The following is a 55,925-nucleotide window of genomic DNA, read 5'->3' on the forward strand; positions in this document are numbered from 1 at the left end:
TGCCGGTCGAACAGCCCGCGGTCGTGCTCGCGCAGTTCGGCGGCAGCACCTGGCCGACCTGCACGTTCGACGACAGGTTGTCGTACACCGAGCGGCTCACCACCAGCATGCCCGGCATGAACGGCGCGTTGAAGTTGCCACCATTGTTGAAATCGAAGGATTGGGCCTGGGCCGCCATGCTGCCGACGGCACCGGCAATCAGGGCGATGGACAGGCGAAGTCGCGGCAGGGAACGCGACCGGGTTGCGGTTTGCATCGTAAGTCTCCGGGGTTTCTCGAAGGTTTTATCGGACGGACTTTCAGCAGTACAACCGCAGCATCGTGACAGCGCTTGATGACCGATTATTTACAGCGAAGCAGAAGGATGCCTAAATGTTATGGCAAGCTTAAGAAGGGAAATCGTAATGCTCAACAAAGTTCACGGGACGCGTTGTTTGAAGGTGCATCTGAACCATCAGTCATCCTGAATGATAACGATAATAAAAGCAGAGGCACCGCGCGGTGCCCCTGATCGTGCCGTTGAAGCGGTGCGTTACTGGTTGTCGTCGTGATTGCCTTTGACGGCGTGCTTGACCTTGTAATAGCCGCTCTTCGTCTTGTCCTTCACAGCATGGCCCGCGCGGCGGAATGCATGGCCGGTCGCTCGCGTGGCATTTGCCACCGCGTGCCCGGTGTCCTTGCCGGCGGTCTTTACGTCGCTCTTGAACTGATGCGCGGCCGTATCGACGTCGGCATGCGCGAGCGGGCCCATCGTGGCGAACAGGGTCGCGACGCTCGCGGCCAGCAGGGTCTTCGTGATCTTCATCGTGTTACTCCGGTTGGCGATCTGCCGGGGGTTCGCTTCGAACCGCGGCGGGATGTGGGTAAGGGGAGCGGGCCATGGCTTCGCCCGCGTCGAGCATGACGGTAGCACGACCCGACAGTAGCAGTCTGTCGCCATCGCACAGTGCGAAGGCGTACATCAGGTTGTTGCTGCCGCCGCTCATCCGTTCTGCTTCGACGACGAGCGCGCCGCCGAGCGTATCGAGGCGGTCCACGTGCGCTTCGACGTCGCGCACGCTGGTGAGAAATCCCACGCGCGGCCGCGAACCCGGCTCGCCTGCATGCGCGTTTGCGCCGAGCACCGCGCCGTGCACGGCCATCGCCTGCGCCGCGTACTCGATGCCGACGATTGCCGCGAGCCGTCCGTTCGCGCGCAGCGGATTGAGCGGGTCACGATGGCTCGTCGCGACGCAGCGAATCGTCTCAGCGTCCCACGCGATCACTTCGTCGAGCAGACACATCGATCCGCTGTGCGGGATGCGCGCGGCGATCCATGCGCGATCCAGCCATTCGTCGTTCACGCGCGCCGTCATGATGCGAAGGCACCCGCGGAATCGGGCAGCGTAATGCGGAGCTCGATCCGCACTTCAGGCAGATAGTCGAGCACGACGGTCCCGGCACGCTTCGTTGCGAGCGCTTCGAGCAACGGCAGCACGCGCGCCGTCGGAATCTGGCGGCGCATCTGTTCGAACGCCGGGTGCGCGAGCTGCGTGACCGGCGCGTCGGTCAGCGCGGCGTCGATACGCGCGATCGACTGGCCGCTCGCCTGCGGTGCGAGCACGGTTGCAAAGCTGAACGAATCGGGCACGGGCCGCTTCTCGCGCATCGGCTGCGGGTAGTCGGTATCGAATGCGATCAGCAGGTTCGGCACGCCGTCGATGCTCACCTGGCAGAGGCTCTCGAGCAGGCCGGCGCCGAGGCTGCCGTCGAACGCGCACAGCACGTTCGATGGCGCCATCGCGCGGGTCGCGATGCTCCAGTAACCGGCCGGCGCGTTGTGCACGGAGTTGTGAAAGCGCGTAGGCGACAGTTTGCGGTCCTGCGGATCGTCGGCGGCGAGCGTTTCGCAGATCGCGTGACAGTTCGTGCCGTCGCCGCCCGACGCCGTGAATACGGTGGCCAGCGTGCCCGCATCGCGTCCGCTCGCGGCCGCGGCTTCGAGTCCGGTGGCGAGCGCAAGCTTGACGCCCGCGCCGGTGCGCCGCCGTTCGGCGGCCGGCAGGCAGGACGGCGCGGGAATCACGGTGCGCGCGGCCTCGTGGTCGCGCTCGCCCGCCAGCAGCGCGCGGGCGGTCTGCCAGTCGTTGAAGCCGGGGCCGATCAGCCCGACGCTTTCGATGAATGCGGTGAGCCTCGTCATGCGTTCACCTCCGACTCAAGCACCCGATCGGCGCGGCCGAACAACAAACTGCAGTTCGTGCCGCCAAAGCCGAACGAATTGCTGAGCGCGATCGCAAGCGGCGCGGGTGTGCTCTCCAGTACGTAGTGGACGCCGAGCGCGGCGTCGGGCTGCGTGGTGTTCACGCCGCCCGGAATGAACTGGTGGCGCAATGCGAGCATCGCGATCACGGCTTCGAGCGCGCCCGCGGCGCCGAGTGCATGGCCCGTCGTGCCTTTGGTCGAGTTGCACGGCGTCGCTGCGGCGAACACGGCGCTCACGGCCTTGCTTTCGGACGTATCGTTGCTGGGCGTCGCGGTGCCGTGCAGGTTCACGTAGTCGACGTCGGCCGCGGCCACGTTCGCGGTGGCGAGCGCCTGCTCGATCGCGAGGCGCGCGCCGAGTCCGTCCGGATGCGGCGACGACATGTGATGCGCGTCGCTCGATTCGCCGATACCGAGCAGCATGATCGCGTGGGCGCGCGTTTCGGGTGCTGCCTGTTCGAGCGCGTCAGCCCGTTCGAGCAGCGCGAATGCGGCCGCTTCGCCGATCGAGATGCCGCTGCGCGCGACGTCGAACGGCTTGCAGCGTTGCGGCGACAGCAGTTCGAGCGAGTTGAAGCCATACAGGGTGGTGAGACACAGCGAATCGACGCCGCCTACCACGGCCGCGTCGATCAGCCCTGCTTCGAGCATGCGCCGCGCGGAGCCGAACACTTTCGCGCCCGACGAGCATGCCGACGAAATTGCCAGCGACGGTCCTTGCAGCCCGAAGTACGCGCGCACGAATGCGGCGGCCGAATACGGGTTGTGCGTCTCGGCGTAGTGGAGGCTCGCGGGCAACTGACCGGTGGCGAGATCGCGCTCGCGATACGCGATTTCGGTTTCGAGAATGCCCGCGGTGCTGGTGCCGACGAACACGCCGACCCGCGCCGCGCCGTGACGCGCGATGGCCGCTTCGACCTGCTCCGCGAAGCCATCCCGCGTCAGCGCGAGTTGCGCGAGCCGGTTGTTTCGGCATTCGAAGTTCGCGAGATCGGCGCGCACGGGCGTGTCGTCGACGCCGTCTACCTTGCCGATGTACGTGTCGAGCTCGGCGCGTTCGAAGTCGCTGTGCACGAGGCCGCTGCGTGCTTCGCGCAAGGTGTCGAGCGTGGCGTCGAGACCGCGTCCCGCGCAGCTCGTCGCCGTGAAGTGCGTGACCAGAAGAGGTTTCACTGCTGTCGGGTCCTGTCGTGGTGATAGCCGGAGGCCGTTGTCACTGCCGATGGTAGCAAACGGCATGCACGCGCCCGGTCGCTGCGATGTGGCAATGGCGTGGACGTTTTGCCTGCATTGGGCGCGTTCATGACGACTTCTCCGCGTGGTTGGCCAGGGCCGCGCGCAGCGTCGTGAAGCGCAGTTGCGCCGCGCTCGCGGCCTCGAGTACGGCGGGCAGCACGTCGAGCACCACTGCGCGGCCCGCTGCGTCGCGCGCGGGATGACCGTCGTGCACGAGCAGGATGTCGCGCGGCGCGAGGCCATTCAGCAGTCGCCGGGTGATCGTGGCGGGCTCGCGCGTACGCGTGTCGAAGCCGCGTCGCGTCCAGCTCGCGAGGCGCAGCCCTAGGCGGCTCAGTACCGGCTCGAGGAACGGATTGCGCAGGCCGGCCGGCGCGCGGAAGAAGAGCGGCGGCGTGCCCGCGATCTCGGCGAGCGTGCGCTGCCCGGCTTCGATTTCGCGCAGCATCGCGCGTGGGCCGAGCAGCGAAAACGTATGGCGATGCCGCTCGCTATGATTCTCGACCGCATGGCCGCGCGCGACGATCGCTTCGACGAGTTTCGGATGCCGGCGTGCTTCGACGCCGATACAGAAGAACGTCGCGCGGACGTCGTGGCGATCGAGCAGATCGAGCAGCGGCGGCGTGACCTCGGGGTTCGGGCCGTCGTCGATCGTCAGCGCGATCGTGCGGCCGGCGCCTGCCGGCAGGCGTGTCCAGTTCTCGCCGAGCAGCGCGCTCTTCGGCCACAGGCCCGCCGCGGTCGCGGCCAGATGCGATGCGGCGACCGCGCCGAGCGCCCACGGCCAGACGCCAGGCGCCGCGACGGCCACGGCGGTCGCGCCGACGTGCAGCGCTGCCGCGCCCTTGATATAGGGCGATGGATTCCAGCGGCGCGGTTCAGGCAGCAGAGGCCGCAAGTCGCTGGGCGCTGCGACGCCCACGTTCCGTCGCAAGTCTGCGCTGACGTTCGCGGGCGCTTTCATACGTGCTTCTCCAGCGTGACCGGCGCAGTGGTGTGCGTCGTGCGCGGTGCGAGGATCGCGGAAAACACGAGCGCGAGGATCGCCCCGGGTCCGACCGTCAGCCCGAAGGTTTCGAGCATCGGCACACTGGCGAGCGCGAGCAGACCGAAGCCCGCGACCGTCGACAGGTTCGCGATCAGCAGCGAGACGAGCGTTTGCGGCGCGATCGCGCCGTCGTGGTGTTCGTCGCCATCCGCGGTGGCCCGCCGGTTGAAGAACAGCGCGTAATTCGAGCCAACCGCGACGATCAGCAGCATGCCGACGAGGTGCAGGATCGTGAGCGGCTTGCCGGCCAGCGCGAGCCCCGCGCAGACCACCACGACCGCCGCGACGAGCGGCGCGAGCGTGCGCATCACCCGCCGCGGCGAGCGCAGTGCGATCAGCAGCAGCACGACGATCGCCGCGAAGCCCGCGAGCGACAGATGGATATCCTCGCGCACGTAGTTCACGTACATGTCGTCGGCTTCGGTCTTCATGTCGACGAAGAGCGCGTCGGGTACGCCGCTTTGTTCGACGGCTGTGCGGATCTTGCCTGCGTCGAGGCTCGACTGGTCGGCGGCCTGGCCGTTATCCGGCGCGCGCAGCGACAGCATCGCGCTCCAGTGGCCATCGCGCTGCGTCAGGAGCGCATCGACGGCCAGCGCCATCGACGTGCCCCGCAGATCGGCGCGCGTGATCAGCGGCTGATGGCGGGCGGCTTCGACGTCGGCGAGGAACGGCGCGAACGCGTCGGGTTTCACGCCGATCGACTGGTTCTGCTCGGCGGCTTGCAGGCGCTGTGCGAGCACGTCGGCGGGCGGCAGGCTCGCGAGCCGCGCGCGCTGCGCGGCGACGCTCGGCAGATAGAGCGCGGGGCTCTGGTAGCCGGCGATCACGCCTGCGTCGATCAGCGGCTGCAGGCTTGCCGACACCTTCTCCGCGCCTTCGAGCACGGCTTCCTGGCTCGCGCCGTCGATCATCACCAGATAGCGGACATCGGGCGCGCCGACGTCGGCGCGCAGGCTTTCGTCGAGCGCCTGGCTTGCGAGCGATACCGGGCTCAGCGACGACAGTTCATGGCTCCACAGCCGCGGCCAGTGCATCGCGAGCACCGCGACGGCCGCAGCGAGCAGCGCGGCGAGCGGCCAGCGCAGCGAGCGCGCTGCTGTAGCGCCGCGCGCGAGCACATTGCCGAGACGCGTGACGTCGCGAATCGCGAAGCGCTGACCGCGCAGATGCGGCAGCACGTAGCGCGTGACGAGTGCTGCGGCGACGAGGCCCGAGATCGAATACACGCCGAGCTGCACGAGACCGGGGAAGCCGGAGAACAGCATCGACGCGAAGCCGCACACGGACGTCAGCATGCCGAGCCGCACGATCGGCCAGTACACGCGGATCCAGTGACGCAGCGACGCGCCGCCATCCTCGCCGGGCGCCGCGCGGGACGACTGCACGAACAGATAGATAGAGTAATCGACTGCTTCGCCGATCAGCGTCGTGCCGAAGCCGAGCGTAATGCCATGCACGACGCCGAACGCGAGACTCACCGACGCGAGGCCCGCCGCCACGCCGGACAGCACCGGCAGCAGGCCGAGCAGCAGCGTCAGCGGCGAACGGTAGATCACGAACAGCAGCGCGACGATCAGCACGACGCTGATCGCGGACAACCGCTCGACGTCGTGGCGGATGTTGTCGCGCGTCTCGACGGCGAACACGCCGGGGCCGGTCATCAGGAGCCGGTAGGCGCCGCTGTTGGGAAGTGCATGAGTCGCCGCAGCGAACGCCGTTCGTACCGCGTCGATCGCGTGGGATTGCGCATCGGTATCGGATCCGGCAGCGGTAGTCTGCGCGACGAGCACCGCGCGCTTGCCGTCGCGCGAAGCCCATGCGCCATCCTGCGACGACGGTTGCGCGCCGCTGTCGAGCCGGTTCACGATCGCGGTGACTTCGCCGGTCGGATCGTGTGGCAGCAGGTCTTTCGCAAACATGCCCGCCGATGAGCCGAGCAGATCGAGACTGTCGGCGAGCGCGTGGTGCAGCCCGTCGACGGTGAAGCGTTGCGGCGTCACGTCGGGGCTCAGCAGATAACGATGCGCGAACAGGAACTGCTGATCGGCCGCTTCGCTGACGGGCTCGCCGTTGTTCACGGACGCGAACTCGCGGTCGGCGCGCAGCGGGGCCGCGAGCCGCTTCGAGATCGCGGCGCGGCCGGCCGTGTCGCCGCCCTCGATGCCGACGAGAATCAGCCGCGACACGAGGCCGTCGCGCAGTTGATCGACCAGCACGCGCTGGCCGGCGCTCGGCGAGCGCGGCAGGAACGCGGACAGATCCGCGGTGAAGTTCGCGCGGGCGATCGCGATCGCGCACGCGGCGAGGAACAGCAGCCAGACCAGCACCGCGGGCTGCCGCCACGCGCGGCGTGGCGTGGCGCCTGGTTCGGACGGCATCGGCGTGGACATCAGTTGGCGGCGTCGTTCTGCAGCTGCATCAGCGAGTGATCGCCGTCCGCCTGCTGGATCGCGACGCTATGCAGCAGATCGCGCGTGCCGCTGAGCGTGATCGTGCTGATCTGTTTGCGCATCCGCGAGTCGGTCGGCGTGAGCGTCAAGGTCCAGTCGTCGCCGCTGCCGGCGAGCTGCACCTTGTAGTACTGCTCGAGCGCGAAGCGGTTGCCCGACAGCGTCGCGCGGATGCTTTCGATGAACGCCGCCAGCTCGGGATACTGCGCGAGCGCGAGCGTGTACTTGTGGTCGTTGCGGGCAATCGTCAGCTTGTCGCCGTCCACGACCAGGTCTTCCGGCTTCGGCTCGATGGTGCGCTTCTCGAGGTGGTCCGGCGCGACGAACACCAGCTCGCCCGACGACTTCACCGGCGCCGTCGCGATCGACAGGTACTTGGTTTCCGTGAAGCGCGCACGGCCGGATTGCTTGTGGCCGAGCGTCGACATCAGTCGGTCGAGGTTCCATGCGGGCGGCGTGGCGTCAGCCGTCGCGGCGCGTGCCGTCTGCGCGGCAAACGGCGCACAGGCCAGCGTCATCACGACCGCTGCGATCTGGAGGCGATGGAGACGAGGCGAGAAGCGTGCTGCGGTCATGCGTCAGGGCTCCTTCGTGCTCGTGAAGTCGTGGCGCGCGGCGAGCGATGCGCGCTGTGCGCTGCCGGTCGCGGCCACGGTAGCGTTTCTCGCGGGCGCGGCGTTGGTCGCGTCGTTTGCTGCGTGCCCCGCCGCGACTTTTGCGCGGCGCGGTGCTGGCGCCTGGGTCGAGGCGCCGCCGCTCGCGCTGCCGTGCTGCCAGAAGTCGTAGAAGTTGAACCAGTTGTACGGCGCCGCGCGGCAATACTGCTCGACGAAGCCGACGTAGCGGCGCAGCGCGCGCTCGATCTCGGCAGCGCGCTCGCCGCGCTCGACCTTCGAGAAATCGGCGAGCGTTTCGAAGTGGATGTCGTAGCGGTTGCCGCCGCGATAGAGCCCGGTCATGAAGATGACCGGGCGGCGCAGCATCGCGGCCATGTGCAGCGGACCGAGCGGAAACTCCGCGGGCGTGCCGAGGAACTCGACGCTGCGGGTCGAGCCGCCCGCATCGCGCAGCAGCGACCGGTCCGCGAGCATGCCGATCATGCTGCCGCTGTCGAGATAGTCGCGCACGCGCAGCATCGAATCGACCTGGCCGAGGCCGATCACGTCCTGCTTCACGGTGGGGTTCATCGCCGCGAGCAGCGTGTTGATGTGCTGCACGTTCTCTTCGTACATCGCGATCGCGACGCGCAGTTCGGGATGGGTGCGGCCGATCGCGCGCATCACCTCGAAGCTGCCCAGATGCGCGCCGAGCAGAAACGCGCCGCGGCCGGAGAGCCACGCATCGCGCACGAGCGCCTTGTTGTGCAGCTCGATGTCGAACAGGTCGAAGCGCTCGTTGAGCAGGAACAGCCGGTCGTGGATCGTCGAGCCGAACGTCAGCATGTGCTGCCAGATATCGCCGAGCGTGGCGGGACGGCCGAGCGCGCGTTGCAGGAATTCGCGCGACGCGCGCCGTGCCGATGGCGACGCCAGCAGGAAATACGCGGTGGCCGGGTAATGGACGAGGCGGGACAGACGCCGGCCGAGGCGCAGCGAGATCCACGTCATCGCGCGCAGCATCGGCATGCTGGTGCGTTCGCTCGCCTGGGCCCAACTGCTGCGGTTCATGAGCGCACCTCCTCGGCCGTGGCGTCAGCTTGCTGCGTGGCGTGCGCGACGCGTGTGGCGGTGGCCGCGATCACGCCGCTCGCGACGGCGCGCGAACCCGCCTGCACGCTGAAGCGGATCGCGCCGCTCGGCGCGACCTCGAAGCTCACGTCGAGCGGCGTGCCGGGCGCGGCCGGGCTCAGGAATTTCGCGGAATTCAGCCGGACCGCGCCGAACGGCCGGTCGAGCGCCTTGCCGATCGCGTCGATCGCGCAGTCGAGCAGCACGACGCCCGGCACGATCGGCTGGCCGGGGAAGTGGCCGGGCAGCGCCGGATGATCGTGCGGGATCGTGAAGCGCAACGGGTTGTCGCTGTCCGTCTGGGCCGCCGGCGGCTTCGCGGTTTGCGGCCCGCGATGCGTGTGCGTTGCGACGAGTTCGAGCAGCTCGTCGCGCGGCAGCTTGCCGGTGGCATTGCGCGGCAGCGCATCGACGAACACCAGCGGGCGCGGCATGAACGCGGCGTCGATCCGCTGGCGCAGCGCGCGTTGCAGCGATGCCATATCGAGACCCGGTGCGACGACGAACGCAAGCAGGCGGCGCGTGTGCTCGCCGGGCAGCGCGTGCGCGCCGGCGGGCTCGTCGTCGGGCATGAAGAACACGCCGTCGACGACACCGGCAATCTCGTTCAGCTGATGGTTCAGGTAGCCGAGCGACGTGCGCTTGCCGGCGATATTGATCAGGTCGGCCTTGCGTCCGTGCAGCAGGAAATGCGTGTCGTCGACGAGTTCGATCGCATCGCCCATCGCGACCGGAGCTTCGACGTGGCCGCCGGAAACCCACACGGACGGCGCGTGCTCTTCGCTATCCGCGGCGTGGTTTCGCGCGTCCATCCGGATGCCCGGATACAGCTGCCATTGCGCGCCGTGCGCCGTTCGGCGGGTCGCAATCTGGCCGGTTTCCGTGCTGCCGTAGATCTCCATCAGCGGCGCGCCGAGCGTCGCTTCGCTTTGCACGGCAAGCTGCGGCGCGAGCGGGGCGGTGGCGGACAGCGTCAGCGCGACGGGCGGCAGCGGTTGCTCCGACAGCATCAGCGCGCGCAGATGCACGGGCGACGTGACGAGCACGCGCGGCGCCGGCACGGCCGCGAGTTCGCGCGCGACGTCGACCGGATAGAACGGCTGGCCGTTGCTGAACGCGAGACCGCCGACGAGCGCGAGCAGCACCGTGTTCTCGAAGCCGTACATGTGCTGCGGCGGCACGGTGCCGACGAGCGTCGCACCGCTATCCGCGAGGCCGAGATTGACCGCCGAGAAACTCAGGCAGCGCACGAGGAAACCCCAGGTCTTGCGGTGCGGCACCGGCACGCCGGTCGAGCCCGACGTGAACAGATAGGCCATCACGCGCGATGCGTCGATCCGCGGCACGGCGATGTCTTCCTGCGCGTCGGCTTCGGCTTCGGCATTGGCTGGCGCTTCGACATAGCGGAAGCGCGGCAGGTCGACCGTGCAGTCGTCGCGATCGTGCAGGCAGAACACGTCCGGCGCGAACGCAGCGAGCTGCTGGATCATCTGCGGCGTATGCGACGGCGGCAGCAGGCTGATCTTGCCGGCCACGAGCGTCGCGCACAGGCCGACCGCGAAGCGGTAGCGGTCCACGCACTGGTTGAATACGTGTCCGCCGTCCGGCAACGCGGCCGCGAGCCGCGCGACGTCCGCGAGGAACGTGCGGACCGGAACGGGCGAGCCGTCCCGCCAGGCGATCGTCTGGTCGAGCGACGGATGGGATACGAGCGGCAGACTCAGCATGACGTCATTCAGGAGCGCGGGCGAATGGTACGGATAACGGATCGTTCTGGTTGGTTACCCGGTGCGCGCGCGGTTCGCGCTGCGCCGGATTAGCGTTTCATTCGATGCGCGCGCCGCGGGCTTCGAACGTCGAGCGGCATGCGCGGGCGGTGGCCAGCATGCCGGGCGATTCGACGTCGGGCAACGCGATGCGGCGCCACAGGTGCTCGCCCGCGAACATCGCGGCGACGAGCGGGAATGTCAGGTAGTTCGCGAACGTCGACCACGTGACGAGCGACGAGGTGGCGAACAGCAGCGTCGATATGGCCGCGATGCTCAGGAAGAAGAGCATCCACGCGACGGTGATCTGCCGCGTGTACTGCGCGATGCGCGGCGTCAGCGTGCCGTGGACCATGCGCGCGAACTGGCTGCACAGCGGTTCGCGGCCGGCGGCCAGCGTGCGGCCGAACAGATAGGCGAGCGCGAGGTTCAGCGCAATCTGTTCGAGGTACGCGCCATACGCGAAGTTGCGCGCGAGCGGCGTGTGCACAGACCAGAGCAACGCGCAGCCCAGCGTCCAGAGCGGCAGCAGCATGGCCCGATGCGGCGAGCGGGCGGCGGCGGCGAACGCGACGGCAAGCAGTGGGGCAAGGACGAGCAGCAACCCGAAGCCTTCCGCGCCTGGCTTGCCGACCGCGTAGTGCGTGCCGATCTCGCAGGTGGCGAGCACCGCGACCGTCGTCGCGGCGCGGGCGAACTGCCGCAACGTGCTCATGCCGCGCTCCCCGCGGCGCGCAGCCGCAAGGCGGCCCGGCCGGACGGCGGCGCCGCACTGGGGCGGCTTTCATCAGCGAACGAAAGAGGCGAACGAATACGCTGCATAGTGGTGCTTCATATGTCGTCCGATACGCGCTGCGCGCCATCGGACGGCTTTAATCGTAGGAATCTTGCGCGCAGGCCCGATCACACCTTCAGGCGGCGCAATTTCCGGGCCCGACCGCGCGCCTGTTATAGAGACCAGGGGAGCGGCGGGCCGGTTGCTCCCCCTTTGTAACTCTTTGTAGGGTGCGCGAAGTGCGTGTGGCGGGCGCAATTCTATCGCACCGGACGGCCGTCTCAGGTGCGTTGGGCTTACCCCGGGTTTCATCTCGAAATCGCCGACGCGGCGAGCCGTACCCTTCGTAACCCTTTCCCCGTATACGGCCCAAGGGCGCTCGGCTAGAATCGCCGCAAGCTAACAATCTTAAAAAGCGGGGAAAGGGCGCTCTGCCGGTCGGTCCGAAGGCCGGTCCGGTGGCAGGCCGTGCGACCCGGCTGCCCGGTGCGACGTTCGACCGGCGCCACGACCCCGCGCGCACGCACGATGAACGAACTTGAACGAGAGCTGGCGACCCTGATCGTCCGCGAACTGAATCTGGAGGACATCGACCTCGACTCGCTGTCCGGCACGACCCCGCTCTACGGCGAGGGCCTCGGACTCGACTCGATCGACATTCTCGAGATCGCGCTGCTGATCTCGAAGAAGTACGGGTTCGAACTGCGTTCGGATAATCCTGACAACCAGAAGATCTTCGCGACGCTTGGCGCGCTCGCGGCGTATGTCGCCGCGAATCGCGTCCGCTGACGCTACGCCGCGGTCGCCGCTCCCGTCGAAATCAGAAAGCTGGATGTAATGCGGGGCGGCGGGTTTGTCGTCGGGTAGGTCTCCCAGGTAATCTTTCCGGTGCGCCGCGCGAGCCGCGCGGTGCGCAACGAACGACCCGCCGACCGGTTTCTCCACTTGCCGTTTCCATGTCAATCCAGACCGCCTCGTCCACGCATCTCGTCCTGATTCCAAGCTACAACCCTGGCGACAAGGTCGACGAGACGGTGCGCAGTGCGCGCGAGAACTGGAACCCGGTGTGGGTGATCATCGATGGCAGCACGGACGGTAGCGCCGCGCGGCTCGCCACGATGGCTGAACGCGACCCGGGGTTGCGCGTGATGGTGCTGCCGGAGAATCGCGGCAAGGGCGCGGCGGTGCTGGCTGGACTCGACGAAGCGTCGAGGCTCGGCTTCACGCACGTACTGACGATGGACTCGGACGGCCAGCATCCGGCCGACCTGATTCCCGCGTTCATGGCGGCGTCGCAGAACGCGCCTGGCACGATGATCCTCGGCCGGCCGCGCTTCGGACCCGAGGCGCCGCTCGTGCGGGTCTACTGGCGGCGCATGTCGAATCTCTGCGCGCATATCGAGACGCTTTACGCCGGCATCGGCGATTCGCTTTACGGCTTTCGCGTGTATCCGGTCGAACCGCTGCGCGCGCTGATGCATGGCCAGAGCTGGATGCGCCGCTTCGATTTCGACCCGGAGGCCGCGGTGCGGCTCTGCTGGAAAGGCGTGCGGCCGCTCAACATCGAAGCGCCGGTACGCTACTTCCGCAAGGACCAGGGCGGCGTATCGCACTTCCGCTACGTGCGCGACAACGTGCTGCTGTTCTCGATGCACTTCCGGCTGCTCGGCGGTTTCCTGATCCGCCTGCCGATGCTCGTGGCGCGTCGGCTCGCGTCGACGCGCTAGCGTGGGCGTGCGACGGATCCGCCGATGCGCACGGGCGAATACCGCTTCCTGACGATCTGGCGGATCGAGGCGCCGCTCGATGCAGTCTGGAGCGCGGTGCACGACGCCGGCGGCTGGCCGCGCTGGTGGCGCAACGTGGAAGCCGTCAGCGAGATCGAACCCGGCGACGCACAAGGCGTAGGCGCATTGCACCGCTATACATGGAAGGGCGTGCTGCCTTACCGGCTGACGTTCGACGTGCGGGTGACGCGCATCGAACCGCAGGCGCTGCTCGAAGGCTCGGTGACGGGCGCGCTGGCGGGCACCGGGCGCTGGCAATTCTCGCGTGAAAACGGCGTGACGGTCGTGCGCTACGAGTGGCGGGTCGAAACGCAGCAGCGCTGGATGAATCTGCTGGCGCCGCTCGCGCGACCGCTGTTTCGCTGGAATCACGATGCGGTGATGCGCGAGGGTGGCATTGCGATTGCGGGCCTGCTAGGTGCACGCGTTGCAGGTATCGAGCAGCGCATGCTGTCCGACTGAACGCAGCGTGTGGTTTTGCGGGTTGCCGGTCATGCGGAACGTGGGTTGCAACACAATCTGCCGCAAGCTGCTGCTAACGGTCACGAACCGCGGGACCGAAAGCGTGCTATCCTGGGTTCAATGCCTGACACATGACGCAACAGAATTGACGCGATTGTGTGCGCCGTCGAGATGCGCTTGCGTGGGGTCGGGGATCGAATTTGTCGCGATGGTTTCGCATCGAATTAAAACGTTTGCGTGAAAGTCCTTTTAACCCTTGATCGGCGGGGCTTTCCGCAGTTATGATGGCGCGAACTCGCAGGCCTGTGTGCCGGTTTCATCACTGCCCGCGCGGCTAAGCGCGGCGGCGCCCGATTCCTCAGGGCACACGTCCAGGTCTGCATCGCCATCCGTTCTTTACTTTCTACTGATGCTTCGCTCATAGACGCGAGGCTTTTCCGCATGGACGCGACTGGAATTTCCGGCGGCTTTAATGCCCCAATGTCGAAGCGACAGGATCAACGCATGTTCGATAACGATGGAGAAGCGCGCGACCGGCTAATCGTCTGGATACGGCGCCGTATGGAAGAGTATGGGATTTCGCTCGAAGCACTGGCGGAATCGCTCGATGCGGACCGCGAGGCGCAAACGCCGATGTACCGCGATGCCTACGGCAATACGTGGGACGGCAAGGGGGACAAGCCGGAGTGGCTCGCGCGCGCCATCCACGCCGGTCAGGACATGGAACATTTCCGTTGCTGATTTTCGCAGCCGATCGCGGCCGCGTAAAACCGGATGGTTAAATCCCGACTCAAACAAACCGGTCGGTTTAATCTGATTCGAGTCTTATCTTTCTTATTTTAATTAGTCGGTCTTTTTCGACTGGCCGGTTTTTCGGGCAGCGGGTCCCGTGTCGTGTGTCATGCGGCCAGGCTGGCACGAAATCGCGGGGTGAGCGACAATCGCGGCCATCCGACACCTATCGGGGGACTCGCGATGGCGCTGCTGATAATCGGGCTGGTCATGTTTCTGGGCGTGCACTCCGTGCGGATCGTCGCCGAGCCCTGGCGTCGCGCACAGATCGAGCGTCTTGGCGAACGGCGCTGGAAAAACCGCTACTCGGTCGTGTCGCTGATCGGCCTCGTCGTGCTGATCTACGGTTACGGACTCGCGCGGCGCGAGCCCGTCGTGCTCTGGGCGCCGCCCGTCTGGGGTCCGCATCTTGCCGCGCTCTTCACTGCCGTCGCGTTCATCCTGTTCCCGGCCGCGCATGTGCCGAACAATCACTTCAAGTCAGTGCTGCATCATCCGATGACCGTCGGCGTCGCGCTGTGGGCGTTCGTGCATCTGCTCGCGGTCGGCACGCTCAACGCGGTGGTGCTGTTCGGCGCGTTTCTGGTGTGGTCGCTTGCCACGTTCGCGGCGGCCGTGCGTCGTGACCGCGTCGCGGGCACGCTCTACCCGCCGGGCGAATGGTCGCGCGATGCGATGGCGGTCGTCTCCGGGCTCATCGCGTGGGCGCTGTTCGCGTTCCTGCTGCACGGCTGGCTGATCGGCGTGCGGCCCTTGGGGTGATCGGCGGGTTGGTTTAAGGTCGGTTCACGCAAGGTTTCCGACCTTAGGCTTACGTCACTTCGCTTAGCCCTTCGCTTAGCCGCCAGACGGAAATCGATAGCAGCAAATCTTGGTTTGCCGCTCTGGCGGTGCTCCTTACACTGCGTCTCATCTTGTCATAACAAGTCGAGCGCAGATGTCTCCTGCAAAGCTGATCCAGATCGCACCGCCGCCGCTCTACGAGCAGATCAAGGCGGCGTTGCGCGCGGCCGTGCTGGACGGCACGTATCCGGCGCATAGTCAGATGCCTTCCGAAAGCGAGCTGTGCGCGATGTTCGGCGTCAGCCGCATCACCGTGCGTCAAGCGCTTGGCGACCTGCAGAAGGAAGGGCTCGTGTTTCGCCTGCATGGCAAAGGCACGTTCGTGTCGAAGCCCAAGGCGTTTCAGAACGTGTCCGCGCTGCAGGGGTTCGCCGAGGCGATGACATCGATGGGCCACGAGATCGTCAATCGGTTGACGCGCTTCCGCACGGCCAAAGCGGATTCTCGTGTCGCCGCGAAGCTCGGGCTCGAAGCGGAAGCGCTCGTGACGGAGATCCAGCGCGTACGTCTCCTGAATCGCGAGCCGGTATCGCTCGAATCCACCTGGTTGCCCGAAGCAATCGGCAAGCGGCTCGCCAACGCCGATCTCGCGACGCGCGACATCTTCCTGATACTCGAAAACGACTGCGGCGTGCCGCTCGGTCACGCCGATCTGGCGATCGACGCCGTGCTGGCCGACGAGACCGTCGCCCACGCGCTGTCGATCGACGAAGGCAGCCCCGTTCTGCGGATCGAGCGTCTGACGCACGATGCGGCCGGCGCGCCGATCGACTACGAACACCTGTATTTTCGCGGCGACGCGTTCCAGTACCGTCTGCGCATCGACCGCCAACCGTATGCAACCAGCACGAGGAGCACGCAGTGAGCGAAGCAGCGAATCCGTTGAACACACAGATCAGCGAGTACGACGTGCTCGTGATCGGCGGCGGCACCGCCGGCCCGATGGCGGCGATCAAGGCGAAGGAGCGCGACCCGAACCTGCGCGTGCTGCTGCTCGAAAAGGCCAACGTGAAGCGCAGCGGCGCGATCTCGATGGGCATGGACGGGCTCAACAATGCCGTCATTCCCGGCCACGCGACGCCTGAGCAGTACGTGCGCGAGATCACGATCGCGAACGACGGGATCGTCGATCAGTCCGCGGTGTACGCGTATGCGAAGCACAGCTTCGCGACGATCGAGCAGCTCGACCGCTGGGGCGTGCGCTTCGAGAAAGACGGCACCGGCGACTATGCGGTGAAGAAGGTGCATCACATGGGCTCGTACGTGCTGCCGATGCCGGAAGGGCACGACATCAAGAAGGTGCTGTACCGGCAGCTGAAGCGGGCTCGCATCGCGATCTCGAACCGCATCGTCGCCACGCGCCTGATGACGGACGCGGACGGACGCGTGTCGGGTGCGATCGGCTTCGACTGCCGCACCGCGGAGTTTCACGTGATCCGCGCGAAGGCCGTGATTCTCTGCTGCGGCGCGGCCGGCCGGCTCGGGTTGCCGGCGTCGGGCTACCTGATGGGTACCTACGAAAATCCGACCAACGCCGGCGACGGCTATGCGATGGCCTATCACGCCGGCGCCGCGCTCGCGAACCTCGAATGCTTCCAGATCAATCCGTTGATCAAGGACTACAACGGTCCGGCCTGCGCCTACGTGACCGGGCCGCTCGGCGGCTTTACCGCGAACGGCAAGGGCGAGCGCTTCATCGAGTGCGACTACTGGAGCGGCCAGATGATGTGGGAGTTCTACCAGGAACTGCAGAGCGGCAACGGGCCGGTGTTCCTGAAGCTCGATCATCTTGCCGAGGAGACGATCCAGACGATCGAACAGATCCTGCACACGAACGAACGCCCGAGCCGCGGTCGCTTCCATGCGGGACGCGGCACCGACTACCGGCAGCAGATGGTTGAGATGCATATCTCGGAAATAGGATTTTGCAGCGGCCATAGCGCGTCCGGCGTCTACGTGAACGAGCGCGCGGAGACGACAGTGCCGGGTCTCTACGCGGCTGGCGACATGGCGGCGGTGCCTCACAACTACATGCTCGGCGCGTTCACTTATGGCTGGTTCGCCGGACACCACGCGGCGGAGTATGTGGAAGGACGGCAGCATGCGCCGCTCGACGATGCGCAGATCGACGCGGAACGCGCGCGCATCTATGCGCCGTTCGGGCGCGAGCATGGACTTGCGCCCGCGCAGGTCGAATACAAGCTGCGCCGGATGGTCAACGACTATCTGCAGCCGCCGAAGGTCACACGCAAGATGGAGATCGGACTGCAGCGCATCGAAGCGATCGCGGACGACGTCGGCGCGATGCGTGCCGACCATCCGCACGAACTGATGCGCGCCGCCGAAGTGCGCGCAATTCGCGACTGCGCGGAGATGGCCGCGCGGGCATCGCTCTATCGCACCGAAAGCCGTTGGGGCTTGTATCACCATCGCGTCGACTATCCGCAGCGCAACGACGCCGAGTGGTTCTGCCACACGTGGCTGCAAAAGGACGAGCACGGTCGCATGACGAGCAGCCGGCGCGCGATCGAACCGTATGTCGTACCGCTCGACGACGCGGCGCGCGGCGCCTACCAGAAACTGCGTGTAGGCGCGCCGGCGCCGGTGTCCACGCATCAGCAGACAGGAGTCGCCCATGTCTAGCGTGCCGCACGATATCTATCAGCGCAGCACCGCGCCCGTCACGATCGATGAAGACCTTTGCATTGCCGACAAGGGCTGCACAGTCTGCGTCGACGTCTGCCCGCTCGATCTGCTCGCGATCGATACGACGAAGGGCAAGGCCTATATGAAGTTCGATGAGTGCTGGTATTGCATGCCGTGCGAGAAGGACTGCCCGACCCAGGCGGTTAAGGTCGACATTCCGTATCTATTGCGATGACGGTTGCGCTGGCACTCGTTTCGGCTGCGGACCGCAACCCGCGCTCGTAGTGCTTATTCACGACCGCTTCACGTGCTTCCTGCGCGATCCTGATCATGTGGAGCGGGATGATGCTGGAGTTCTGCTTTTCTCATGCGGCTTAAGCCTTTTTTCTTATTCAGTTATGGCCGACTCTTCACTGTTTCTGTTCGATCCCGACGCAAGCCCGCCGGAGGCCGCGCCGATGCTGGGCCGCCTCGCCGCGGAGGACGCAGCCGTGCGTCGCATCGCGCTGCTCGACCTCGCGGATCTCGAAGACGACGCTTTGCTCGCACCGATCTGCTCGGTGCTGGCCTCGGATCCGGCCGCGAGCGTGCGCGCGGAGGCCGCGCGCGTGCTGGGCGCCTGGGAGCGCGACGATATCGTCGATGCGCTCTGCGTCGCGCTTGCCGATGCCGATAACGCAGTGCGCGATGCCGCGGCGGAGAGCCTGGCCGGATTGAAGTCGGCGGATTTGGCGCCGGTGCTCGTCCGGCATCTCGGGCATGCCGCGCACGCCGCTCCGTTCGTCGCGCAAGCGGTGCTGCGGGCGCTGCGGGAATTGCGCGACGAGAGCGCGTTCGAACCGGCGCTGCGCGCGCTTGACTCAACCGACGCTGGTGTGCGGCTCGAGGCGGTCGGCGTGCTCGGCTGGCTGAAGGATGCCCGCGCGCTGATCCCGCTGACGCGCACCGCAACGCACGATGCCGACGCGGATGTGCGGCGGGCGGCGGTCGGCGCGCTGGGGCAGGGCGGTCACAGTGAGCCAGCCGATGAGGCCGCCATCCGCGACGCGTTGCTGCAGGCGCTGCGCGACGACGCGTGGCAGGTGCGCGAAGAGTCGGCGACTACGCTCGGCAAGCTGCGCGCACAGGTGGCGCTCGACGCGTTGCTCGGCGCGCTCGATGATCCGTACTGGCAGGTACGTCTGCAGGCGGCGCGCGCGCTCGGCAAGCTGGCGGACCGCCGTGCTGGCGGCGCACTCGCCGGACTGCTGACGCATGCCATCAGCAATCTGCGGAAGGAGGCCGCGCTTGCGCTTGGCGAACTCCGCGATCCGGCAGTCTTGCCGGCGCTGCATGACGCGGCCGGCGATCCCGATCCCGAGGTGCGCAAGGCAGTGCGGATCGCGTTCGCGCAGATCGGCACCCAGGCGGCATGATGGATGTTTCTGAATTAGATGCGCCGGTAACTATCTGTGTCGATCGCGGCTCGCGTAGGCTCGTGCTTGCCTGGGCGGACGGACGCGCCGTCGAGCTGCCCTTCGCGGTGCTGCGCGCGCAGTGCCCCTGTTCGTCCTGCCGACGTCTCACGCAACGACCGACGCCCGCCGATTTCGGCTCGATCGACGTGACGAGTATTCAGTCGATGGGCTACGGCGTGCAGTTCATCTTCAACGACGGGCACGAGCGCGGCATCTATCCGTGGGCGTTGCTTGCCGAAATGGGCTGGCGTGTCGGGCAAGTTATCCAAAATGGATAGAAAGTCATCCTGAGGTTTATTGGCTTGCTCGAGTTTGAGGCAATGCGTCTTTTTCCGTGATCTGCGTTCAATTTGCAGGTATTGCAATCGCCCCATGCGAGAAATCTGTGCCGACCGGTACGAAGCAACGCGTACCGTGACCTGCGGCGCCTTGTAAAGCCGCTCGAGGCGATGCGGCAGTAGCTCGCGCATATGCTCGCTGCGCAGGCCGGCAACGTGAAGCGAGCCCGCATACGGAAACTGGATGTCGCCGGACTGATCGACGATGAAGCCGGCCGGTGCATCCGCGGGACGAACCTGCGACTGCCCGGGCGCGCCAAGTGCGGCTGCGAGTTCAGGGTGATCACAGACGGTGATCTGCCGCACGTCGCCCGCTCCCAGCAGATAGGGCTGGGGCGCTTCGATCAGCGCGCTCGAACTGGCGCAGGCGGCTTCATCCGCCGTGCGGATTCGCGGCAGCAGCGATGCGTCGATCTCGGTTGGGCACCTGCAATGCGTCGGCGCTCACGCGCGCGCTCGCGTCTTGAGCGCCAGGTGCCGCCGACGTGGCCATATGCATGCCCGGCGCGACCGTGCAGGCGGTAAGCGCGAAAGCCGCGGCAAGCGCAGCTCCAGAACGCATGGATTTGCCGATGCACCTGCGCACCGGGATGTTGCACAACATGAGGTGACCTGTGTGATGCTTCGCCGCGCGACTGGATGCATCGCGGGCGAATTGCAACGACCAACCTTAGGAGACCGTGCAGGATGGGTTCGACTTCCCGACGGGATCGGCCAAAACTCGAATCGCTTCCGCAGGCGCGCTGTGCTACTTCAGGCGGCCGAGGCGGGAATGTGATCGAGGACGAGCAGCGAGGGATGATCGCCGGCTGTCCGGCCGCTTGAAATAGGATTGATATTAAGTATTCACTGAATAGTGCGCGGAGACGAAGTGCAGCATCGGCGTGCGCTCGCGCCCGGCTTTCGCCGGCAGGAGGGGGAAGGGAAAGTGGGAGGACAGCGTGCGATGGCCGGTCCGTCCGGCCATCGTGATGTGAACAATGCGGAGAGTCGATTTGCCGCGTCAAACCATGCGGCGGATCGACACGGCCAGAACGGCCGGTTTAGCGATCAGACGTCGAAGAACACCGTCTCACGCTCGCCTTGCATATGAATGTCGAAGCGGTAGGAGTTAAGGGCATCCGGATCGCGACGCGCGATCAGCGTCGCCCGCCGATCTGCCGGTACCGACTGCAGCACCGCGTCGGCTTCGTTCGCGGCGGCTTCGTCTTCGAAGTAGATCCGCGTGAAAGCGTGCAGCAGGATGCCGCGCATCAATACCGTGACGTTCAGGTGCGGCGCTTCGTCGGCGCCGGTGCTGGCCGGTTTCACCGTCTCGACGATGAACCGCTGCTGCGGATCCGTGCCCGTTCCGACCCGCGCGAAGCCGCGAAAGCCGGTCGCGAGCACATCGTCGCGCGACTGCGGGTAGCGTCCCTCTGCATCGACCTGCGTGACCTCGATCATCGCGTCGCCCACCGTGGCGCCTGCGCCGTCGAACACCTGGCCGACGATGCGGATGTGCTCGCCCCGCGCATCCGGGTCGACGACATTCGGCGTGAAGATGCTACGCAGATCGAAGTTATATTGCTCGGGGCACAGCCCGTAAGCGAAGTAGGGGCCGACGGTTTGCGACGGCGTTTGCTTGAGAGTCATGTTCAACGCTCCATCGGGGTTTCGTTGGGGCCGCGCAGCACGATGTCGAATTCGAAGCCCAGCGCGTACGCCTCTTCCGTGCGGTCGAGCGAGAAGCGCGCGATCAGCCGGTCGCGCGCCTGCTCGGGCGTGCCCTGGAAGATCGGGTCGTAGGCGAGCAGCGGGTCGCCGGGGAAATACATCTGCGTGACGAGCCGCGAGCCGAAGTAGTCGCCGAACAGCGAAAAGTGGATATGGTTCGGGCGCCACGCATTCGTATGGTTGCCCCACGGATACGCGCCTGGCTTGATCGTCATGAAGCGGTAGCGGCCGTCGTTGTCGGTCATGCAGCGGCCCGCGCCGAGGAAGTTCGGGTCGAGCGGCGCGTCGTGCTGGTCGGTCTTGTGGACGTAGCGGCCGGCCGCGTTCGCCTGCCACACTTCGACGAGGGTGTTGCGCACCGGCTTGCCGCCTTCGTCGAGCACGCGGCCCGTCACGATGATGCGTTCGCCGAGCGGCGCGCCGTTGCGTGCGGCGTTGCGTGTCAGGTCGCTGTCGAGCGGGCCGAGGTCGTCGGTGCCGTAGACCGGTGCGCGCTGGTCGCGCAGCTTTTCCTTGAGCGGAATCAGCGGCAGCGTCGGGCCGCGCAGCGAAGTCGAACGGTACTCGGGGTAACGGTAGATCGGATGCGACTCGAAGTCGCGGGGCGACAGGATCGTCTCGTCCATGGGGGCGTCTCCTTGGGGAATCGTTTTAGGTGACCAGGGGATGAGGAGACTTTATAGAATGGCGAAGGTTATGCAAAATGATGTTTTTTCGCATCTCGTATAACCAACCGTTATGCAAAGAAGCCTTGCCGACAGCCGGGTCAAATTCCGCCACCTGCAGTGTTTTCTCGCGGTCGCGCAGTTCGGCAGCGTGCAGCGCGCGGCCAGCAGCCTGTCCATTACGCAGCCGGCGGTGTCGAAGACCGTCGCGGAACTGGAAGCGATTCTCGGCGTGAAGCTGTTCGAGCGCGGCCGCCATGGCGCCGTCACCACGCGCGAAGGCCAGCTGTTCATGCCGCACGCGAACGCCTGCGTGAGCGCGCTGCGTCAGGGCGTCGACCTGCTCGCACGCGACGAAGGCGCGGCCGCCGCGACCCTGGATATCGGCATCCTGCCGACTGTCGCGACCGCGCTCGTGCCGCCCGTGCTCAAGCAGTTCGCGGTGCAGTGGCCGAGGGTGATCGTCCGTCTCGTCACGGCCGCGAACAGCGAGCTGCTGGAGCGGCTGAAGTCCGGGGCGATCGAGCTGGCCGTCGGCCGGCTGGCCGATCCCGAACGGATGGTGGGGCTCGGCTTCGAGCAGCTCTATAGCGAGCCGCTGGTGGTGGTCGTGCGGGCCGGGCATCCGGCCGCGGTCGGCAGCGCGCCGCTGCAGGTCACGTCGATGTTCGAGCGCTTTCCGGTCGTGCTGCCGCCGGTTGGGACGCTGATCCGCCAGTCCGCGGAGAGCCTGCTGTCCGCGTGGGGCGCGACGCCGCTGCCGGCCTTCGTCGAAGTGCTGTCGGTGTCGATCGGCCGCGCGTTGGCGCTCGAGAACGACGCCGTCTGGTTCGTCCCGGCGAGCGCTGTCGAACACGACCTCGCACACGGCGTGCTGGTACAGCTGGCAGCGCCGCTCGCGGGCATGGAAGAACCGGTCGGGCTCGTGTTGCGGTCCGACACACAGCCGACGGCGGTGGGCCGGGCGATGATCGAGGCGATCCGCGACGTGGTGCGCCAGCGGCTCGCGCCCGCGGTCGATCGACCTCGCAGGCGCGGATTGCGCTAAGCTGGCTCGAGCATCGCCAGCCGGCCGACGACCAGTGGCCGCAGCGGCGTTCAGCCGATGCAGGGGACTTTTCAGGCGTGTACCGGATGGTACAAAATTGCGGTTTGTTCGACCGTGCGGGCGACGCGCCGGAAACGGGCCTGTCACACGGCGCGGTTTGAATGGGCGCGAGCAGCGTGTACATCGCGCGGCCGCGTGTCACGGGTGAAAAGGAACGCCGGAACCGGAATGAAAACAGGATCAGGAGAGAGTGCCATGGCCAGCGACTTGCCGAACCGGCCCGACGCCCAGCGCGCCGCGCAGGACGTCGGGCACAACCCGCTCGGCACCGCCGGGCTCGAATTCGTCGAATTCGCGGCGCGCGATCCTGCGCGTCTCGCGACGATTTTCGGGCAGCTGGGCTTCACGGCCGTTGCGCGGCACGTCAGCAAGAACGTCACGCGCTACACGCAAGGCGAGATGAATTTCCTGCTGAACGCGGAGCCCGACTCGTTCGCCGCGCGTTATGCCGAGGAATACGGCACCGGCGTGTGCGCGATCGGCATTCGCGTCGCCGATGCGCGGCACGCGTTCGACTGCGCGATCGAACTCGGCGCATGGGCATTCGAAGGCGAACGCATCGGCCAGGGCGAGTTGCTGATTCCCGCAATCCAGGGCATCGGCGATTCGCATATCTATTTCGTCGACCGTTGGCGCGGTCATGGCGGCGTGATGGAAGGCGGCGGCAGCTCGTCGATTTTCGACATCGATTTCCGTGCGCTCGAAGCGGGCGACGTCGCGACCGCCGGCCAGCCGCGGGCCGGCACCGGCCTCGTCGCCGTCGATCACCTGACGCAGACGGTCGGCGCGGGCCGGATGCAGGAGTGGATCGACTTTTACCGCGACCTGCTGAATTTCCGCGAGATCCACGAGCTTCACGCGAACTGGCATGTCTCGGCGGAATCGCGCGTGATGGTGTCGCCGTGCGGCGCGATCCGGATTCCGCTGTATGAAGAGGGCACGCGGCGCACGAGCCTGATGCACGACTATCTGCCGGATCATCCCGGCGAGGGGGTGCAGCACATCGCGCTCGCCACCGACGACATCTTCGCGTGCGTCGAGCGGTTGATGGCGAACGGCCTGCGCTTCGTCGAGCCGCCGCCGCGCTACTACGAGCAGATCGATGCGCGGCTGCCGGGACATGGTCTCGACGTGGAGCGTCTGAAACGCTGCCGGATTCTCGTCGATGGCGAGACGAGCGGCGACGGCGGTCCGCAGTTTTTCTTCCAGACCTTCGTCGAACGGCACGCGGGCGAGATTTTCTTCGAGATCGTCCAGCGTCGGGGGCATCATGGCTTCGGCGAAGGCAATCTTGCCGCGCTGGCGGCGGCGCGCACGGGCGCCTGATGCGGTTCGATCACGCCCGCGCGCAGTCGTCGCGGTCGTGATGCCGAACCCGCGCGCGCATCAGCTTTTCGATTCTCCGGGCGGACGCGGCATCTCGACGTTCGTCGCCATCCACAGCACCTCCGCGTCTTCGTCGCTCGTCGAAATCGCCGCATGACCGGTGCGGCTGTCGAAGTACAGACTGTCGCCCGCGTTGAGGTCGGTCGGCGCGTACAGCTCCGAGTAGAGCCGCACGCTGCCGCTGATCACGTACAGAAACTCTTCGCCTTCGTGGCGGCCCCAGTCGTCGAACGCGTCAAGCGTATGCGCCGAGATGCGGATGCGGAACGGCAGCATCGCCTTGTGCGCGAGATCGGTGGCGAGCAGCTCCATCTGGTAGCCGCGATACGCGTGCCGCTGACCTGCATCTTTGCGCGTGAGCGCGCGACGACCGCTCGCGCTGAGCTTCGGTGTCGAGCCGAACAGTTCACCGAGATCGATCTTCAGTCCGACGACGATCTTCTGCAGCACGTCGAACGTCGGCGACATCAGGCCGTTTTCGATCTTCGACAACGTCGAGCGCGATACGCCGCACAGGCGGCTCGCGGTTTCGAGCGTCAGGTCGTGCGCGAGCCGCGCGGCGCGCACGCGACGCCCGAGATCGGCGCTCGAAGACTCGGCGGGTTTGGTGAGATTGGCGTCCATGAAATACAGGAAAACGGGCGCCGGCGGGGCGCTGTGTTTCCGATCATAACATCTGCTCGAAGCGTTCCAGTGCGGGCGGAATTCGCGTTCCAGGCGAATTCCGCCTTTCTGATCGGAAACGCGATTGCGTGGGCCGCGCTGCCGTCGTCGCCAGGCGTTTCTCCACATTCGTAAAAGAAAGCGACAGCATCGTTGCGTTCGACGCGTGCTCATCGATCGTCTGCATCCCTTACTGGTACACGATTCGCGGCACGCACGGCCCACCGGAAGGTAAGGCGTGGAAAGGCGAATTGTGTGTACCGAAGTTTGTGGGGGCCAAAAAAAGTTTGATGAAGCGTTTGTGTCTTGTTATGTTTCCTCTGCCTCGCGAGACAGCTACCTGGTTTGAGTGAAGACAGCCTGTTCGCGTCGTTTCGCAGTTTCACGTTTCGCAGTTTCATTCGCTGACGTCCGCGCTTCGGTCGCCTGCTCTGCAGCAGCAGCGACGGTGCGCGTCCATCGACGTCGGACCATATCGAACCCTTAGGGATTCGCCTTCTGATGGCGGAGGATGACGCACGTCCAGCGAAATCGAATCGTTCAGGAAAAGAATTTAGGTATACGAATCAGTTAAATAGAGGTTCGCGCTCGACCCGTGCCACGCGGACTGGAACGGGAGGTTCACAAGATCTCCTGGGAATGGGGCTTTCCTTATTGCATAGAGAGAGGGGGATCATGAAACAACGGGGTTTGACGCTGGCCATCAGAAATATCGTCTGGGCCGAACTTGCATTGTCCGCAGCGATGGCGGGACCGGTATTCGCGCAGAGCCAGACGGCGACCGCGGCGGCGGCCACTTCAGGCGCGTCCGCGACGGCGGCGACGGATACGCCGGCCTCCGCGAGCGCAACGGCCGCGGCGCCGGCCGCTGCATCGGGAGCATCGGCAGCATCGGCATCGGGTTCCGTGCAGAAGATGCAGGGCATCCAGGTCACCGGTTCGCTGATTCGCAGCTCCGACAAGGTTGGCTTCAACCAGGTGCAGAAGGTCACGCAGAAGGACATCCAGGACAGCGGCGCGGTCAGCGTGGCGGACTATCTGCGCGACACGGCGGCCAACTCCGCGAACAGCTGGAACGAAGGGCAGAGCGGCAATTTCGCGGCGGGTGCGTCCGGCATCGCGCTGCGCGGTCTGAGCGAGAAATACACGCTCGTGCTGGTGGACGGTCAACGCGTCACGCCGTATGCGTTCTACTCGAACAGCGTCGACTCGTTCTTCGACCTGAACACGCTGCCGCTCAACATCATCGATCACATCGACATCGTGAAGACGGGCGCCGTCTCCGAATATGGTTCAGATGCGGTCGCGGGCGTGGTCAACATCATCACGAAGCACAACTACCAGGGGCTGCAGCTCGACGGCAATCTCGGCTCGTCGGTCGACGGGCATGGCGGCAATGGCACCGGCAAGTTCGGCATTCTCGGCGGCTTCGGCAACCTGACGTCGGACGGCTACAACTTCACGGTGGCCGCAAGCGTCTACAAGACGAACGGTTCGTCGCTCGCCGATCGCGACGCCACCGCCAACGAAGACTTCAGCAACTTGCCTGGCGGTTCGTCGCTGCTCGCGCCGTCGTACTGGACGACCGCATCCGGCAGCCTCGCCGCGTTGAGCAGCTGCCCGTACGGCAGCACGGTGAAGTCGGCCGCGACCAACGCATCGACCGCGGGATCGACGGGAACGATATGCGGATACAACGCCGCGAGCCAGATGTCGATCGTGCCGGAGAGCGAGCGCGCGAATGCAAAGATTCACGGCGACTTCAAGATCGACGACAACACGACCGCGTTCGTCGACTTCTGGGAGAGCTACAACCAGACGAAGCAGAACCAGGGCGTGTGGAAGAACACGGTGGACGGTTCGACGCTCGTCTACGACGCCTCGACTGGTCTGCTGTCTGGCTTCAACAATACGGTGCCGGCAAGCAATCCGTACAACCCGTACGGCACTGCGACGGCGTTGACGTACACGTTTCCGAAAACCGTCACAGACACGACGAACTCTGAATTCTGGCGCGCGTCGACCGGCGTGAAGGGTTCGTTCAGCCTGCCGCACCTCGGCGACTGGGACTGGCAGACGTCGTATGGCCACTCCGAGAGCATCGTCGACAACACCATCTCGAACCAGCTCAACGCGAAGGTGCTCGAGGAAATCTACCAGGACGGCACGTACGATTTCGCGAATCCGTCAGCGACGCCGAATGCCACGAACGGCCTCTACATGGACGCGACCAACATCGCGGTGTCGAAGCTCGACGTGGTGGACGCAACGCTGTCCACGCCGAACCTTTTCCACCTGCCAACCGGCGATGTCGGCTTTGGTATCGGCGCGCAGGCGTTCCACCAGACTGAAGATCTGAGAGAAGGCTATGAGAGTACCGAAGGCCTGATCGTCAATCCGGATCTGCAGACGGTGAATGGTGCGCGCAGCGTGGGCGCCGTCTACTACCAGTTCGACATCCCGCTGCTTCGCAACCTGACGTTCAGCCAGTCGGGCCGCTACGACCACTACAGCGACGTGGGCGGTGCGTTCTCGCCGCGCTTCGCGCTGCGATACCAGCCAGTCAGCGCATTCACGACGTACGCTTCGTATAGCCGGGGATTCCGCGCACCGACCTTCGTCGAGGATGGCAACTCGAAGAGTCTGGGCTACCAGACTGACCCGTCGGGCGACGACGTGACCACGGTCACCGAGGGCAATTCGAAACTCGAGGCCGAGCGGACGAAGAACTTCAACATTGGCTTCCAGCTGTCGCCGGCGAGGAACACAGACCTCGGGTTCGACTGGTACCGCATTCATATCGACAACGTGATCGGCGAAAACTGGAATACGGCCACGGCCGTGACGGATTCCAGCGGAAATGTCGAGTACTACGAACTTCAATACCAGAATCTCGGATCGCTCGACACGAGCGGTTTCGAGGCCTCGTTCCGCCAGGCGCTGCCGACGAAGATCGGTACGTTCACGCTGTCGGCGGACTGGGCCTACGTCGACACGTTCTGGTTCTCCCAGGACGGAACCGAGTACAACGGTGCGGGCAACAACCTGCTGATCAGTCAGCCGTTCGGCGGCAGCTTCCCGCGCTGGCGCGGCAACACCACGTTGAGCTGGGCGTGGCACAAGTGGAACGCGGCGCTGACGTGGCTGTACACCGGTCCATACACGCAGGCCATCGACACGTCGGCCGGCAACGCGGGCAAGGTTGCGTCGTACAGCCAGTTCAATCTGATGATGACGTACAGCGGTTTCAAGAACTGGACGGTCTACGGGGGCGTCAACAACCTCTTCAACCGCGTACCGCCGTGGGATTCCGTCTGGGCCTATTCGCTGTCGCAGACCGGGTATGACCAGTCGCTCTACGAGTACTACGGGCGCTACGTGCAGATCGGTGCGACCTACAAGTTTTGACGGTTTCGCATAGATCGCATCGAGGCTGCGGCATGCTCCCTGGGGAATGCCGCAGCCTTGTTTTTCTCAAGTACGTTGAGCCTCAAGCCACGTTCACAACCTCTCCATCGTCCTCGTCGTCATCCTGCCACTCGTCGCCGAACAGCTCCGGTTTGTCGAACGCCTGCAGCGCCGCGTAGTGCGCGTCGCAATCGTCGTGCAAAAGACTCGCGGCAATGCCCTGCGCGAGACGCTTCGCGCCGGTCGTCACTGCCGGAATATCGCCGGACAGCTTGCCCGCGCTCGCGGTCGCCGAGTAGTTGAACAGGTGGAGTCGGCTGAGCTCTGGCGTGCGTCCTTCAACCTTCTCCTGGCACTCGAACGCGTAGCCGAGATACGGCGAATTCGCGAGCTCCGTGTTGTGCGGCTCGCCGCGTGCATCGAATGCGTCCTTCCACAAACGGATGTTGTCGACGAACGCCGCAAGCTCCGGCCGCACTTCGAGTTCGGTACTGAAGCCCGTCGCGAAGACGATGAAGTCGACCGGATAGCGGCCGCGCGGCGTGTGCACGACGAGCGCATCGCCGCGCTCGTCGATACGTTCCACCGGACTGCCCAGATGAAAGTGCGCATGGTCGTGACGCGACACGCGCAGCGTGCTGCTGCGCGGCGGTGGAGTCTGCGTCGCCGCCGCGTAGGTGTTGATGCGCCACTTCCAGTCGTCGGGCAGCGACGCGAAGCCGTGCACGAGCCCCGGGCTCGACACGCCGGTCAGCTTGTTGATCCGCGGCAGATCGCGCCGCCGCACGAACAGATCGAGCCGCGCGGCGCCGGCTTCGAGCGCCGTCGCCGCATTGTCCATTGCCGATGCGCCGGCGCCGACCACCGCGACGCGCTTCCCGCGCAATGCCGCGAAGTCGATGTCGTCGGCGGAATGCGCCCAGCGGCGGCGATCCAGCGTGCGTGCCAGCGCGGGCACCTGCGGCTGACCGCCGCCGTCGCGGCCGGTCGCGAGCACCACATGGCGCGCGAGCGCGCGCTCGTCGCCCGAGGGTGTGGTCAGGAGAACTTCGAACAGGCCTTCGCTGGCAGGCCGAATTTCACGCACGGTCGTCAGGCTGTCGATCTCGAGTCCGAGCACGCGGCGATACCAGACGAGGTAGTCCATCCACTGTTCGCGGGGAATCTTGTCGAGCATCTGCCATGCATCGAGGCCGAACTGCGCTTCGAACCATGCGCGAAACGTCAGCGCCGGCAAGCCGAGGCATGGACCCGTCAGATCCTTCGGAGAACGGAGCGTTTCCATGCGCGCGAAGGTGATCCATGGACCTTCGAGGCCAGCCGGCGCCCGGTCGACGATGCGCAGATTATCGACGCCGAGCAGCTTCAACGCGCCCGCCGCCGTGAGCCCGCACATGCCACCGCCGACGATCAGCACGTCCGTGACCGCCGTGCCGTCCACCGAGCGACGCGGCACCCAGCTCTTCGCCGGCAGGCACAACCATTCGAGATCCTGCCGCAGCCGCGCTTCCAGCTCCGCGAGCGACGCGAGTTTCGTCGACGCTGCATCAGCCATGACGGCCTCCGCTTGCCGCGGTCTCGCGCGCCTGGGGCAGCACCGGCTCGCCGAGCGTTTGCATCAGACGGTTGGCCCACGCGAAGATCGCGGTGACGTGCGAGAAGTCGAGAATCTCGCCGTCTGTGAGACCGAGTGTTCGCAGCGGCGCGACGTCGGCCACGTCGAACGCGGCGGTATCGAGCGTCAGGCGGCGCGCGTAGCGCATCAGCGCGGTTTCGCGTTCCGTTGCGCCATCCGCGTACGGATCGGCGAACACGCGCGCGACGAGCGCCGGGTCCTTCGTCAGCTGGTTCAGGCGTTGCGCGTGAACCGAGGCGCAGTACGGGCAGCCGTTCACGGTCGAAACGACGAGCGCGGCCAGTTCGCGCTCGGCGCGCGACAGGCCGCCCGGCGCATACATGATCGCGTTGTAGGTGGCGCTGCGTTCGCGCAGCACGTCAGGATGGTGGACGAGCGTCAGGTAGTACGGCGACTGGCGCGCGGTCGGGCCGCTTTCGTCGAGCACGGCCAGCTGTTCTGCCGATGCCGCCGCGATCGCCACCGGCGTGAGCCACGAATGCCAGTCGAGCGGTTCCGCGGTGAAGCCATGATGACGCACGACGGCGGTAGCGGGCTGCGCCGGGGCATGGCCGTCCGTATCGCGCGAACCGCCGGCGAGCGCCCGAACGGCGATCGCCACGCGCGCCTGGAACGCGACATAGCCGATCAGTTGCGACAGCGTCACGATGCCCGCGTCGTCGAGACCGGCGGATTGCAGCGCGGCGATGGCGGCGCGATCGCATGCATGCGGCGTCAGCGTCACGCGTGCGACGTGATCCAGCACCGCGCTTTCGAGCGCCGCATCGGATACCTGACCCGCGGTCAACGCGACACGATCGAGTTGCTCGAGATAAAAGCGGGCGAGCGCGGGCTCGTCGGTGAGCGTCGCGACTTTCGCGGCGCTCGCAAAACGCAGGCGCAGACCGAGCGGACCCGGCGCGTCGACGAACAGCGCATCGAAGGTCGCCTGGATCGATGCCGCGATCTTCGGCCGATGTTGCCGGATAGCCCGCGCGATCTGCGGGTCTGCCGGCGTCGCGACCAGATCGATCACGTCGTCGGCGGCTTGAGCGAGTGTCAAGTCAGGCTCCTTGTTCTGTGTGAATTGCGGCAGCACGCATGGCAGCGCGGCATGCGTGCTGCGCGTGCGCTGCTTGTGCGTGGCGACATTACGATTCGAGCGTGCCGAACCTGGCGTTCGCCGGCTCTGCAGGCGGTTCGCGTTTCATGCAGATCACCGCGATCAACCCGAGCGACAAACCGATCATCACGTACATGACCGGCGCGAGCGGCGAACCGGTCAGCTTGATCAGCCAGGTCACGAAAAACTGCGCGAAGCCGCCGAAGATCAGCACGGCCACGTTGTTCACGATCGCCAGCGACGTCGCGCGAATCCGCACCGGGTAGAGTTCCGCGAGCGTCGTGCAATACACGCCGAGGAAGGTCGCGCTGAACACGCCCGCGACAACCTGGGTGAACAGCAGCCGGCCAATCGACGGTTCCGCGGTGACCCACGTGTAGAGCGGATACAGCGTGACGAGGTACAGGCCGAGCGACCACAGCAGCAGACGCTTGCGGTCGTAGCGGTCCGAAGCTGCGCCCGCGATCGGCACGACGATCAGCATCACGATCGCCGCGATCATCTGCACCATGAAGCTCTGTGACACGGGCAGCTTCAGCACCTGCTTCGCGTAGGTGACCGTATAGCCGAACGTGACGTAGAACGACACCGCGCTCGCCACGACCATCCCCATCCCGATCAGATACTTGCGGCCCGGCTCTTTCAGTTCGGCGGCGAGCGCCTGCGAACGCGTCTTCGCGTGGGTCAGCATCTGCGTGAACGCTGCGGATTCCATCACGCTGCGACGCATGTACAGCGTGATCGGCACGATCACGAGCCCGACCGCGAACGGGATGCGCCACGCGCCGGCCGCCTGCTGCGCCGGCGTGAACGCGAGCGTCACGACCATGCCGAGCGCGGCGCCGAGCACCTGCGCCATCAGCTGGCCGGTGATCTGCCACGACCCGAAGAAGCCCGCGCGGCCAGGCGGCGCGAGCTCGATCAGGAAAGCGGTCGACGTGCCGAACTCGCCGCCCACCGAGAACCCTTGCAACAGACGCGCGATCAGGATGATGAACGGCGCCGCGAAACCGGCGCTCGCGTAGGTGGGCGCGAAGGTGATCAGCAGCACGGACAAGGCCATCAGCAGCATGCCGAGCGTCATCGCGGCCTTGCGTCCGCGCCGGTCGCCATAGATACCGAGCAGCACGCCGCCCACCGGCCGCATGAAGAAGCCGGCGCCGAACAGCGCCGTGGTCAGCAGGATCGCGTTGAGGTCGCTGCCGGGCAGCGCCGGGTTGACGGGGAAGAACAGCTTGCTGATCACCGGCGTCATCACCGCGAAGACGGTGAAGTCGTACCACTCCATCGCGTTGCCCAGCACCGCGGCTATCGCGCCTCGGCTTTTGCTCGATTGTGCTTGCATCGTTATGTCCCGGTTGGATAGGCCTCTAGGCGGCGGTTGGTTCGACCACGCGCGGCAGCGGTCTGTTATGGGCCGCTGGTCTTTTGCTGAAAGCGTTCAACGGCCTTGTGCGCCAAGTCTATCCGCATGCGACGGGAATAAAAAACTGAATTGCTGATATCGATTCACGAATAAATAGCAAAAAATTCTGCGCGACGCAGTCTTGCTGCGGTCAGAGACGGGGCAACGACGGGAGGAAGAGAACGTCGGTTCGGCGCGACGACTAGCCGGCGGGTGTGTCTGCCATCGTGCCGGCACTCGCGTTCGCGCGTGCGATGCGGCGAGCCTGGCGCGGCAGCACGACGTACATGCCCCACGGCACGAGCACGAGCAACTGGAGAAGCGGCAGAAAGCGAAGCAGCGCGGGCGGCACGATCACGTTGACGACGATCGCGCCGAGTACTGACCAGAAGCACGTGGTCAAACCGAGCAGGGTGGTTTGCATGAAGGTCAGCGACCCACGTGTGATCAGCGCGTGCGCGGCGAATGCGTGTTTCGTCACGTAGCCCGTGAGCGGCGCGGCTAGCAGCAAAAGCAGCAGGATCGGTATCAGCGTCCTGAACAGGAGGAACGCTGCGAGTGGCAGGAACGGGTCCCACCAGTGCACGTAGAACTGGATGAGTGTCCACGGAAACGGCATGGCAGCCGGTTCGCCATGTGTGACCGCGTGGAAGAACAAGAGGGCTGGCAGCGTGCAGGAGCCGGTCACGAGCACCGTCCACAGTATCCAGCGCCGCCACACGCACGACCACCACAACGCTAGCCGGCGACGCGTATTCATCGGTGGCGACATCCGGAACATCGCGCGGCCGTCGGTGAACCAGAGCAGTACCAGCACGACGGCAAGCACCGCGCAGAGCCACGTCAGCCCGTAGACGTAGCCGATCTGAGCCTGAGCGATCGACGCGGTCGATGTCGTCGAGAAGTGCTGAAGATGTTGCGCGATGTACGCGGATGGGTCGGTTGGGGGAGTCCCTTCGGTGGTTGCCATGTCATCCGTCCTCCGGCAATGCGGGCCAGCGTCACAGGCGGCTTGCGCCCACGTTGCGTACCTTGCGTACGTTGAGTAGAACGCGAACTGGGAAGGACATTTGCATACCGGACGGCGAAGCGCAACGCCGTCTGCGATCTTCACCCGGACCGCATAGCCGGCGTTGTCGCGCGATGTCGCGCTGAGTCGATCAGCGCGGCGGTGCGCTTATTTGGCAAACAGCGACGCGATGTTCGCGAACGCCTTCAGTTCGAGCGCGTTACCCGACGGATCCAGGAAGAACATGGTCGCCTGTTCGCCGACTTCGCCCTTGAAGCGGATGTACGGCTCGATGACGAACTCGATGCCGGCGTCGGTCAGTTTCTTCGCGGCGGCCTCCCACTGCGCCATCGACAGCACCACGCCGAAGTGGCGCACCGGCACGCCGTGTCCGTCGACCGCGCTGGTCTGGCGATGGCCGGTTTCGTCCGGCGCGAGGTGGGCGACGATCTGGTGGCCATAGAAATTGAAGTCGACCCATTCGTCGGAACTGCGGCCTTCGGGGCAACCGAGCAGATCGCCATAGAACTCGCGCGCGGCCGCGATGCTGTGAACTGGAAAGGCAAGGTGAAACGGAGGCAGGCTGGTTGTGGTGTCCATGATCGGTTGAATGACAGTGGGGTGGAATGCAGTCTATATATGACGAAACCAATTGAAAAACGATATATTTTCGACCTAAGCATCGAAAATTTTGATGAATCGACACCATGCTGCGTGAACTCAGGACCTTCCTTGCCGTGGTTCGCCACGGGACCTTCGCGGGCGCCGGCTCGCACATCGGCCTGACGCAGTCGGCCGTCAGCGCGCAGATCCAGCGGCTCGAAGAGGAGCTGGGGTTCGCGCTGTTCGACCGCACCGGACGCGCGGCGACGCTCAACGCGGCCGGTCGCCAGACGGTGGAGCTTGCCGAGGAACTGCTGTCGGTCTATGCGCGGCTCGCGGACCGCGGCCGTGGCGCCGACCAGTCCGGGCTGCTGCGCGTGGGGGCCATCGCTTCGGCGCAGACGTCGTTTCTGGTCGGCGCGATCCGGCGCTTCCGCGACGAGGCGCCGGGCTGGCGGATCCGTGTGGTTCCGGGTGTGTCGCTGAATCTGCTGGCGCAGGTGGATTCCGGCGAACTCGACCTCGCGGTGATCATCAAGCCGCCGTTCGCGCTGCCGGCCGAACTCAACTGGCGCACGCTCGCAATGGAGCCGTTCGCGCTGCTCGTGCCGCGGCGTCTTTCGAAACAGCCATGGCGCGAACTGCTGGCGTCCGAGCCATTCATCCGGTACGACCGGAGTTCGTTCGGCGGACGCGTCGTGGACCGCTTTCTGCGCAAGCTTCGGATGACCGTGCACGATGTAGTCGAGCTCGACGAGTTGCAGGGCATCGTGGGTCTCGTCGCGCAGGGCGCGGGCGTGGCGATCGTGCCGCAATCGGCCGGACTGCATCTGCCGAGGAGCGTGACCACGCTATCGCTCGGTGACGATACGTTCGTGCGGGAAATCGGGCTCGTGGAGCGCAGCGCGCATGGTCAGCAGTCCGCGGCGGAGCATTTTGCGGACTGCGTGCACACCGTGACGGAAGCGTTGCGGCGGCGTTGACCGGCTCAGGACGCGGACTGCGAGCGGGTCGCGTCGATATGGCCCTGCGTGGACTTCGCGGTATCCGCCTGCGACGGATCGATGGAGGCTGGGGTGCTGGACGTACTGCCGCTTGCGTCGTCCTGCTGCACGCGATGATCGATCACGCTGTTCTGCAGGATCGCGCACATCACCACGAGCAGCGCGATCGCGATCGCGGCAAGCCCGGAATAGCCGGCAATCTTGAGGCCCTTCATGATGCTTTCTCCCGTAGTAGGAACCCCTGAAACCGAGGCACACACGGCCTTTCTGCGGACCGTGCAGCAGCAATGTAGCAGGCCGCGATGCAGGTTGTGCGACAGGCGCGAAAAATAGTCGACACGCGTTGGACCGGCGCAAAATGGCTAGATTCAATGCGCATCGATCCGCCTTACGCAAGCGGCGGGCCCGTTCCGTTTCGTGTTTGTTCGCAGGCGCTCTCGCCGCGTGGCGATGGGTGGATATGTTCGTGCGACTGCTGGCGTAACCCGCCGCTACGGCGCAGGAATTTCGGATCGGAAACGACCGGGAGCGCTGCGGGTGCAGCGCCGTAAAACAGCAGGTCGGGTACATCGCGTGGCCTCGCAGCGACTGGGAAAGCCCACAGCATGACAGCGAAACTGGCTTTGAGTGTACTCGTCCATTTGGCCAGTTGCTGCGACAGCGACCGGCGTGTATAGTCGCCGGACACAGTTTGTTTCTGATCGGAAATCAAAGGAATCTCGATGAACACGACCTCCATCCTTGCCGATCTCGGCATTTCCGCAGCCGCGCAGGGCGGCGACCTCGCAGTCCACTCGCCGGTTTCGGGCGAACTGATCGGTAACGTAAAAACCAGCTCGCTTGCCGACGTGGATACCGCGCTGGCCCGCGCGCGCGAAGCATTCGACACCTGGCGCAACGTGCCCGCGCCGCGCCGCGGCGAACTGGTGCGCCTGCTCGGCAACCGGCTGCGCGAGAAGAAGCAGGCACTCGGCGCGCTCGTGTCGCTCGAGGCCGGCAAGATTCTCCAGGAAGGCCTGGGCGAAGTGCAGGAAATGATCGACATCTGCGACTTCGCGGTCGGGCTGTCGCGCCAGCTCTACGGTCTGACCATTGCCTCCGAGCGTCCGGGGCACCGGATGGGCGAAACCTGGCATCCGATGGGCGTGTGCGCGGTGATCTCGGCGTTCAACTTCCCGGTCGCGGTCTGGTCGTGGAATGCGGCGCTGGCGCTCGTCTGCGGCAACGCGGTCGTGTGGAAGCCGTCCGAGAAAACGCCGCTCACCGCGATCGCGGTGCACCACCTGATGGAAGAGGTGCTGAAGGAATTCGGCGACGCGCCCGCGGGCCTGGCGGCGCTGATCGTCGGTGGCCGCGAGGTGGGCGCGAAGCTGGTCGCGGACCCGCGTGCGTCGATCGTCAGCGCAACCGGCAGCACGGGAATGGGCCGTGCCGTCGGCGTCGAAGTCGCGAAGCGCTTCGGCCGGTCGATCCTCGAACTGGGGGGCAACAACGCGGGCATCATCGCGCCGAGCGCGGACCGCGAGCTTGCATCGCGCGCCATCCTGTTCTCCGCCGTCGGTACGGCGGGGCAGCGCTGCACGTCGCTGCGACGCCTGTTCGTGCATGAAAGCGTGTACGACGAAACGGTCGCGCGGCTCAAGCAGCTCTATGCAAAGGTGCCGATCGGCAACCCGCTCGAAAAGGGCACGCTGATGGGCCCGCTGATCGACCAGCAGGCATTCGCGCGGATGCAGGAAGCGCTGCAGCAGGCGAAGAGCGAGGGCGGCACGGTGACCGGCGGCGAGCGCGTCGAGGTGGCGGGCCTGGCCGGCGGCTACTACGTGCGGCCCGCTATCGTCGAGATGCCGTCGCAGTCGGACATCGTGCTGACCGAAACCTTCGCGCCGATTCTCTACGTGATGCGCTACCGCGACTTCGACGAAGCGGTGGCGGGCAACAACGCGGCACACCACGGTCTCTCGTCGTGTGTGTTCACCACGGATCTTCGCGAAGCCGAGCGGTTCCTGTCGGCGTCGGGCAGCGACTGCGGTATCGCGAACGTGAACATCGGGCCGAGCGGCGCGGAAATCGGCGGCGCGTTCGGTGGCGAGAAAGAAACCGGCGGCGGCCGCGAATCGGGCTCGGACGCATGGAAGGCCTACATGCGCCGCGCGACGAACACGGTCAACTACTCGTCGGCACTGCCGCTCGCACAAGGGATCGATTTCAACATCGACTGATCGCGCGTGCGCCGGGACGACGGCGACAACATCAAGTGTGCCAGGCGGAGCGAAGCGTGAGTTCAAAGGTCGTGATTGTCGGCGGCGGCGTGGTGGGAAGTTCGATCGCCTATTTTTTGCGCATGAACGACCCAACGGTCGACGTGACGGTGATCGAGCGCGATCCGACGTATGCGCGTTCGTCTTCGGCGTTGTCGGCGGCATCGATCCGCCAGCAGTTCTCGACGCCGTTGTCGATCCAGATGTCGCTGTTCGGCATCGACTTCCTGCGCTCGATCGGCGAACGTCTGCAGATCGACGGTTCGAAGCCGTCGATCGATCTGCACGAAGGCGGCTATCTGTTTCTCGCCACGCCGGCCGGCGAATCGACGCTGCGCGAGAATCACACGTTGCAGCGCGCGCTGGGGGCGGACATTACGTGGCTCGACCGCGATGGGCTCGCGGCGCGCTTCCCGTGGCTCAACACCGATGATCTCGTCGCGGGCACCTATGGCGAGAGCGGCGAAGGCTGGTTCGACGGTTACGGGCTCGTGCAGGCGTTGCGCAAGAAGGCGCAGGCGCTCGGCGCGCGCTACGTCGCCGATGCGGTGGCGGCGGTGCGTCGCGATGGGCGGCGCGTCACGCATGTGCAGACGGCACACGGCGAAACGTTCGCGTGCGACTTCATGGTGAATGCGGCAGGGGCGTGGGCGCGCGGGATTGCGCAGATGCTCGATATCGAACTGCCGGTGTTCGCGCGTCGCCGCAGCATCTTCAACGTCAGTTCGCCGGCACGTCTCGAGCGCGCGCCGCTGCTCATCGATCCGTGCGGCGTGTATTTCCGTCCGGAGGGCACGACGTACATCTGCGGCACGTCGCCGTCCGCGGACAACGATCCGGACGATCTTCCGCTCGACGAAGTCGATCATGCGCTGTTCGACGAAGTGATCTGGCCTGCGCTCGCGCATCGCGTGCCGCAGTTCGAGGCGTTGCGCGTCGAACATTGCTGGTCCGGCTACTACGAGTACAACGTGCTCGATCAGAACGCGATCATCGGTGAGCACCCCGACATCGACAACTGCATCTTCGCGAACGGCTTCAGCGGGCACGGTCTTCAACAGGGACCGGCAACCGGGCGAGGCGTTGCGGAGCTGATCCTGCACGGCGGCTATACGACGCTCGATCTGTCCGGTCTGGGTTTTGCCCGCGTGCTGGAAAATCGTCCGATCATCGAGAAGAACGTCGTGTAGTGCCGCCGCGATCGGCGAGCGGTTGAGACGTGCGATCGCGGCGTGCCCTGCAGCGTGTGCACGATCGCGAATCGTCGATCCGTCAGGTACTTGCGAAGCGCATCCGCAGGATATCCACAAGCTTCTCAACAAAAATTGTGGACAAGTGCACACGGTGGGTTCGCTGCCGATCTCGCCCGCCGTGCAGCCTCGCGAAGCACGCACACGAGTCAAACCGAGTCGCGTCAATGACTTGCGATAGTCATACGAAAGATACCCACAGGTTTGTCACCAGAAACTGTGGATAAGAATGCGGTGTTATCACACCGCCAAGAGCCTTCGCGCACGCTGCGGTGCGACGAACTGCGCACGGCCTGCAAATCGAAGCGGCTCAAGGGCTTACCGCGATCGTGCGCAGGATGGTCACAGGTTTATCGACAGTTTCTGTGCATAAGTCTGCGCGCCGCGGCGCCGCACCGCTACCCCAACCAATGCCTGAACACCGGCAAGCCATACCCACCATGCAGCCACACCCGGCTGCCGATCATCCACGCAGCGAACCACGACGCGCCGACAATCAGCAGATCGCAGTGTCCGCTGTTCCACCAGTTGAGCGAGTGCCGTCCCGCAATCCACGGCACGCCGAGCGGGTTCGGCCAGTCCGCGAACAGATGCATGAGGCCACCGCAGGCGAAGCCGAACGCCACGGCCGCGGCAGGATAGTGTCCTAGCTCGTGATACGACCACGCGAGCAATGCCACCCAGCCAATGCCCCAGTGCGTGACGGTGCGGTGCGTGACCCAGAGCCGCTTCGTGCGGGACCACCAGGCGACTTCGAGCCAGTCCGGCGCGGTTGCGCCGGCAGCGCCCGCGATGCAGGCCGCGATCGCCCAGAGATGATAGGGACCGCCCGCGTGCGCATGCGTGATCAACGCAGCGGCGATGATGCCGGCGGCCCAGCCCGTCGCGTGATGCGCGTGACTCGATGCCATCGAAAACGCGTCGTCAGGTCAGGTCGTGCAGCGTGCGACGGCGTAGCGCAGTTCCGGTTCCGGCGGATCGTCCGATGCGTCGGCCGGATGTGTGACCTTGATCACCGCGCCACCCGAAGCCGGCGTGAGCGTGACGAAGTACGACGGACTCGAACTCGAACCGATCGTCAGTTCGGTGCTGCCGCCGACGGTCGATTCCCGCACGCGCGACAGGTGGCTTTCGAGGCAGCTCGCGATCTGTCGCGCCGGTCGCGCGGACTTCGCGTAGAACATCGGTTCGGAGGCGCTCGTCGTCGGGCCATGCGAAGACCCGCACGCAGCGACCAGGAGAGCGGGGGCAAGCAGTAGCAGGCGTTTCATAGGTCGTCGTATTCGTCGGATGAGGCGGTTCGCGCGCGGGCGTCATGCACATGACGACGTGCGTGGCTTCAACACTGCAACGCTGGTTGCAGGTCAAGGCCAGCGAGGGCGCGATCGGAGATGCTCCGAGTATAGCGACGACACTTGAGCCTTCGCTGTTTCAGGATGCAACTGCGGCAACAAAAAAACGCGCGCGTGACGGATCGCGCGCGCGTTCGATTGCAGTCAGGCTGTTACGTGCAGAGGACCGGCCGATCCTCCGCGCGCAACGTGGGGTTGCAGCAAAGATGCCTAGAAGCGGTGACGCATGCCGACGGCCACGGCCGTCTGGTTTTCCGTCGACGACGGCGCCAGCGTGTTGATCGAAGCAACGTTCGCGCCGAAGTTGCCGAGCTCGCCGGACGCATGCTGGTACACGCCTTCGAGGTACACGTCCGTGCGCTTGCTGAGCGAGTAGTCGCCCTGCAGCGACAACGTGTGCCACTTCGGATCGCCGGTGCCGTTCGAGCCGGTCATGCGGCCGTCGGTGAACGTGTACGCGGCATCGAGGCTCAGTGCCGGCGTCAGTGCATAGCGACCGTTGACTTCAAAGTTGTCGAGGTGCAGGTTCGTGCCGCTCAGACCGCCGATCACCGTGCCGTCGACGCTCGCGCCCTGCACGTTGTCGAGCTGCGTATGGGTGTAGACGAAGCCAGCCGTCGCCGGGCCGTACGAGTAGTTCACGCCGGCACCGTAGGTGCGCTGCGTCTGCGCCGCGATGTTCGCGTCGCCGTTGCCGAGTCCGACCGCGCCGTTCGAATTGTTCGTGAGGCCCACTGCGTTGTTCACCTGCAGGTACGAGGCCGCGAAGTTCAGCGGCCCGTTGCTGTACGACGCGCCGGCGCTCCACGCGCGGTTGTTCGAGAACTGGCCGGCGTCGTTGCTGAAGCCGTACAGGCCTCCGAACTTGAAGCCCGCGTAGTTCGCGCTCGTGTACTTGACTGCGTTCTTGATTGAGAACGTGTTGTCGAGGTTGTCGTTGTCGAACGGATGCGCGGCGAGGTTGTTGCCGTAGCCGTAGCCCGCCTCCGACAGCGGCGCGAGGTAGTCGACCATCGAGTCGTATTGACGGCCGATCGTCAGCGTGCCGTATTGCTCGCTCTGCAGTCCGACGTACGCCTGACGGTTGAACAGTGTGCCGTTTTCGCTGTACTGGCCGTCGTTCATGTTGAAGCCGCTCTCCAACGTGAAGATCGCGTGGAGACCGCCGCCCAGATCTTCATTGCCTTTCAGGCCGAAGTACGTGTTCGACACCGAGCCGCTCGCCTGTTGCCAGTTGCTGTGACCGCCCTGGTTGTTCGTATAGACGAGACCGGCGTCGAGCGTGCCGTAGAGCGTGACGCTGCTTTGTGCCTGCGCCGTGACTGCGAATGCACCCAGGATGCCTGCTGCGATAAGGGTTTTTTTCATGCTTTCTCACTCCGAAACAGTGCATGGAGAATCGAATATCCAGCGCGCGGAAGAAATTCGCGGCTGGCGATCCGTTGCGAAGTGTAAGGCCCGTATTCAATTGTTTGACTTCAGCGAGCACAACAATCCATTACGAAATCGGGAATGAAACTGTTAAAGCGATTTAAGTTGCTATTAATAAAGCGGTTTTCTGGAAATGAATGGTGATGAGCAGCGGCTGGTTGCGGGCGCAATGTTGTCGCGATACGACATGAACGGCTGCAGGGTCCGTACCGTCTGGGAGGGCGCGACAGGCGGCGATGCATTTGATTATTCTGTTTCGCGAAAATCAGTCTTCCGCAATGCGCGGCTGACACGGCGGCGATCTGGATTAGAATCATTGCAGCCCTCTGACCAAGGGCCTTTTTCATCCATTTTTCCACGCGGCCTTCGGGCCGCTTTTTTTATCTATATTTTTGATCCGGGATCAAAAGTTACAGGATGAAAAGCAATAAGCCATTGTCGGCGCGGAAATAATGTCGAATTAATACGCGCGATCACGGCGCATTACCGTCCGATGCGTAACGAGGGGGCGGGGTTTCAGCTGCGCTTGCAGAAGATCGCGGTAATGAGCGGTCCCACCCGATGCACGATGGCCGTGCTGCCGGCGTTCGTCGCGGCGGCCTTGACCTTGTCGAACGACCCGAACACGACCGCGCCATACGCCGACTTCGCGAGCGGCTCGCCGTCGCCCTGGCGGAACATCGGGTCGTCCTTCTCGTAGCCGACGATCGCGAACACGCTGAAGCCGTAGGCGCGCAGGTCCGCGCCGCGGGTCGGCCAGAACGCGTTGATGGAATTGCTCTCCACGCGCATCGGTTTTGCGTCGATCAACTGCTGCGATTCGAGGTCGCCGATGAACTGATGCGCCGATTCGTCGCAGGTCAGCGGCGCGTCGAGCGTCGGGCTGGCGTAACCGGCGAGCGGCCATGCAGCGAGCAGCGCGCCCGATGCGATGAGCCGGGCGGAAAGACGGACGATGGATGCGGGTGTCATGGTTTGCATCGAACTGTACCGGCGTTTGGCCGCGCGTGCTTGCCAAATCTTGCCGAAAGCGGTTCCAGCAGCGGGAAAACACTTGAGAACAGCAAGCTTTCTCAAACACGTATATATTTCCGCGTTATGACTCCGAAAGCTTCACCGCCGCAATCCGTGCCGCTCCCGAGAACCTGGGACGCCCGGCTTGCGCGCCGGCTCGTCACGCCGCTCGCACACACAGCGGTCACGCCGAACCACCTGACCACGCTGCGGCTGCTGATCGGTGTCGCGGGCGCGCTGTGCCTCGCGCATGGCGGCTTTGCGTGGACCAACCTGGGCGCCTGCCTGATCGTGCTGTCGAATTTCGTCGATCACACGGACGGCGAGCTTGCGCGGATCAGCGGCAAGACCAGCCGCATCGGGCACTTTTACGATCTGGCGTGCGACGCACTTGTCACGGTATTCCTGTTCGGCGGCATGGGCGTCGGCCTGCAACGGACGCAGCCGGGCAGTTTCGTCCCGCCGGCGCTGCCCGGGTGCGCGGCGGGCGTGGCGGTGGCGCTGATCTTCTTCCTGCGGATGCGCATCGAGGAGATGGCGGGCAAAGACGGCACGAAGCAGGCGTCTGCAGGCGGTTTTGAAACCGAAGACGTGTTGTACCTTCTGCCGCTCGTCACGCTGACGGGTATCGTGACGCCTTTCCTTCTGGCAGCGTCGATCGGCGCGCCGCTGTTCGCGGTTTGGGTCGTGATCGATTACCGGCGCGTATCGCACCGTGCACGTCGCGCTGCCGACGAATCCAGTCAGCTGCGGACCAGCCGATGAGCACGTCTGCGAAAGAAAACGTGGCCTTCACAGCCGGCATCGATCCGGCGAGCCACCGCGCGATCGAGTCATCGCATGGCGCGCCGGACGCCGACCAGGCCGTCGCCAACCGCGTACGCAGCTTCGACATCGCCAGGCTGCGTCAAGACTTCGCCGACCAGGGCGCGTTCCTGTATCTGGACGACTTTCTTGCGCCGGAAGTCACCGGCGAGCTGATTGCGGCGGCGCGCGGCCTCGTCGATGAGATCAACCGCAATTACCTGCCGGGTCACAAGCAGGGCGGCAGCGTGAGCCGTCATACGATCGACCGGCTGGCGCCGTTCATCGCCGAGCTGTACCGCTCGAAGGCGCTGATCGGCTGGCTCGGGCAGCTGACCGGCGACCGCCTGATGGAGTCGCCCGCCGACGATCCGCACGCGTACGCGCTCTATTACTACCACCGCGCCGGCGATCATATCGGCTGGCACTACGACACCTCGTACTACGACGGCCGCCGCTACACGCTGCTGCTCGGCGTGATCGACGACTCGTCGTGCCGGCTCGACTACGAGCTGCATACGCGCAATCCCGACGTGGCGGACGTGCCCGGCTCGGTGCAGATTCCACCGGGCGGCCTCGTGTTCTTCGATGGCGACAAGCTGCGACACCGCGTGACGCCGGCCGGCGCGAACGAGTTTCGCGTCTCGCTGACATTCGAATACGTGACGGATCCGAACATGCGTCCGTGGCGCCGTTTCGTGTCGAACATGAAGGATGCGATCGCGTACTTCGGCTTCCGCCAGGTGTTCCGTCAGTTCGCCAAACGCGGCGGTGGCGTATGACCCGCGCCGCGACCGTCCTGCTGTCGCTCGGCATCGCGCTCTTTATCGGGCTGCTCGCGTGGCAGGGCTTCGGCTCGGTCATGTCGACGCTGATGGCGGCCGGCTGGGGCCTCGCGCTCGTCGCCGCGTTCCACGTCGTGCCGCTCGTGCTCGACGCCGGCGCGATCTCCGCGCTGTTCGACCGTCGCGACGCCGATGGTCCGACGCATCGCGACGCGCTCGTGTCGCGCTGGATCGGCGAGTCGGTCAACAGCCTGCTGCCCGCCGGCCAGATCGGCGGCCCGGTGATGATGGTGCGGCAGCTGTCGCAGCGCGGCATGCGGATGCGCGACGCGGCGGCGTCGATCACCGTCAGCACCACGTTGCAGGCGCTCGCGCAGATCGTGTTCGCGGTGCTCGGCCTCGCGCTCTTCAGCGCTTACGCGGCGCACGGCGCGCTGCACGACCTGCGCGCCGCCACGCTGATCGCGACCGCGGTGCTGACCTGCATGATCGCGATGTTCTATGTCGCGCAGCGTCGCGGGATGTTCGGCCGGCTGCTGCGGGTGCTGTCGAAAGTGCTCGGCAAACACGAGTGGGGCGATCTCGCGACTCGAGCCGATGCGGTCGACGCGGCCGTGCACGACCTGTACGAAGACCGCGCGCGCGTCGCGTCGAGCTTTGCGCTGAGCCTCGTCGGCTGGATCGTCGGGACGGCCGAAGTGTGGCTCGCGCTGCGCTTTCTCGGACACCCGGTCGGCTGGATCGACGCGTTGCTGCTCGAAAGCGTCGGCCAGGCGATCCGCGGCGCGGCGTTCGCGATTCCCGGCTCGCTCGGCGTGCAGGAGGGCGGCTATCTGCTGCTCGCGCCGCTCGTCGGTTTGCCGCCGGATGCGGCGCTTGCACTGTCATTGGCCAAACGCGCGCGCGAGCTGCTGCTCGGCGTGCCTGGCCTGCTCTACCTCCACTTCAGCGAACGAAGCTGGCAGCGGCGGCGCGCAACGCGTCTGCCCGTTAGCGACTGACCAGAACTTTTCAAGGGAACGCCCATGCGAGCCATCATTCTTGCCGCAGGACTCGGCCTGCGTCTCCAGCAACCGGCGGGAGAGCAGTTTCCGAAGTGCCTCCTCAAGTTCGACGGCGTGTCGCTGCTCGAGCGTCATCTGCAGATGCTCGATGCTGCTGGCGTCACGGAGGTCGTGCTCGCGCTCGGCTTTCAGCCCTCGCTCGTCGAGGACGAATTGAAGCGCATCGGCTGGCCGCATCCGGTCGAGATCGTGCTGAATCCGCGCTTCGACCTGGGCAGCGTGCTGACTGTGCATACCGTCGCCGATGCGCTGACGCGTGGCGGCGACGTGCTGCTGATGGACGCCGACGTGCTGTACGACGAGCGCATTCTGCGCCCGCTCGTCGCGGGCGAGGCTGCGAACCGTCTGCTGATCGATCGCGAATTCGAGGTGGGCGACGAGCCGGTGAAGCTGTGCCTGAAGGACGGCGTGCCGGTCGAACTGCGCAAGCAGGTGGCGGTGAGCCTCGAGTACGACACGATCGGCGAATCGATCGGCTTCTTCCGGTTGCGTGAAGAGGCGGCGCGGCGATTCGCGGAGATCGTCAAGGGTTACGTGGACAGCGGCCGCGCGAACCTGCCGCATGAGGAAGCGGTGCGCGATCTGCTGCTGGAGCGCAGCTTCGCGTTCGATACCGCCGACGTCACGGGCGCGCCGTGGATCGAGATCGACTTCCCGAACGACGTGGCGCGCGCGGCCGCCGAGATTCTGCCGCAGCTGCAGCCCTTGCTCGCGTCGCGGTGAGGTGAAAGGTCACCGGTCGGTGACCTGGCGCAAAAGCTTATCAGAAGCTTGTCATGGCAATGATAAGCTTATCAAATCTTATCAATCTGCTGATAAGATTCCGCGCCAATTGATAAGATTCCCCGGAATCCTATCAACCGCCATTCGTCCACCCACCCCTCACAGCGCCTCATTCACCGCGCGCAGGAACTGCTTCGTCCGCTCATGCTGCGGCGACGTGAAGAACGGCTGCGGCGCGCCCTGCTCGATAATCTTCCCCTGCGAGAAGAAGCACACGCGATCCGCGAACTCGCGCGCGAAGCCCATCTGGTGCGTGACCATCAGCATCGTCAGGCTGTGCTCGTGACCGAGCCGGCGAATCACGTTCAGCACTTCGCCGCACAGTTCCGGGTCCAGCGCGGACGTCACTTCGTCGAACAGCATCACCTTGGGCCGCATCGCGAGCGCGCGGGCGATCGCCACGCGCTGCTGCTGACCGCCGGATAGCTGCGACGGGTAGTGATTGCACTTGTCCTCGAGCCCGACGAGCGACAGCAGCTCGCGCGACCGCTCGGTCGCTTCGCGGCGCGAAAGTCCGAGCACGTACATCGGCGCCTCGATCGTATTCGCGAGCGCAGTCATGTGCGGGAACAGGTTGAAGCTCTGGAACACCATGCCTATCTTGCTGCGCACGCGCCGCAAATGCGCGACCGATGCCGGCACCAGCTTGCCGTTGCGCGACATGTGCGTGAGCGGTTCGCCGTCCACTTCGATCATGCCGTCGGTGATCGGGTCGAGCGTCATCAGCACGCGCAGCAGCGTCGACTTGCCCGAACCGCTTGGGCCGATGATCGCGACCTTCTCGCCGCGCGCGACGTCGAGGTCCAGCTGATCCAGCACGGTGAGTGCGCCATAGCGTTTCGTGACGCCCTTGAAGCGCACCATCGGCGCGTCCGGCTGGCTCGCGCGTTGCGCATCGCCCAGAACCTGGGGGTGGGGCTCTCGCTTCATCTGCGTCTCCGGATGATCGGGGGATGACGTCGTGGTCTCCCGGTGTTCGGTGTTGCCGGTCAGTTCGCGTGCGCTCATGGCAGCCTCAATCGGACTTCGAGCCTGCGCACGAAATACGCGAACGTCACGCTCATCACGAGAAAGAACATTCCCGCGAGCGTGATCGGCTCCAGATAACGGAAAGTGTTCGAACCGATGTTCTTCGCCTGCTGCATCAGTTCGACGACGGTGATCGCCGACAGCACCGGCGTGTCCTTGAACATCGCGACGAGGTAGTTGCCGAGTGCCGGGATCACCGCCCGGATCGCCTGCGGCAGCACGATGCTGCGATAGGTGCGCCACGGCGACAGCGACAGCGCGCACGAGGCTTCCCACTGGCCGCGCGCCACACCGTTGAGTCCGGCGCGATAGACCTCCGACGTGTAGCACGCGTAGTGCACCGCGATGCCGATCGTGCCCGCCGTCAACGCGGACATCGTAAGGCCGTAGAGCGGCAGCACATAGAAGAGCACGTACACCTGGATCAGGAGCGGCGTGCTGCGCACGAACTCGATGAAGAACGCAACCACCTTCGCGAGCGGCATGACGTGACTGCGCCGCAGCACGGCGAGTAGGAGTCCGAGCACCAGCGCGATCGCGAAACCGACGATCGTGATCAGCACCGTGTAGAGCGACGCATGCAGCAGCGCGGGCAGGATGCTCACCGCGTAATGCACATCGAAGAACTGATTCATCGCACGCTCCGTGGCAGGATGCCGTGACTCACGCGGCGTTCCACCTGACGCATCACCGCGACGAGCACCTGTGCGATCACGAAGTAGATGACGAGCGTGAGCGAGAAGATTTCCGCGGTCTGGAAGGTCGCTTCGTCGAGCTGGCGCGCGCGGAAGGTCAGATCGGCGAGCGTGATCAGCGACACCAGCGAGGTCCCCTTCAGCAGTTCGATCATCAGGTTGGTCGCGGGCGGCAGTGCATGCACCATCGCCTGCGGCAGCACGATGCGGCGCATCCGCGTGAGCGCCGACATGTTGAGCGCGAGCGCCGCTTCGAACTGGCCGCCCGGCACCGCGCGCAGCGCGCCGCGCAGAATCTCCGAGCCATACGCGCCATAGTGCAGCCCGAGCCCGACGATCGCGACCGTGAACGGCGCGAGTTCGAGCCTGAACGGCGGCAGCGGCAACACGAAGAACAGCCAGAACAGCTGCACCAGCAGCGACGTGCCGCGAAAGATCTCGACATAGATATTGCCGAGCCAGCGCAGCGGCGCCCATGGCGCGAGCTTTGCTGCGGTACCGACGAACGCCATCACGATCGCGAGCAGCGTGGCGAGGCACGCGATCTCGATCGTGACGAGCGTGCCTTGCAGCAGCAGGGGTAACAGTTCACGCATGGCGCTTCCTCGCTTGCATGAAAGCGGGCATCGCACGCCTGATGCGACGCGGCGATGCTTCCGGGCCTCGTTCGAGGACTTACTGGCCGCTACAGATCTCGGCGGCGGTCTTGTGCGTGATATTCGACTTGTCGAAGCCGAACGGCGAGACCGTCGCGAGGTGGTCGGGCGTGCCGAGCCACGCGTGCAGTTGTTTATCCACTGCGTCGCGCAGATCGGTGTCTTCGGGACGGAACGCGAGCGCGCCGTAGCCGGTGTGCTTCGGATCGTCGGTGAAGTTCGGGATCGCCTCGACCTGGCCCGCGTCTTTCGTTGCGAGCCCCTTCATCGTGAGTGCAGTGCCGGCCGCGGCGTCCGCGCGATGCGCGCGCACGGCCTGCAGCTGCGCGGTCGTGTCGGGCACCTGCAGCAGTTGATCGTCCTTCACGCCGGCATCCTTCGCGTAGCCGACCTCGACCGCACCCGCCATCACCGCGAGCTTCGTGTCGGGGCTCTTCGCGACGTCCGCGTAGCTATGCAGGTTCTTCGGGTCGCCCTTGAGCGTCAGCAGCGTGTCCTGGATCTGGTACTGCGGATCGGCGAACGCGACCTGCTTGCAGCGATCCGGCGTGATGTACATGCCGGCCGCGATCACATCGAAGCGTCCGGCCTTGAGGCCCGGAATCAGCGAGCCCCATTCGGTCAGCACGCCATCGACCTTCTTCACGCCGAGCTTCGCGAAGATCTTGCGGGCGATCTCCGGCGATTCGCCGGTGACCTTGCCGTCGGGCGTCGTGTAGGCAAACGGCGTTTCGTTCGCATAGCCGATGCGAACTTCGCCGGTGCGCTGGATGCGCTGCAGCGTGGTTTCCGCGCTTGCCGGCAGCGCACTCAGGGCAAACCCTGCCAGTGCGAAGCAGAACACTGCGGCGGCGCGGACCGTGCCGGGGTAAGACGTGCATGACGTGCGCTTCGATTCCATGTCCAGTCCCTGATGTCTTTGACGTAGTGGATGACGTGATCAACGAATGGCGCGAACCGTCGTGTCGCGGCGCGCCTTCGAGGACGCTCAATGCCGTGCTGCAGCGGCGTTTGCGGGCCGTGGCATACCGTCCTGAAACACAGCATACAAAGCCATATATTTGTTCCGATTGCTCTAGGACAATAATTTTCGGCCCCCGTTTGGCTGCACTATTGGACTGACTGCGCGTCGTTTGCGCGTTGCAAGGAGAGCGATGGTGATCGGGCAGTGGCGAGACGCGGTGCGCGCGGTGCATGGCGTCGAATCGAAGTACAAGCGGCTCGTGAAGGCGATTGCGGGCGATATCGAAAGCACGACGTTGCCGGCGGGCGCGCGGCTGCCGCCGCAGCGCGAGGTCGCGGCCGAGCTGTCGATCAGCGTGCAGACCGTCACCAACGCGTACAAGGAGCTGGAGCGCCAGGGGCTGATCCGCTGCGAAGTCGGGCGCGGCAGCTTCGTCGCGGCGCGGGTGACCGAGACGATGTCGAACTACATGCTCGACAACGCGGAGCGCTCGGTCGTCGATTTCTCGATCGCGCGCATCATCCATACGCCCGAGCACGACGCGGCATGGCGCCAGGTCTGCGCGACGCTCGCGCGGCTCGACGATCAGCCGTGGATCCGCGCGTTCCGGCCGATCGCGGGCTTCGAGCACCATCGCCAGGCGGCGATCGCGTGGCTCGCTACGTTAGGCATGCCCGCGTCCGACGACACGCTGCTCGTGACGAACGGCGCCGCTCACGCGATCTTTCTCGCGCTCGCGTCGTTGGTCGGCCCCGGTGATACCGTGCTGTGCGAAAGCCTGACGGATCACGGCGTGATAGGTCTCGCGAACGTGCTCGGCTTCACGCTGAAGGGCCTCGAGATCGACGAATACGGCATTCATCCAGAACACTTCGAGGAGATGTGCGACAGCGAACGCGTGACGGCGCTTGTCTGCACGCCGACGCTGAACAACCCGACCGTCGCGCTGATGCCCGATTCGCGGCGCCGCGCGATCGCACGGATCGCGGAGCGCTACGGCGTCTACGTGATCGAGGACGACGTGTACGGACCGCTGCCCGCCACGCGCCCCGCACCGATCGCTAGCCTGATTCCGGAGCTGGCGTTCTACTGCACGAGCATGACGAAGTCGGTGCTCGCGGGTCTGCGCATCGGCTATATGACGATGCCGCGGCGGCTCGCGCTGCGCGCGGAAAGCGTGCTGCGCGTGAGCTGCTGGATGGCCACGTCGCCGATGGCGGAGATCGCGACGCGCTGGATCAACGACGGCACCGCCACGCGTCTCGTGCAACTCCAGCGAGAGCGCCTCTCGAAGCGCCAGGCGCTGTTGCAGGAGACGCTCGGCAGCTATGTGCTGGGCGCGCATCCGCATGCGCTGTCCGCGTGGCTCGGTGTACCGTCACACTGGCAGGCGGACCGTCTCGTGCGCGAACTGCGCAACCGCGACATCGCGGTAACGTCCACCGATCCGTTCCTCGTGCGTGGTGCCGACCGGCCGGAAGCGGTGCGCGTGTGCGTCGGCGCGGAGTGCAGCGAAGAGACGTACGCAGCCGCGCTGCGCACCATTCGGCACGTGTTCGAGCAGTTTCCGCAGGTTCACGACTTCGATTGAAGATGCACCCGGCGTGTCATCGGTTCGGGTGTGCGGCGAATGTACCAGGACAATAAAAATCGGTTTTTAGAACATTAGACTGGGTTGCATTGCCTACACCGATGCGGCCCTTGCGGCATCGGTGCCAATGGATGAACCGATGCCCATGTCCGTGTTGTCGCTCACCGATGTCTATCGCGCCCGCCGTCGTATCGAGGGCCGCGTCTGCCGTACGCCGCTCGTCGAATCGCCGTCGCTGACGGCGCAGGCCGGCGTGCCGGTGTATCTCAAGCTCGAGACCGTGCAGCCGACCGGCAGCTTCAAGCTGCGCGGCGCCACGCATGCGCTTGCCGTGCTCGCGGAGCAGGGCGGCCAGCGTGTCGTCACGGCGTCCACCGGCAATCATGGCCGCGCGGTTGCGCATGCGGCACGCTCGCTTGGCATCGAAGCGGCGGTGTGCATGTCGTCGCTCGTGCCGCGCAACAAGGTCGACGCGGTGCGCGCGCTGGGTGCGCAGGTGCACATCGTCGGCAAGAGTCAGGACGGTGCGGAGGTCGAAGCGAACCGGCTCGCGCGCGAAGCAGGCTATGTGTACGTGCCGCCGTTCGATCATCCCGACGTGATCGCCGGCCAGGCGACGCTCGGCCTCGAGATCGTCGAAGCGGTGCCCGACGTCGCGAACATCGTCGTGCCGCTGTCGGGCGGCGGCCTCTTCGCGGGCGTCGCGTTTGCCGCGAAGGCTGCGAACGCGGCGATCCGCATGACCGGCGTGACGATGGCGCGCGGCGCCGCGATGCACGCGAGCCTCGCGGCCGGCAAGCCGGTGCTGGTCGACGAACTCGAAACGCTCGCGGATTCGCTGGGCGGCGGCATCGGGCTCGACAACCGCTACACGTTCGCGATGACCCAGGCGCTGATCGACGAGACGCTGCTGCTCGACGAGGCGTCGATCGCGCGCGGCATCGTGCATGCGTATCGCGAAGAGCGTCTCGTGGTGGAGGGTGCGGCGGCCGTGGGGATCGCGGCGCTGCTCGACGGCGTGCTGCGGACGAAGCCGGCGCGCGGTCCGATCGTGCTGATCGCGACGGGCGCGAACATCGATATCGACGTGCACCGGAAGCTGATCGCCGCGAGCGAACGCTCCGATACCACCACCTCCAGTACTCCTGCGGATCTGAAATCATGATGTCTCCGATTGTCCTGCTTGGCGAGGCGCAGCTGCGCGACCTCGTGCCACTCGACCTCGCCGCGATCGATCAGGTCGAAGCCGCCTTCCTCGCGCTGGCCACCGAAGCCGTGGCGATGCCGCCGATCCTGCGTCTCGACCTGCCCGAGCATCACGGCGAGGTGGACGTGAAGACCGCGTACCTGCCGCGTTTCGACAGCTTCGCGATCAAGGTGAGCCCCGGCTTCTTCGACAACCCGTCGCTCGGCCTGCCGAGCCTCAACGGTCTGATGCTGGTGCTGTCGGCGAAGACGGGCCTGACGGAAGCGGTGCTGCTCGACAACGGCTATCTGACGGCGGTGCGTACCGCGGCGGCCGGCGCCGTCGCCGCGCGCTGGCTCGCGAACGAAGACGCGCGCACGGTCGCGGTGATCGGCGCGGGCGAACAGGCGCGTCTGCAGTTGCAGGCGCTGTCGCTCGTGCGGCGCTTCAGCCGCGTGAAGGTCTGGTCGCGCAATCGCGCCGAGGCCGAGCGCTTCGCCGCGGAGATGGCCGCGAAGCTCGACGTCGCGTGCGAAGCCGCGCCGAGCGTGCATGCCGCGCTCGAAGACGCGGACATTGCCGTCACGACCACGCCGAGCCGCACGCCGCTCGTCGAAGCGGCGGATCTGCATCGCGGTCTGCACCTCACCGCGATGGGCTCGGACGCCGAGCACAAGAACGAGATCGCGCCGGCCGCGCTTGCCGCCGCACATTACGTGTGCGACCGCCTGCAGCAGGTTCGCGTCCTCGGCGAACTGCATCACGCAATCGAAGCTCAACAGGTGCGCGCCGATACGCCGTTCGCCGAACTCGGCGAAGTGATCGCGGGCAAGGCGAAAGGACGCACCAGCAAGGACGACATCACGATCTGCGACCTGACTGGCACGGGTGCCCAGGACACCGCGATCGCGACGCTTGCACTCGCGCGTGCGCGCGCCGCCGGCGCAGGCACGCTTTTTCGCAACGACATGACGCGCTGAAGAGGACGAGGAGACATGTCACACACATCGCAACAGGAACGCCATCCGGCCGCAACCGGGCAAGGCAACCCCACGGCGTTGAATCTGCCGTTCGATCGCTCCGAGTACGCCACGCGCATCGCGAAGACCCGTCGCGCGATGCAGCAGGCCGGCCTCGATCTGCTGATCGTCACCGATCCGACCAACATGGCGTGGCTCACGGGCTACGACGGCTGGTCGTTCTACGTGCATCAATGCGTGCTGCTCGCGCTTGACGGCGACCCCGTGTGGTACGGCCGCGGCCAGGACGCGAACGGCGCGCGCCGCACGGTGTTCATGGACCACGCGCACATCGTCGGTTATCCCGATCACTACGTGCAGTCCACCGAGCGGCATCCGATGGACTATCTCGCACGCGAAGTGATCGAGGCGCGCGGCTGGGACAAAGGCCGCATCGGCGTGGAGATGGACAACTACTACTTCAGCGCCGCGGCCTACGCGTCGCTGCAACGCAATCTGCCGAACGCGAAATGGCACGACGCCACTGCGCTCGTCAACTGGCAGCGCGCGATCAAGTCGCCGCGCGAGATCCAGTACATGCGCGTCGCCGCGCGCATCGTCGAGAAGATGCACACGCGTATCGTCGAACGGATCGAGCCGGGCATGCGCAAGTGCGATCTCGTCGCGGACATTTATTCGACCGGTATCACCGGCGTTGGCGAGCACGGCGGCGACTATCCGGCCATCGTGCCGCTGCTGCCGACCGGGGTGGATGCCGCCGCACCGCACCTGACGTGGGACGACACGCCGTTCGCGCGCGACGCCGGCACGTTCTTCGAAATTGCCGGCTGCTACCGGCGCTACCACTGCCCGCAGTCGCGCACCGTGTATCTCGGCAAGCCGCCGAAACATTTCATCGATGGCGAGCGCGCGGTCGTCGAAGGGATCGAGGCGGGTCTCGAAGCCGCGAAGCCCGGCAATACCTGCGAAGACATCGCGAACGCGTTCTTCACGGTGCTGCGCAAATCGGGCATCGAGAAGAACAGCCGCTGTGGTTATCCGATCGGCGCGAGCTATCCGCCGGACTGGGGCGAGCGCACGATGAGCCTGCGCCCGGGCGACCGGACGGTGCTGGAACCCGGCATGACGTTTCACTTCATGCCGGGCCTGTGGCTCGATGACTGGGGGCTCGAAATCACCGAGAGCATCCTGATCACCGAGCAAGGCGTCGAAACGTTCTGTACGACGCCGCGCAAGTTGTTCGTGAAGGAGTAACACGCATGCGGCCATCCGCCATTACGCCGACGGTCGATTACGACACCGACGGCGAGCAGCACGGTTTCCTGAAGCTGCCGTATTCGCACGATGCGTCGGCCTGGGGCGCCGTGATGATTCCGATCACGGTGATCCGGCGCGGCGCGGGGCCGACCGTGCTGCTCACGGGCGGCAATCACGGCGACGAGTACGAAGGCCCGATCGCGCTGTCGAAGCTTGCTTCGTCGCTGAAAGCCGAAGAGGTCACGGGGCGCGTGATCATCGTCCCGTTCATGAATTATCCGGCGTTCCGCGCGGGCACCCGCACGTCGCCGATCGATCAGGGCAACCTGAACCGCAGCTTCCCGGGCAAGCCCGACGGCACGGTCACGCAGAAAATCGCGGACTACTTCCAGCGCTATCTGCTGCCGCTCGCCGACTACGTGCTGGATATCCACGCGGGCGGCCGCACGCTCGACTTCGTGCCGTTCGCCGCGATCCACGAGCTGCCGGATGCGTTGCAGCAGGCGCGTTGCGAAGCGGCGATGCTCGCGTTCGGCGCGCCGTTCTCGATGCGGATGCTCGAACTGGACAGCACGGGCCTGTTCGATTCCGCTGTGGAAGAAGCCGGCAAGGTGTTCGTGTCGACCGAGCTGGGCGGCGGCGGCACGGCAACGGCTGCGAGCGTCGATATCGCGGTGCAGGGCGTGCGCGATTTTCTCGCGTATGCAGGCGTGCTGGCCGCGCGACCGACCGCATCCACCGACCGCCGTGCATCGCGCACCACGACGCTGCTCGATATGCCCGACGGCACCTGCTACACGACGAGCGCGCACGACGGCCTGCTCGAACTGTGCAAGGACCTGGGCGAGATGGTGGAGCGCGGCGAGGTGATCGCGCGCGTGCACGATGCGACCCGCACAGGCGCCGCGCCGGTCGAGTACCGCGCGCGCTGCGGCGGTCTGCTCGCGGCGCGGCATTTCCCTGGGCTCGTGCGGATCGGCGACACGATCGCGGTGGTGGCGGACATCGTCGAATGCGACATTCCGGCGGGCGCGGCGAGCGCGCCCGCAACGTCCACGACCGCGCATCACGTCGATCGATGATGAAGCTCGATCGCTACGATCTCGCGATCCTGCGCATTCTCGCGCGCGACGGGCGCATCACGAAGTCCCGTCTCGCGGAGGAAGTGAACCTGTCGATCTCGCCGGCGTGGGAACGCGTACGACGGCTCGAAGAGCAGGGCGTGATTCGCGGCTATCGGGCGGACGTCGACTGGCTGAACGCGTTCAAGGGCAGCCGCATCGTCGTCGAGGTGACGCTCGAGCGTCACACCGCGCACGACATGCGGCGCTTCGAGGAACGCATCGCGGCGGCGCCGGAAGTCGTGCAGTGTCTCGCGACGGGCGGCGGCGTGGACTACGTGATGCAGGTCGTGACGCGCGACATCGACCACTATCAGCGCTTCATCGATGCGCTGCTGATGGACGAGCTCGGCATCGAGCGCTACTTCACGTACATCGTGACGAAGGTCGTGAAAAACACGGCCGATGTGTTGCCGTCGTGGG

Annotated in this window: 55 protein-coding genes and 1 pseudogene (2 of these 56 cut by a window edge); 26 read left to right on the plus strand and 30 right to left on the minus strand. The window is 65.6% G+C overall.

The annotated features are described in order from the left end of the window. The 11 genes from DVS29_RS08310 to DVS29_RS08360 form a co-directional block, all read right to left on the minus strand. On the minus strand, positions 1-256 hold the beginning of the coding sequence (locus tag DVS29_RS08310; RefSeq protein ID WP_118179970.1) for a hypothetical protein. The gene continues 1,445 nt to the left of window position 1, outside the view; the window shows 256 of its 1,701 coding nt (coding positions 1-256); it begins with the start codon at positions 254-256; the stop codon falls past the left edge of the window. 276 nt (positions 257-532) lie between these two features. Beyond that, the gene (locus DVS29_RS08315) at positions 533-805 is read right to left on the minus strand and encodes a hypothetical protein (RefSeq protein WP_118179971.1); all 273 of its coding nucleotides are present in this window, start codon (positions 803-805) and stop codon (positions 533-535) included. 4 nt (positions 806-809) lie between these two features. After that, positions 810-1,355: a hotdog family protein gene (locus DVS29_RS08320; protein ID WP_118179972.1), complete on the minus strand. Its 546-nt coding sequence runs from the start codon at positions 1,353-1,355 to the stop codon at positions 810-812. Further along, positions 1,352-2,182: a beta-ketoacyl synthase chain length factor gene (locus DVS29_RS08325; protein ID WP_118179973.1), complete on the minus strand. Its 831-nt coding sequence runs from the start codon at positions 2,180-2,182 to the stop codon at positions 1,352-1,354. The genes DVS29_RS08320 and DVS29_RS08325 overlap by 4 nt, the downstream gene beginning before the upstream one ends. Continuing rightward, on the minus strand, positions 2,179-3,417 hold the full coding sequence (locus DVS29_RS08330; RefSeq protein WP_118179974.1) for a beta-ketoacyl-[acyl-carrier-protein] synthase family protein: 1,239 nt from the start codon (positions 3,415-3,417) through the stop codon (positions 2,179-2,181). Before DVS29_RS08330 ends, DVS29_RS08325 begins: the two co-directional genes overlap by 4 nt. Before the next feature lie 127 nt (positions 3,418-3,544). Then, complete coding sequence (locus DVS29_RS08335; RefSeq protein WP_118179975.1) at positions 3,545-4,444, minus strand: polysaccharide deacetylase family protein; 900 nt, start codon at positions 4,442-4,444, stop codon at positions 3,545-3,547. After that, entirely contained in the window at positions 4,441-6,909 is a 2,469-nt protein-coding gene (locus DVS29_RS08340; protein ID WP_420816083.1) for an MMPL family transporter, read from the minus strand. The genes DVS29_RS08335 and DVS29_RS08340 overlap by 4 nt, the downstream gene beginning before the upstream one ends. Positions 6,910-6,920: 11 nt before the next feature. Continuing rightward, positions 6,921-7,556, minus strand: a complete 636-nt coding sequence (locus tag DVS29_RS08345) for an outer membrane lipoprotein carrier protein LolA (RefSeq protein ID WP_118179977.1) — start codon at positions 7,554-7,556, stop codon at positions 6,921-6,923. 3 nt (positions 7,557-7,559) lie between these two features. Then, positions 7,560-8,648: an LpxL/LpxP family acyltransferase gene (locus DVS29_RS08350; RefSeq protein WP_118179978.1), complete on the minus strand. Its 1,089-nt coding sequence runs from the start codon at positions 8,646-8,648 to the stop codon at positions 7,560-7,562. After that, positions 8,645-10,435 (minus strand): ApeI family dehydratase, encoded by a 1,791-nt coding sequence (locus DVS29_RS08355; RefSeq protein WP_118179979.1) that lies wholly within the window; start codon positions 10,433-10,435, stop codon positions 8,645-8,647. Before DVS29_RS08355 ends, DVS29_RS08350 begins: the two co-directional genes overlap by 4 nt. Before the next feature lie 97 nt (positions 10,436-10,532). Further along, entirely contained in the window at positions 10,533-11,189 is a 657-nt protein-coding gene (locus tag DVS29_RS08360) for a COG4648 family protein (RefSeq protein ID WP_118179980.1), read from the minus strand. Between the two features lie 546 nt (positions 11,190-11,735). Between DVS29_RS08360 and DVS29_RS08365 the strand changes: the two genes are divergently transcribed. The 10 genes from DVS29_RS08365 (at position 11,736) to DVS29_RS38310 (ending at position 19,514) form a co-directional block, all read left to right on the plus strand. Beyond that, positions 11,736-12,038: a phosphopantetheine-binding protein gene (locus DVS29_RS08365; protein ID WP_276314291.1), complete on the plus strand. Its 303-nt coding sequence runs from the start codon at positions 11,736-11,738 to the stop codon at positions 12,036-12,038. Between the two features lie 167 nt (positions 12,039-12,205). Further along, positions 12,206-12,976 carry a glycosyltransferase family 2 protein gene (locus DVS29_RS08370; RefSeq protein ID WP_118179982.1) on the plus strand — a complete coding sequence of 257 codons (771 nt, stop codon included), beginning with the start codon at positions 12,206-12,208 and terminating at the stop codon, positions 12,974-12,976. Between the two features lie 24 nt (positions 12,977-13,000). Further along, on the plus strand, positions 13,001-13,498 hold the full coding sequence (locus tag DVS29_RS08375; RefSeq protein WP_118179983.1) for an SRPBCC family protein: 498 nt from the start codon (positions 13,001-13,003) through the stop codon (positions 13,496-13,498). A gap of 480 nt (positions 13,499-13,978) precedes the next feature. Next, entirely contained in the window at positions 13,979-14,239 is a 261-nt protein-coding gene (locus DVS29_RS08380) for an H-NS family nucleoid-associated regulatory protein (RefSeq protein WP_118179984.1), read from the plus strand. A gap of 234 nt (positions 14,240-14,473) precedes the next feature. Next, positions 14,474-15,052 (plus strand): NnrU family protein, encoded by a 579-nt coding sequence (locus tag DVS29_RS08385; RefSeq protein WP_118179985.1) that lies wholly within the window; start codon positions 14,474-14,476, stop codon positions 15,050-15,052. A gap of 175 nt (positions 15,053-15,227) precedes the next feature. Then, on the plus strand, positions 15,228-15,998 hold the full coding sequence (locus DVS29_RS08390; protein WP_118179986.1) for a GntR family transcriptional regulator: 771 nt from the start codon (positions 15,228-15,230) through the stop codon (positions 15,996-15,998). 17 nt (positions 15,999-16,015) lie between these two features. Then, positions 16,016-17,776 (plus strand): fumarate reductase/succinate dehydrogenase flavoprotein subunit, encoded by a 1,761-nt coding sequence (locus DVS29_RS08395; protein WP_118180140.1) that lies wholly within the window; start codon positions 16,016-16,018, stop codon positions 17,774-17,776. Next, complete coding sequence (locus DVS29_RS08400; RefSeq protein ID WP_118179987.1) at positions 17,769-18,014, plus strand: 4Fe-4S dicluster domain-containing protein; 246 nt, start codon at positions 17,769-17,771, stop codon at positions 18,012-18,014. The genes DVS29_RS08395 and DVS29_RS08400 overlap by 8 nt, the downstream gene beginning before the upstream one ends. 163 nt (positions 18,015-18,177) lie before the next feature. After that, positions 18,178-19,194 carry a HEAT repeat domain-containing protein gene (locus DVS29_RS08405; RefSeq protein WP_118179988.1) on the plus strand — a complete coding sequence of 339 codons (1,017 nt, stop codon included), beginning with the start codon at positions 18,178-18,180 and terminating at the stop codon, positions 19,192-19,194. Continuing rightward, positions 19,194-19,514, plus strand: coding sequence for a gamma-butyrobetaine hydroxylase-like domain-containing protein (locus DVS29_RS38310; RefSeq protein WP_118180141.1), 321 nt, complete (start codon positions 19,194-19,196; stop codon positions 19,512-19,514). Before DVS29_RS08405 ends, DVS29_RS38310 begins: the two co-directional genes overlap by 1 nt. A gap of 138 nt (positions 19,515-19,652) precedes the next feature. Here the strand turns inward: DVS29_RS38310 and DVS29_RS38315 are convergent. The 3 genes and pseudogenes from DVS29_RS38315 to pcaH form a co-directional block, all read right to left on the minus strand. Then, positions 19,653-19,988 (minus strand): annotated as a pseudogene (locus tag DVS29_RS38315) (polysaccharide biosynthesis/export family protein); the annotation flags it as partial. A 636-nt stretch (positions 19,989-20,624) separates the two neighbouring features. Beyond that, complete coding sequence (pcaG, locus tag DVS29_RS08420) at positions 20,625-21,209, minus strand: protocatechuate 3,4-dioxygenase subunit alpha (protein ID WP_118179989.1); 585 nt, start codon at positions 21,207-21,209, stop codon at positions 20,625-20,627. Between the two features lie 2 nt (positions 21,210-21,211). Then, a complete protein-coding gene (gene pcaH / locus DVS29_RS08425; protein WP_118179990.1) occupies positions 21,212-21,916 on the minus strand; it encodes a protocatechuate 3,4-dioxygenase subunit beta in 705 nt (234 codons plus the stop codon). A 112-nt stretch (positions 21,917-22,028) separates the two neighbouring features. Between pcaH and pcaQ the strand changes: the two genes are divergently transcribed. Beyond that, the gene (gene pcaQ, locus DVS29_RS08430; RefSeq protein ID WP_118179991.1) at positions 22,029-23,003 is read left to right on the plus strand and encodes a pca operon transcription factor PcaQ; all 975 of its coding nucleotides are present in this window, start codon (positions 22,029-22,031) and stop codon (positions 23,001-23,003) included. A 255-nt stretch (positions 23,004-23,258) separates the two neighbouring features. Next, a complete protein-coding gene (locus tag DVS29_RS08435; protein ID WP_118179992.1) occupies positions 23,259-24,389 on the plus strand; it encodes a 4-hydroxyphenylpyruvate dioxygenase family protein in 1,131 nt (376 codons plus the stop codon). A gap of 60 nt (positions 24,390-24,449) precedes the next feature. Here the strand turns inward: DVS29_RS08435 and DVS29_RS08440 are convergent, their stop codons facing one another. After that, positions 24,450-25,073 (minus strand): helix-turn-helix domain-containing protein, encoded by a 624-nt coding sequence (locus tag DVS29_RS08440; protein WP_118179993.1) that lies wholly within the window; start codon positions 25,071-25,073, stop codon positions 24,450-24,452. Between the two features lie 714 nt (positions 25,074-25,787). Between DVS29_RS08440 and DVS29_RS08445 the strand changes: the two genes are divergently transcribed. Beyond that, positions 25,788-28,520, plus strand: coding sequence for a TonB-dependent receptor (locus DVS29_RS08445; RefSeq protein ID WP_118179994.1), 2,733 nt, complete (start codon positions 25,788-25,790; stop codon positions 28,518-28,520). Between the two features lie 82 nt (positions 28,521-28,602). Here the strand turns inward: DVS29_RS08445 and DVS29_RS08450 are convergent, their stop codons facing one another. The 5 genes from DVS29_RS08450 to DVS29_RS08470 all read right to left on the minus strand — a co-directional run bounded on the left by DVS29_RS08450 (position 28,603) and on the right by DVS29_RS08470 (position 34,272). Further along, positions 28,603-30,075, minus strand: a complete 1,473-nt coding sequence (locus tag DVS29_RS08450) for an NAD(P)-binding domain-containing protein (RefSeq protein ID WP_118179995.1) — start codon at positions 30,073-30,075, stop codon at positions 28,603-28,605. Beyond that, positions 30,068-31,198 (minus strand): CMD domain-containing protein, encoded by a 1,131-nt coding sequence (locus tag DVS29_RS08455; protein WP_240655515.1) that lies wholly within the window; start codon positions 31,196-31,198, stop codon positions 30,068-30,070. The genes DVS29_RS08450 and DVS29_RS08455 overlap by 8 nt, the downstream gene beginning before the upstream one ends. An 88-nt stretch (positions 31,199-31,286) precedes the next feature. Further along, entirely contained in the window at positions 31,287-32,603 is a 1,317-nt protein-coding gene (locus DVS29_RS08460) for an MFS transporter (RefSeq protein WP_118179996.1), read from the minus strand. A 262-nt stretch (positions 32,604-32,865) separates the two neighbouring features. Next, positions 32,866-33,633 (minus strand): hypothetical protein, encoded by a 768-nt coding sequence (locus tag DVS29_RS08465; RefSeq protein ID WP_118179997.1) that lies wholly within the window; start codon positions 33,631-33,633, stop codon positions 32,866-32,868. A gap of 207 nt (positions 33,634-33,840) precedes the next feature. After that, positions 33,841-34,272 carry a VOC family protein gene (locus tag DVS29_RS08470; RefSeq protein WP_118179998.1) on the minus strand — a complete coding sequence of 144 codons (432 nt, stop codon included), beginning with the start codon at positions 34,270-34,272 and terminating at the stop codon, positions 33,841-33,843. 107 nt (positions 34,273-34,379) lie between these two features. Here DVS29_RS08470 and DVS29_RS08475 point away from each other — a divergent pair, with 107 nt between their 5' ends. After that, the gene (locus DVS29_RS08475; RefSeq protein WP_118179999.1) at positions 34,380-35,258 is read left to right on the plus strand and encodes a LysR family transcriptional regulator; all 879 of its coding nucleotides are present in this window, start codon (positions 34,380-34,382) and stop codon (positions 35,256-35,258) included. Between the two features lie 5 nt (positions 35,259-35,263). Here the strand turns inward: DVS29_RS08475 and DVS29_RS08480 are convergent, their stop codons facing one another. Together DVS29_RS08480 and DVS29_RS36840 are read right to left on the minus strand one after the other, a co-directional pair. Continuing rightward, on the minus strand, positions 35,264-35,494 hold the full coding sequence (locus DVS29_RS08480) for a hypothetical protein (protein ID WP_118180000.1): 231 nt from the start codon (positions 35,492-35,494) through the stop codon (positions 35,264-35,266). A 173-nt stretch (positions 35,495-35,667) separates the two neighbouring features. Further along, positions 35,668-36,009, minus strand: a complete 342-nt coding sequence (locus tag DVS29_RS36840; RefSeq protein WP_124800616.1) for a hypothetical protein — start codon at positions 36,007-36,009, stop codon at positions 35,668-35,670. Between DVS29_RS36840 and amaB the strand changes: the two genes are divergently transcribed. Both amaB and DVS29_RS08490 read left to right on the plus strand, forming a co-directional pair. Further along, positions 36,002-37,501 carry an L-piperidine-6-carboxylate dehydrogenase gene (gene amaB, locus DVS29_RS08485; RefSeq protein ID WP_118180001.1) on the plus strand — a complete coding sequence of 500 codons (1,500 nt, stop codon included), beginning with the start codon at positions 36,002-36,004 and terminating at the stop codon, positions 37,499-37,501. The two genes, DVS29_RS36840 and amaB, sit on opposite strands and share 8 nt — an antisense overlap. Positions 37,502-37,557: 56 nt before the next feature. Beyond that, positions 37,558-38,730: an NAD(P)/FAD-dependent oxidoreductase gene (locus DVS29_RS08490; RefSeq protein WP_164707868.1), complete on the plus strand. Its 1,173-nt coding sequence runs from the start codon at positions 37,558-37,560 to the stop codon at positions 38,728-38,730. Positions 38,731-39,188: 458 nt separating this feature from the next. Here DVS29_RS08490 and DVS29_RS08495 read toward each other — a convergent pair whose 3' ends face one another. The 4 genes from DVS29_RS08495 to DVS29_RS08510 form a co-directional block, all read right to left on the minus strand. Next, positions 39,189-39,701 carry a metal-dependent hydrolase gene (locus DVS29_RS08495; RefSeq protein WP_118180003.1) on the minus strand — a complete coding sequence of 171 codons (513 nt, stop codon included), beginning with the start codon at positions 39,699-39,701 and terminating at the stop codon, positions 39,189-39,191. An 18-nt stretch (positions 39,702-39,719) separates the two neighbouring features. Further along, positions 39,720-40,061, minus strand: a complete 342-nt coding sequence (locus DVS29_RS08500; protein WP_118180004.1) for a sugar ABC transporter ATPase — start codon at positions 40,059-40,061, stop codon at positions 39,720-39,722. Between the two features lie 291 nt (positions 40,062-40,352). After that, positions 40,353-41,510: a porin gene (locus DVS29_RS08505; protein ID WP_118180005.1), complete on the minus strand. Its 1,158-nt coding sequence runs from the start codon at positions 41,508-41,510 to the stop codon at positions 40,353-40,355. A 579-nt stretch (positions 41,511-42,089) separates the two neighbouring features. Next, positions 42,090-42,545 (minus strand): hypothetical protein, encoded by a 456-nt coding sequence (locus DVS29_RS08510; protein ID WP_338069322.1) that lies wholly within the window; start codon positions 42,543-42,545, stop codon positions 42,090-42,092. Between the two features lie 126 nt (positions 42,546-42,671). Between DVS29_RS08510 and DVS29_RS08515 the strand changes: the two genes are divergently transcribed. From DVS29_RS08515 to DVS29_RS08530, 4 genes are read left to right on the plus strand one after another with little or no spacing between them, the layout of a single operon-like run. Further along, positions 42,672-43,352, plus strand: a complete 681-nt coding sequence (locus DVS29_RS08515; protein ID WP_118180007.1) for a CDP-alcohol phosphatidyltransferase family protein — start codon at positions 42,672-42,674, stop codon at positions 43,350-43,352. Continuing rightward, positions 43,349-44,173: a HalD/BesD family halogenase gene (locus DVS29_RS08520; protein ID WP_118180008.1), complete on the plus strand. Its 825-nt coding sequence runs from the start codon at positions 43,349-43,351 to the stop codon at positions 44,171-44,173. The genes DVS29_RS08515 and DVS29_RS08520 overlap by 4 nt, the downstream gene beginning before the upstream one ends. Beyond that, positions 44,170-45,177, plus strand: a complete 1,008-nt coding sequence (locus DVS29_RS08525; protein ID WP_118180009.1) for an HpnL family protein — start codon at positions 44,170-44,172, stop codon at positions 45,175-45,177. Before DVS29_RS08520 ends, DVS29_RS08525 begins: the two co-directional genes overlap by 4 nt. Before the next feature lie 24 nt (positions 45,178-45,201). Next, positions 45,202-45,963, plus strand: a complete 762-nt coding sequence (locus tag DVS29_RS08530; protein ID WP_118180010.1) for a phosphocholine cytidylyltransferase family protein — start codon at positions 45,202-45,204, stop codon at positions 45,961-45,963. Positions 45,964-46,122: 159 nt separating this feature from the next. Here DVS29_RS08530 and ehuA read toward each other — a convergent pair whose 3' ends face one another. The 4 genes from ehuA to ehuB form a co-directional block, all read right to left on the minus strand. Further along, complete coding sequence (gene ehuA, locus DVS29_RS08535) at positions 46,123-46,953, minus strand: ectoine/hydroxyectoine ABC transporter ATP-binding protein EhuA (RefSeq protein ID WP_118180143.1); 831 nt, start codon at positions 46,951-46,953, stop codon at positions 46,123-46,125. A 74-nt stretch (positions 46,954-47,027) separates the two neighbouring features. Next, the gene (gene ehuD / locus DVS29_RS08540) at positions 47,028-47,687 is read right to left on the minus strand and encodes an ectoine/hydroxyectoine ABC transporter permease subunit EhuD (RefSeq protein WP_118180011.1); all 660 of its coding nucleotides are present in this window, start codon (positions 47,685-47,687) and stop codon (positions 47,028-47,030) included. Next, a complete protein-coding gene (gene ehuC / locus DVS29_RS08545) occupies positions 47,684-48,343 on the minus strand; it encodes an ectoine/hydroxyectoine ABC transporter permease subunit EhuC (protein WP_118180012.1) in 660 nt (219 codons plus the stop codon). The genes ehuD and ehuC overlap by 4 nt, the downstream gene beginning before the upstream one ends. Before the next feature lie 79 nt (positions 48,344-48,422). Then, a complete protein-coding gene (gene ehuB, locus DVS29_RS08550) occupies positions 48,423-49,304 on the minus strand; it encodes an ectoine/hydroxyectoine ABC transporter substrate-binding protein EhuB (protein WP_118180013.1) in 882 nt (293 codons plus the stop codon). Between the two features lie 253 nt (positions 49,305-49,557). Between ehuB and ehuR the strand changes: the two genes are divergently transcribed. The 6 genes from ehuR to DVS29_RS08580 form a co-directional block, all read left to right on the plus strand. Next, positions 49,558-50,958: a MocR-like ectoine utilization transcription factor EhuR gene (gene ehuR, locus DVS29_RS08555; protein ID WP_205962418.1), complete on the plus strand. Its 1,401-nt coding sequence runs from the start codon at positions 49,558-49,560 to the stop codon at positions 50,956-50,958. Between the two features lie 145 nt (positions 50,959-51,103). Continuing rightward, a complete protein-coding gene (gene eutB, locus DVS29_RS08560; RefSeq protein ID WP_118180145.1) occupies positions 51,104-52,123 on the plus strand; it encodes a hydroxyectoine utilization dehydratase EutB in 1,020 nt (339 codons plus the stop codon). Then, entirely contained in the window at positions 52,123-53,124 is a 1,002-nt protein-coding gene (locus DVS29_RS08565) for a cyclodeaminase (RefSeq protein ID WP_118180014.1), read from the plus strand. Before eutB ends, DVS29_RS08565 begins: the two co-directional genes overlap by 1 nt. Positions 53,125-53,139: 15 nt before the next feature. Then, the gene (doeA, locus tag DVS29_RS08570) at positions 53,140-54,378 is read left to right on the plus strand and encodes an ectoine hydrolase DoeA (RefSeq protein ID WP_118180015.1); all 1,239 of its coding nucleotides are present in this window, start codon (positions 53,140-53,142) and stop codon (positions 54,376-54,378) included. A gap of 5 nt (positions 54,379-54,383) precedes the next feature. Then, the gene (doeB, locus tag DVS29_RS08575) at positions 54,384-55,463 is read left to right on the plus strand and encodes a N(2)-acetyl-L-2,4-diaminobutanoate deacetylase DoeB (RefSeq protein WP_118180016.1); all 1,080 of its coding nucleotides are present in this window, start codon (positions 54,384-54,386) and stop codon (positions 55,461-55,463) included. Beyond that, on the plus strand, positions 55,463-55,925 hold the 5' portion of the coding sequence (locus DVS29_RS08580) for an Lrp/AsnC family transcriptional regulator (protein WP_118180017.1). 29 nt of this gene lie beyond the right edge of the window; 463 of the gene's 492 nt are visible here — the first part of the coding sequence; its start codon is at positions 55,463-55,465; its stop codon lies beyond the right edge, outside the window. Before doeB ends, DVS29_RS08580 begins: the two co-directional genes overlap by 1 nt.

It is taken from the genome of Paraburkholderia phosphatilytica (genome assembly GCF_003443895.1).
Taxonomy (GTDB): Bacteria; Pseudomonadota; Gammaproteobacteria; order Burkholderiales; family Burkholderiaceae; genus Paraburkholderia; species Paraburkholderia phosphatilytica.

Bases quoted from the DNA above. Each gene is read 5' to 3' on its own strand.
- DVS29_RS08400 (WP_118179987.1), top strand. From the start codon at position 17,769: ATGTCTAGCGTGCCGCACGATATCTATCAGCGCAGCACCGCGCCCGTC.
- eutB (WP_118180145.1), top strand. From the start codon at position 51,104: ATGTCCGTGTTGTCGCTCACCGATGTCTATCGCGCCCGCCGTCGTATC.
- DVS29_RS08390 (WP_118179986.1), top strand. From the start codon at position 15,228: ATGTCTCCTGCAAAGCTGATCCAGATCGCACCGCCGCCGCTCTACGAG.
- DVS29_RS08380 (WP_118179984.1), top strand. From the start codon at position 13,979: ATGTCGAAGCGACAGGATCAACGCATGTTCGATAACGATGGAGAAGCG.
- DVS29_RS08525 (WP_118180009.1), top strand. From the start codon at position 44,170: ATGACCCGCGCCGCGACCGTCCTGCTGTCGCTCGGCATCGCGCTCTTT.
- DVS29_RS08340 (WP_420816083.1), bottom strand. From the start codon at position 6,909: ATGCCGTCCGAACCAGGCGCCACGCCACGCCGCGCGTGGCGGCAGCCC.
- DVS29_RS08375 (WP_118179983.1), top strand. From the start codon at position 13,001: ATGCGCACGGGCGAATACCGCTTCCTGACGATCTGGCGGATCGAGGCG.
- DVS29_RS08435 (WP_118179992.1), top strand. From the start codon at position 23,259: ATGGCCAGCGACTTGCCGAACCGGCCCGACGCCCAGCGCGCCGCGCAG.
- DVS29_RS08465 (WP_118179997.1), bottom strand. From the start codon at position 33,633: ATGGCAACCACCGAAGGGACTCCCCCAACCGACCCATCCGCGTACATC.
- pcaQ (WP_118179991.1), top strand. From the start codon at position 22,029: ATGCAAAGAAGCCTTGCCGACAGCCGGGTCAAATTCCGCCACCTGCAG.
- DVS29_RS08350 (WP_118179978.1), bottom strand. From the start codon at position 8,648: ATGAACCGCAGCAGTTGGGCCCAGGCGAGCGAACGCACCAGCATGCCG.
- amaB (WP_118180001.1), top strand. From the start codon at position 36,002: ATGAACACGACCTCCATCCTTGCCGATCTCGGCATTTCCGCAGCCGCG.
- DVS29_RS08440 (WP_118179993.1), bottom strand. From the start codon at position 25,073: ATGGACGCCAATCTCACCAAACCCGCCGAGTCTTCGAGCGCCGATCTC.
- pcaG (WP_118179989.1), bottom strand. From the start codon at position 21,209: ATGACTCTCAAGCAAACGCCGTCGCAAACCGTCGGCCCCTACTTCGCT.
- DVS29_RS08345 (WP_118179977.1), bottom strand. From the start codon at position 7,556: ATGACCGCAGCACGCTTCTCGCCTCGTCTCCATCGCCTCCAGATCGCA.
- DVS29_RS08530 (WP_118180010.1), top strand. From the start codon at position 45,202: ATGCGAGCCATCATTCTTGCCGCAGGACTCGGCCTGCGTCTCCAGCAA.
- DVS29_RS08500 (WP_118180004.1), bottom strand. From the start codon at position 40,061: ATGAAACGCCTGCTACTGCTTGCCCCCGCTCTCCTGGTCGCTGCGTGC.
- doeA (WP_118180015.1), top strand. From the start codon at position 53,140: ATGTCACACACATCGCAACAGGAACGCCATCCGGCCGCAACCGGGCAA.
- DVS29_RS08515 (WP_118180007.1), top strand. From the start codon at position 42,672: ATGACTCCGAAAGCTTCACCGCCGCAATCCGTGCCGCTCCCGAGAACC.
- ehuB (WP_118180013.1), bottom strand. From the start codon at position 49,304: ATGGAATCGAAGCGCACGTCATGCACGTCTTACCCCGGCACGGTCCGC.
- DVS29_RS38310 (WP_118180141.1), top strand. From the start codon at position 19,194: ATGGATGTTTCTGAATTAGATGCGCCGGTAACTATCTGTGTCGATCGC.
- DVS29_RS08480 (WP_118180000.1), bottom strand. From the start codon at position 35,494: ATGAAGGGCCTCAAGATTGCCGGCTATTCCGGGCTTGCCGCGATCGCG.
- DVS29_RS08355 (WP_118179979.1), bottom strand. From the start codon at position 10,435: ATGCTGAGTCTGCCGCTCGTATCCCATCCGTCGCTCGACCAGACGATC.
- DVS29_RS08315 (WP_118179971.1), bottom strand. From the start codon at position 805: ATGAAGATCACGAAGACCCTGCTGGCCGCGAGCGTCGCGACCCTGTTC.
- DVS29_RS08385 (WP_118179985.1), top strand. From the start codon at position 14,474: ATGGCGCTGCTGATAATCGGGCTGGTCATGTTTCTGGGCGTGCACTCC.
- ehuD (WP_118180011.1), bottom strand. From the start codon at position 47,687: ATGAATCAGTTCTTCGATGTGCATTACGCGGTGAGCATCCTGCCCGCG.
- DVS29_RS08565 (WP_118180014.1), top strand. From the start codon at position 52,123: ATGTCTCCGATTGTCCTGCTTGGCGAGGCGCAGCTGCGCGACCTCGTG.
- DVS29_RS08475 (WP_118179999.1), top strand. From the start codon at position 34,380: ATGCTGCGTGAACTCAGGACCTTCCTTGCCGTGGTTCGCCACGGGACC.
- DVS29_RS08495 (WP_118180003.1), bottom strand. From the start codon at position 39,701: ATGGCATCGAGTCACGCGCATCACGCGACGGGCTGGGCCGCCGGCATC.
- DVS29_RS08360 (WP_118179980.1), bottom strand. From the start codon at position 11,189: ATGAGCACGTTGCGGCAGTTCGCCCGCGCCGCGACGACGGTCGCGGTG.
- pcaH (WP_118179990.1), bottom strand. From the start codon at position 21,916: ATGGACGAGACGATCCTGTCGCCCCGCGACTTCGAGTCGCATCCGATC.
- DVS29_RS08325 (WP_118179973.1), bottom strand. From the start codon at position 2,182: ATGACGAGGCTCACCGCATTCATCGAAAGCGTCGGGCTGATCGGCCCC.
- DVS29_RS08510 (WP_338069322.1), bottom strand. From the start codon at position 42,545: ATGACACCCGCATCCATCGTCCGTCTTTCCGCCCGGCTCATCGCATCG.
- DVS29_RS08505 (WP_118180005.1), bottom strand. From the start codon at position 41,510: ATGAAAAAAACCCTTATCGCAGCAGGCATCCTGGGTGCATTCGCAGTC.
- ehuA (WP_118180143.1), bottom strand. From the start codon at position 46,953: ATGAAGCGAGAGCCCCACCCCCAGGTTCTGGGCGATGCGCAACGCGCG.
- DVS29_RS08320 (WP_118179972.1), bottom strand. From the start codon at position 1,355: ATGACGGCGCGCGTGAACGACGAATGGCTGGATCGCGCATGGATCGCC.
- DVS29_RS08470 (WP_118179998.1), bottom strand. From the start codon at position 34,272: ATGGACACCACAACCAGCCTGCCTCCGTTTCACCTTGCCTTTCCAGTT.
- DVS29_RS08460 (WP_118179996.1), bottom strand. From the start codon at position 32,603: ATGCAAGCACAATCGAGCAAAAGCCGAGGCGCGATAGCCGCGGTGCTG.
- ehuC (WP_118180012.1), bottom strand. From the start codon at position 48,343: ATGCGTGAACTGTTACCCCTGCTGCTGCAAGGCACGCTCGTCACGATC.
- ehuR (WP_205962418.1), top strand. From the start codon at position 49,558: ATGGTGATCGGGCAGTGGCGAGACGCGGTGCGCGCGGTGCATGGCGTC.
- DVS29_RS08335 (WP_118179975.1), bottom strand. From the start codon at position 4,444: ATGAAAGCGCCCGCGAACGTCAGCGCAGACTTGCGACGGAACGTGGGC.
- DVS29_RS08405 (WP_118179988.1), top strand. From the start codon at position 18,178: ATGGCCGACTCTTCACTGTTTCTGTTCGATCCCGACGCAAGCCCGCCG.
- DVS29_RS08445 (WP_118179994.1), top strand. From the start codon at position 25,788: ATGAAACAACGGGGTTTGACGCTGGCCATCAGAAATATCGTCTGGGCC.
- doeB (WP_118180016.1), top strand. From the start codon at position 54,384: ATGCGGCCATCCGCCATTACGCCGACGGTCGATTACGACACCGACGGC.
- DVS29_RS08450 (WP_118179995.1), bottom strand. From the start codon at position 30,075: ATGGCTGATGCAGCGTCGACGAAACTCGCGTCGCTCGCGGAGCTGGAA.
- DVS29_RS08370 (WP_118179982.1), top strand. From the start codon at position 12,206: ATGTCAATCCAGACCGCCTCGTCCACGCATCTCGTCCTGATTCCAAGC.
- DVS29_RS08520 (WP_118180008.1), top strand. From the start codon at position 43,349: ATGAGCACGTCTGCGAAAGAAAACGTGGCCTTCACAGCCGGCATCGAT.